This window comes from Fundicoccus ignavus (assembly GCF_009659375.1).
In the GTDB taxonomy this organism is placed as follows: Bacteria; Bacillota; Bacilli; order Lactobacillales; family Aerococcaceae; genus Fundicoccus; species Fundicoccus ignavus.
Genome location: NZ_WJQT01000007.1, coordinates 1 through 57,671, shown reverse-complemented (window position 1 = coordinate 57,671; position 57,671 = coordinate 1). Strand labels below are relative to the sequence as shown.

At 40.2% G+C, this 57,671-nt stretch carries 42 protein-coding genes and 2 pseudogenes (1 of these 44 running past the window's edge); 34 read left to right on the top strand and 10 right to left on the bottom strand.

From position 1 onward, the window contains the following. Positions 1-616: the end of a family 43 glycosylhydrolase gene (locus GF867_RS06485; protein WP_301538508.1), read on the top strand. 926 nt of this gene lie to the left of the window's left edge; only the last 616 of its 1,542 coding nucleotides appear in the window; its start codon lies beyond the left edge, outside the window; the stop codon is at positions 614-616. Between the two features lie 80 nt (positions 617-696). Then, entirely contained in the window at positions 697-3,063 is a 2,367-nt protein-coding gene (locus tag GF867_RS06480) for a beta-L-arabinofuranosidase domain-containing protein (RefSeq protein ID WP_153832295.1), read from the top strand. Positions 3,064-3,405: 342 nt separating this feature from the next. On the opposite strand, the gene GF867_RS06475 is transcribed toward GF867_RS06480, so the two are convergent. Together GF867_RS06475 and GF867_RS06470 are read right to left on the bottom strand one after the other, a co-directional pair. Beyond that, complete coding sequence (locus GF867_RS06475; RefSeq protein ID WP_153832294.1) at positions 3,406-4,641, bottom strand: hypothetical protein; 1,236 nt, start codon at positions 4,639-4,641, stop codon at positions 3,406-3,408. A 264-nt stretch (positions 4,642-4,905) separates the two neighbouring features. Then, positions 4,906-5,223: a DUF262 domain-containing protein gene (locus GF867_RS06470; RefSeq protein ID WP_153832293.1), complete on the bottom strand. Its 318-nt coding sequence runs from the start codon at positions 5,221-5,223 to the stop codon at positions 4,906-4,908. Between the two features lie 143 nt (positions 5,224-5,366). On the opposite strand from GF867_RS06470, the gene GF867_RS06465 reads away from it, so the two are divergent. The 16 genes from GF867_RS06465 to GF867_RS14355 all read left to right on the top strand — a co-directional run bounded on the left by GF867_RS06465 (position 5,367) and on the right by GF867_RS14355 (position 27,397). Beyond that, complete coding sequence (locus GF867_RS06465; protein WP_153832292.1) at positions 5,367-5,771, top strand: (deoxy)nucleoside triphosphate pyrophosphohydrolase; 405 nt, start codon at positions 5,367-5,369, stop codon at positions 5,769-5,771. A 32-nt stretch (positions 5,772-5,803) separates the two neighbouring features. Next, on the top strand, positions 5,804-8,704 hold the full coding sequence (locus GF867_RS06460) for a DEAD/DEAH box helicase (RefSeq protein ID WP_253940767.1): 2,901 nt from the start codon (positions 5,804-5,806) through the stop codon (positions 8,702-8,704). 126 nt (positions 8,705-8,830) lie between these two features. Beyond that, the gene (locus GF867_RS06455) at positions 8,831-8,983 is read left to right on the top strand and encodes a hypothetical protein (protein WP_153832291.1); all 153 of its coding nucleotides are present in this window, start codon (positions 8,831-8,833) and stop codon (positions 8,981-8,983) included. Between the two features lie 213 nt (positions 8,984-9,196). Next, positions 9,197-10,849, top strand: a complete 1,653-nt coding sequence (locus GF867_RS06450; protein ID WP_153832290.1) for a sensor histidine kinase — start codon at positions 9,197-9,199, stop codon at positions 10,847-10,849. Next, positions 10,842-11,615, top strand: a complete 774-nt coding sequence (locus GF867_RS06445) for a response regulator transcription factor (protein ID WP_153832289.1) — start codon at positions 10,842-10,844, stop codon at positions 11,613-11,615. Before GF867_RS06450 ends, GF867_RS06445 begins: the two co-directional genes overlap by 8 nt. Before the next feature lie 84 nt (positions 11,616-11,699). Continuing rightward, complete coding sequence (locus GF867_RS06440; protein WP_153832288.1) at positions 11,700-12,746, top strand: ABC transporter substrate-binding protein; 1,047 nt, start codon at positions 11,700-11,702, stop codon at positions 12,744-12,746. Positions 12,747-12,758: 12 nt separating this feature from the next. Beyond that, a complete protein-coding gene (locus GF867_RS06435; protein WP_153832287.1) occupies positions 12,759-13,847 on the top strand; it encodes an ABC transporter ATP-binding protein in 1,089 nt (362 codons plus the stop codon). After that, on the top strand, positions 13,847-15,508 hold the full coding sequence (locus GF867_RS06430; protein ID WP_153832286.1) for an ABC transporter permease: 1,662 nt from the start codon (positions 13,847-13,849) through the stop codon (positions 15,506-15,508). The genes GF867_RS06435 and GF867_RS06430 overlap by 1 nt, the downstream gene beginning before the upstream one ends. Before the next feature lie 962 nt (positions 15,509-16,470). Beyond that, the gene (locus GF867_RS06425) at positions 16,471-17,700 is read left to right on the top strand and encodes an ABC transporter substrate-binding protein (RefSeq protein ID WP_153832285.1); all 1,230 of its coding nucleotides are present in this window, start codon (positions 16,471-16,473) and stop codon (positions 17,698-17,700) included. Between the two features lie 75 nt (positions 17,701-17,775). After that, positions 17,776-18,735 (top strand): carbohydrate ABC transporter permease, encoded by a 960-nt coding sequence (locus tag GF867_RS06420; RefSeq protein ID WP_153832284.1) that lies wholly within the window; start codon positions 17,776-17,778, stop codon positions 18,733-18,735. Then, on the top strand, positions 18,728-19,558 hold the full coding sequence (locus GF867_RS06415; protein WP_153832283.1) for a carbohydrate ABC transporter permease: 831 nt from the start codon (positions 18,728-18,730) through the stop codon (positions 19,556-19,558). The genes GF867_RS06420 and GF867_RS06415 overlap by 8 nt, the downstream gene beginning before the upstream one ends. A gap of 15 nt (positions 19,559-19,573) precedes the next feature. Beyond that, positions 19,574-22,501 (top strand): glycoside hydrolase family 2 TIM barrel-domain containing protein, encoded by a 2,928-nt coding sequence (locus GF867_RS06410; RefSeq protein WP_172973975.1) that lies wholly within the window; start codon positions 19,574-19,576, stop codon positions 22,499-22,501. A gap of 2 nt (positions 22,502-22,503) precedes the next feature. Further along, positions 22,504-24,177 carry an amylo-alpha-1,6-glucosidase gene (locus GF867_RS06405; RefSeq protein WP_153832281.1) on the top strand — a complete coding sequence of 558 codons (1,674 nt, stop codon included), beginning with the start codon at positions 22,504-22,506 and terminating at the stop codon, positions 24,175-24,177. Beyond that, positions 24,167-25,039 carry a DMT family transporter gene (locus GF867_RS06400; protein WP_153832280.1) on the top strand — a complete coding sequence of 291 codons (873 nt, stop codon included), beginning with the start codon at positions 24,167-24,169 and terminating at the stop codon, positions 25,037-25,039. Before GF867_RS06405 ends, GF867_RS06400 begins: the two co-directional genes overlap by 11 nt. An 8-nt stretch (positions 25,040-25,047) precedes the next feature. Further along, positions 25,048-26,061, top strand: a complete 1,014-nt coding sequence (locus tag GF867_RS06395) for a LacI family DNA-binding transcriptional regulator (RefSeq protein WP_153832279.1) — start codon at positions 25,048-25,050, stop codon at positions 26,059-26,061. Between the two features lie 319 nt (positions 26,062-26,380). Continuing rightward, positions 26,381-27,397 (top strand): G5 domain-containing protein, encoded by a 1,017-nt coding sequence (locus GF867_RS14355; RefSeq protein WP_153832278.1) that lies wholly within the window; start codon positions 26,381-26,383, stop codon positions 27,395-27,397. A gap of 80 nt (positions 27,398-27,477) precedes the next feature. Here GF867_RS14355 and GF867_RS06385 read toward each other — a convergent pair whose 3' ends face one another. Further along, positions 27,478-28,488 (bottom strand): Gfo/Idh/MocA family oxidoreductase, encoded by a 1,011-nt coding sequence (locus GF867_RS06385; protein WP_153832277.1) that lies wholly within the window; start codon positions 28,486-28,488, stop codon positions 27,478-27,480. Positions 28,489-28,781: 293 nt separating this feature from the next. Between GF867_RS06385 and GF867_RS06380 the strand changes: the two are divergent. Next, positions 28,782-31,405 (top strand): annotated as a pseudogene (locus GF867_RS06380) (HAD-IC family P-type ATPase). A gap of 55 nt (positions 31,406-31,460) precedes the next feature. Here GF867_RS06380 and GF867_RS14350 read toward each other — a convergent pair. From GF867_RS14350 to aroE, 3 genes are all read right to left on the bottom strand, one after another. Next, on the bottom strand, positions 31,461-32,645 hold the full coding sequence (locus GF867_RS14350) for an AcpB/EbpR/MafR family transcriptional regulator (protein ID WP_366927780.1): 1,185 nt from the start codon (positions 32,643-32,645) through the stop codon (positions 31,461-31,463). Positions 32,646-32,726: 81 nt separating this feature from the next. Beyond that, on the bottom strand, positions 32,727-33,236 hold the full coding sequence (locus GF867_RS06370; protein ID WP_153832275.1) for a shikimate kinase: 510 nt from the start codon (positions 33,234-33,236) through the stop codon (positions 32,727-32,729). Then, positions 33,233-34,042: a shikimate dehydrogenase gene (gene aroE / locus GF867_RS06365; RefSeq protein ID WP_153832274.1), complete on the bottom strand. Its 810-nt coding sequence runs from the start codon at positions 34,040-34,042 to the stop codon at positions 33,233-33,235. The genes GF867_RS06370 and aroE overlap by 4 nt, the downstream gene beginning before the upstream one ends. A 437-nt stretch (positions 34,043-34,479) precedes the next feature. Between aroE and GF867_RS06360 the strand changes: the two genes are divergently transcribed. The 5 genes from GF867_RS06360 (at position 34,480) to aroC (ending at position 39,918) form a co-directional block, all read left to right on the top strand. Further along, positions 34,480-35,289 (top strand): prephenate dehydratase, encoded by an 810-nt coding sequence (locus GF867_RS06360; RefSeq protein WP_172972634.1) that lies wholly within the window; start codon positions 34,480-34,482, stop codon positions 35,287-35,289. Between the two features lie 102 nt (positions 35,290-35,391). Beyond that, a complete protein-coding gene (gene aroF, locus GF867_RS06355) occupies positions 35,392-36,426 on the top strand; it encodes a 3-deoxy-7-phosphoheptulonate synthase (protein WP_153832272.1) in 1,035 nt (344 codons plus the stop codon). Positions 36,427-36,441: 15 nt separating this feature from the next. Further along, positions 36,442-37,530, top strand: a complete 1,089-nt coding sequence (aroB, locus tag GF867_RS06350) for a 3-dehydroquinate synthase (protein WP_153832271.1) — start codon at positions 36,442-36,444, stop codon at positions 37,528-37,530. Next, positions 37,527-38,846, top strand: a complete 1,320-nt coding sequence (aroA, locus tag GF867_RS06345; protein ID WP_153832270.1) for a 3-phosphoshikimate 1-carboxyvinyltransferase — start codon at positions 37,527-37,529, stop codon at positions 38,844-38,846. The genes aroB and aroA overlap by 4 nt, the downstream gene beginning before the upstream one ends. Next, entirely contained in the window at positions 38,824-39,918 is a 1,095-nt protein-coding gene (gene aroC / locus GF867_RS06340) for a chorismate synthase (RefSeq protein WP_366927777.1), read from the top strand. The genes aroA and aroC overlap by 23 nt, the downstream gene beginning before the upstream one ends. Positions 39,919-40,690: 772 nt before the next feature. On the opposite strand, the gene GF867_RS06335 is transcribed toward aroC, so the two are convergent. Together GF867_RS06335 and GF867_RS06330 are read right to left on the bottom strand one after the other, a co-directional pair. Then, positions 40,691-42,520, bottom strand: coding sequence for a heavy metal translocating P-type ATPase (locus tag GF867_RS06335; RefSeq protein ID WP_153832269.1), 1,830 nt, complete (start codon positions 42,518-42,520; stop codon positions 40,691-40,693). A gap of 153 nt (positions 42,521-42,673) precedes the next feature. After that, entirely contained in the window at positions 42,674-43,099 is a 426-nt protein-coding gene (locus GF867_RS06330; RefSeq protein ID WP_153832268.1) for a DUF2871 domain-containing protein, read from the bottom strand. 261 nt (positions 43,100-43,360) lie between these two features. Here GF867_RS06330 and GF867_RS06325 point away from each other — a divergent pair, with 261 nt between their 5' ends. From GF867_RS06325 to GF867_RS06295, 7 genes are all read left to right on the top strand, one after another. Then, on the top strand, positions 43,361-45,277 hold the full coding sequence (locus GF867_RS06325; RefSeq protein WP_153832267.1) for a heavy metal translocating P-type ATPase: 1,917 nt from the start codon (positions 43,361-43,363) through the stop codon (positions 45,275-45,277). Between the two features lie 87 nt (positions 45,278-45,364). Beyond that, on the top strand, positions 45,365-45,598 hold the full coding sequence (locus tag GF867_RS06320) for a heavy-metal-associated domain-containing protein (protein ID WP_153832266.1): 234 nt from the start codon (positions 45,365-45,367) through the stop codon (positions 45,596-45,598). A gap of 449 nt (positions 45,599-46,047) precedes the next feature. Next, a complete protein-coding gene (locus GF867_RS06315) occupies positions 46,048-47,163 on the top strand; it encodes a L,D-transpeptidase family protein (protein WP_253940766.1) in 1,116 nt (371 codons plus the stop codon). A 371-nt stretch (positions 47,164-47,534) separates the two neighbouring features. Next, entirely contained in the window at positions 47,535-47,837 is a 303-nt protein-coding gene (locus GF867_RS06310) for an iron-sulfur cluster repair di-iron protein, ric (RefSeq protein ID WP_153832264.1), read from the top strand. A gap of 33 nt (positions 47,838-47,870) precedes the next feature. Next, entirely contained in the window at positions 47,871-48,095 is a 225-nt protein-coding gene (locus tag GF867_RS06305) for a heavy-metal-associated domain-containing protein (RefSeq protein WP_153832263.1), read from the top strand. Positions 48,096-48,125: 30 nt separating this feature from the next. Further along, a complete protein-coding gene (locus tag GF867_RS06300) occupies positions 48,126-48,815 on the top strand; it encodes a Crp/Fnr family transcriptional regulator (protein WP_366927776.1) in 690 nt (229 codons plus the stop codon). Between the two features lie 122 nt (positions 48,816-48,937). Next, a complete protein-coding gene (locus GF867_RS06295) occupies positions 48,938-49,237 on the top strand; it encodes a hypothetical protein (RefSeq protein ID WP_153832261.1) in 300 nt (99 codons plus the stop codon). A 653-nt stretch (positions 49,238-49,890) separates the two neighbouring features. Here GF867_RS06295 and GF867_RS14485 read toward each other — a convergent pair. Together GF867_RS14485 and GF867_RS14480 are read right to left on the bottom strand one after the other, a co-directional pair. Next, entirely contained in the window at positions 49,891-50,808 is a 918-nt protein-coding gene (locus tag GF867_RS14485; protein ID WP_436718601.1) for an ABC transporter ATP-binding protein, read from the bottom strand. Between the two features lie 39 nt (positions 50,809-50,847). Further along, positions 50,848-51,648, bottom strand: a pseudogene (locus GF867_RS14480) (ABC transporter ATP-binding protein); the annotation flags it as partial. A gap of 173 nt (positions 51,649-51,821) precedes the next feature. Between GF867_RS14480 and GF867_RS06285 the strand changes: the two are divergent. The 3 genes from GF867_RS06285 to GF867_RS06275 all read left to right on the top strand — a co-directional run bounded on the left by GF867_RS06285 (position 51,822) and on the right by GF867_RS06275 (position 56,634). After that, positions 51,822-53,138 carry an ABC transporter permease gene (locus GF867_RS06285; RefSeq protein WP_153832259.1) on the top strand — a complete coding sequence of 439 codons (1,317 nt, stop codon included), beginning with the start codon at positions 51,822-51,824 and terminating at the stop codon, positions 53,136-53,138. 54 nt (positions 53,139-53,192) lie between these two features. Next, on the top strand, positions 53,193-54,713 hold the full coding sequence (locus GF867_RS14345; RefSeq protein ID WP_216650272.1) for an ABC transporter permease: 1,521 nt from the start codon (positions 53,193-53,195) through the stop codon (positions 54,711-54,713). 124 nt (positions 54,714-54,837) lie between these two features. Further along, positions 54,838-56,634: an ABC transporter substrate-binding protein gene (locus GF867_RS06275; protein ID WP_153832258.1), complete on the top strand. Its 1,797-nt coding sequence runs from the start codon at positions 54,838-54,840 to the stop codon at positions 56,632-56,634. The last annotated feature ends 1,037 nt before the right edge of the window (positions 56,635-57,671 follow it).

The following is a 57,671-nucleotide window of genomic DNA, read 5'->3' as shown; positions in this document are numbered from 1 at the left end:
CTTTGATGATGAGGCAATTGCACCCTATGGTACCAAGTTGTTAGGGAATATGTTGTGGGATTATCAGGATGGTGTGATGAATAAAGGTTATATGTCTCCAGGGCATAACTCTGCTTATTATGATGAAGCAACCGGCGAAAGCTATATTGTCTTTCATACACGATTTCCAGGTCGTGGAGAGACCTTTGAAGTAAGGGTACATCGCTTGATCTTTAATGATGAAGGTTGGCCAAGTGTCGCACCGCAACGCTATGCAGGGGAAGAGCTGTTGTTTGAAACAGAACTGGATAATATTTCGGGGCTTTATATGTGGAACACGACTCAATTAGAGATTTCGGGAATGAAAGAGCGTTCGATTTTCCTATTAATTGAGGGCGATAAAGCTTATGGATATGAGCAATTGACGAATTCTGACTCAATTGACACAGCGGATTATATAGGTGACATCAGTATTTGGGATAATGGTACCGCACACTTAGAATTTGAAGACTTTGAGATTAAGGGAAACTTTTACTACCAGTGGGATGATGTAATAGGTGCTGAAACGCTAGGTTTTAGTGGTTTTGACAATAATCAGATAGCAGTTTGGTTGTCTCAATTAATTGAAGCAGAGTAGCATCCGTGCATCATTAATTCTTTAATAACCAGAGTAGCCATAATGACTCAATTGAGAGAATAAGCAAAAGGAGAAAGGTAATGCACAATATTTCGCTACAGGATTTATATTTAAATGATTCAGAATTACTAACAGCACAACAACATACTGTTGACTATTTGTTATCATTAGATGCTAAACGTTTTTTGTATGAATTTTACCGAACAGCTAATTTAACTCCGATTACCTCTGAAGGGTACCAAGGTTGGGAGCGAAGTAATGAAATCAATTTCAGGGGGCATTTTTTTGGACATTTTCTAACGGCACTCTCTCAAGCTATCGTTGAGAGCCATCAAACTGAAATTCAAAATGAATTACTTGAGAAATTGACAACTGCAATCAGTGGACTGTCCTATGTTCTAGCAAATTCAGAGGGTAGTCCAGGTTATATTTCAGCATTTCGAGAAATCGCTCTCGATGAAGTTGAAGGTTATGAAGTTAATCAGGAAGAACGAGAAAATGTGTTGGTTCCTTGGTATAACTTGGATAAGGTGTTAGCAGGCCTAATTGCTACGCACGTAAACTTAGCAGATATTGATCATGAAGTAGCTCGGCAGGCACTCGACCTTGCTAATTCTTTCGGTTTGTATGTGTATCATCGAATGCAACTTTTACCTAATCGGAATCAGTTACTGACCATTGAGTATGGCGCAATGAATGCTACTCTGTATGATTTGTTTAATTTAACGAATGATAATCGTCACTTTAAGGCAGCAACCTATTTCGATGAATTTGAGCTGTTTGAAGAGCTCTCGAATGATCAAGATGTCTTAGCCGAGAAGCATGCCAACACAACCATTCCTAAGTTTCTAGGTGCATTGAAACATTATCAAGCGATTGATAAGTTGCTGGGAGATGAAGCATATTTAGCATTGAACCCAATTTTGCTAGAAAATCGTGAGATATACTTGAAAGCTGCCGTAAACTTCTGGGACATAGTTGTAGAAAGTCATACGTATGTCACTGGGGGAAATAGTCAAAGCGAACACTTTCATCAAGCGAATCAGCTATATTATGATGCTGAAAATCGACAAGGTGATTGCACGTGTGAGACGTGTAATACGTATAATATGTTGAGGCTCTCTAAAGAATTGTTCAAAGTAACGGGAGAAAAGAAATATTTAGATTATTTTGAACGAACATACATCAATGCTATTCTGTCTTCGCAACATCCTGAGACAGGGATGATGATGTATTTCCAACCGATGGGTGTTGGTTACAATAAAATTTATAACCGTCCTTTCGATGAGTTTTGGTGCTGTACTGGAACAGGAATTGAAAGTTTCACCAAGTTAAGTGAAAGTATTTATTTCTATGATAATGAAGCGAACACCCTACTAATGAATCTTTATTTTTCAAATACTTATTATGCTCGGGAGCATAATTTATATTTCGAAACAGTGGTGGATCGAACCGTGGGTAAAGTATCTATTAATGTGAAGGCTATAGAATCAGAGAAGCCAACGAAAATGATTAATTTGAAGTTAAGGCTACCAAATTGGGCTGAGCAACAGGATTTTGAAATGAACGATCAAAAGCAAGCGATGCAGAATGAAGACTATTGGTTAGCGACTGTAATGGATGGTGACGTTATAAAAATGAATTGGCAGTATAAGTTAGCGGTATCGGCAGCTCATGATAATCCAGCTTATGTAGCATTTACTTACGGCCCCTACGTGTTAAGTTCTCGTTTAGGGAAGGAGAATATTGATGCCTATCATCCTAATGGAATACTTGTAAGGGTAGGGACACAAGAGACTACTTATCAAGACTACTTAACATTAAAGAAAAAGAGTTTTTGCCCAGAGGCATTAATCGAAGATTATCAAGTACTTTCAAGTCCAGATAGACTATTTGAAATTGAGCTTAATAATGTTGATGAACAAATAAAATTTGCACCATATTATCAGGCACATAATGAGAGATATGGCATCTATTATAAAATTAGGCATGCACAAGAGATGCTCGCTGTTAACAATGAGAATCGGACCGTATCGCTTGTTGATTTATCACTTTTTGATGGGAATAATTCTGAGTATACGCATCACCTTGAACAGCATAAATCAGAAATAGGAGTTGCAGAGGGAAAAACATATCGTCAAGCAAACCCAGGTGGCGCATTTAGTTATCGATTTGATTTAAAGCGCTATACGGGCGCTATAAAAGTCATCTTAACCTTACATAAAGAGGATGTTGATAGCAAACTAAATTGTTCAATTAAGGGTGATACGACTATTGCTCAGATTATCGCACCTATTGCTATTGAAACCAAAGAACCGTGGGTTAAAGTTGAAATCGAAGCCACTGTCACTACCAATGAACCCGTTCGAATTTCATTCTCAACGGATGCATCGTCATCATCTGCTCGCTTGTTTGGCGTTGAGATACAGAAAGTAACGCATGAGTAAACTGATTTGGGTATTATAATAAGAAAGCAATCTTTGCTAAGAATCAATAGAAAACGAACAGAATAAAAAGGTGTGTTAAAATTTGAGATCTCGCTAACTTTAAACAAGATTAAGGTTCAGAACGAGTTAGGACTAACTGAGTATTTTTTCGACATACAACCTACCCCCAAAAAGCTAGACTTTGGGGGTTTGTAAAATGTTCGTTTTAATTTGATATTCATTGAATAAAACATCAAAAAATCTTGAACAAATCAAGATATTGAATGCTCTTTTTCTTTAAAAACTAATCTGGTTCTATCGAGCTATACTTTCAGATTTAGTCAAAATGCCTCTTTAATAATATTAAATTCTATTTTCATATAATTTATTAACGAGGTCAGTGATGAGTGCTTTTCCTCTGGAGGAAATAGTAGAAATAAGCTGATTATATTCACCGTTATTTCTTTGGACCTCAAATTTTATTTCTGAAAATTCAGTTTTTGTAGGATAAGCTTGAATAGTTAACATTTCTTGTTCTAATGAATAGCCAGGTTTAATAACATCGTATAATGAAAATTCTTGTTTAGAACGATTGTTTGTACTATCAAGATACATGAAATTACCGATTGATCCACCGGGTATATTTTGGTTGCTTCGTTTTTTTATTTCGCTAAGTTGTTTTCTTGGAATGATATGTTCATTATCATAAGTCTTTTCATTAAAATATGGATTGTAATAAGAACACAATACAGTATATAAAAGTTTAGAGATAGGATCAAAATTTATAGAGCTTTTCTCTAGAGCATCTTCATGCCAGTTTAATAACGCACTTTCAATTTTAAAACTATCTAGGTCCTTTATGTAAGAATTCTCTTTATCAATCACAATTCGATCAAGTTTAGAATCTCCAGTTCCAGACCACCTTCCGGTTAAACGATCATAGATATAATAGTGAAGTAAATTTAACTCAATTTGTTTATAATTAGGCTTATATTTTTGTTTGATTTCTAGTTTTCCGGATTGTAAGTCGCTGTGTTTAGTAATCCATAAGCTACCAAAAAAAGACATCAATTGAAAATCAGAGGTACCTTGAATTGAGTATAAAGCTTTTGAAGCACCTGGGACTTTGAGATGTTTTTCAAAAATACTATTAATGTCTCTGTATATATTGAGAATCGCTGTAGTAATGACTTCAATGAATTCAGCATTATCGAGCGTATTAAAGAAATTTACCAGTTTACTCATGTCTTTATTTCGGATTCTAAAAACCATAGCTAGTGTAGAATAACCGATTTTATTTGCTGTATCTTCATTATCATGATCCCAAAAAACAAACATCTTTTCTAAGATCAATTTTCCTAACGCATAACAATATTCAGCGACGTTTATTGTCTTATCTTCTAACATATCTTCTTTTGAAAAATTATTAATTTCAACATTTCTACTTTCAATTAGATCTTCATATCGTTGGATTGTAATCTCTAATATACGTCTGTTAATTGGCTCATTTGATAATCGTAATTCGTGTTTGCTCCATTGTGCTGCAAAAACTTGGTATTTAGAGAGTTTTTTTCCACCTTTGTTTAAGTTTTCAAACACAGTTGCAAGTTCTTCTACTTCACCAGTGAATATTATAGTCGGAATTGGTAAATTTTTAACATCTAAATGATTTTTAACTTTATCTAATATTTCATCTTTTATTTCTTCTAGGATAGTAAATTTTTCTTTTGAATCTTCAAAAGAACTAAAGTGAGGGATTTTTTCTTCTAGAAGATCATTGAAATGTGAAGTGGTTTGTTTTTCCGTTTGAACAAATTCAATTATAGCTTTATTTATTTCTTTTCTATATTCTTCTAAAGTAGGTTATCCAATGATGTTATCTGAAAACCATTGTTTAATAATTTTTTCCGTTAATTCTGCAAAAGAAATATATTTTTCAGGCGATTTAATATAGTCCTCAATGGTCGAAAATCTTTGTAAGCCATCGATTATAGAATATTTTTGTTCATCTTCGTACTTATAAATTAATATAGACCCAAAAGGATGACCATTACTAAGGGTTGTAATAAAGTTTTTCTTTTCTATATTGGACCAAACTAATTTTCTCTGAAATTTCGGTACAACAGCATTTTTTTGTAATTCAGTGAATAATAAATTATCAATTCTATACTTATAACTCATACTAACCTCCAATTTATTTAATATATAAATTAGATCATATAAAAGCGATAACTTCAAATTGAATAAGAAGTTTATGATATAGTTAGTTTGGTGTAAAATTAATAGTACGGAGAGTTTTCGATGATTTTATTAGAGGTATTTATATGAAGAAAATTATTAAAGTAGTCGGTGCGATATTAATTAAAGAGGGACGAATTTTATGTGCACAACGCGGAGGGGAAAAGTCGCTGCCTTTTCTTTGGGAGTTTCCGGGTGGGAAGATTGAGCAAGGCGAATCGCCACACCAAGCGCTTATAAGAGAGTTAAGTGAAGAGTTATTAATTGAAGTAGAATTAGAAGCGACTATATTTGATGCGGTGTCCTATGAATATGATTTTGGAGTGGTTAATCTAACAACAATTATTGGTAAGTTAAAATCAGGTGAACCTGTATTAACAGAACATCAAGAAATAAGATGGTTAAGCCCAGAAGAACTCTTTGAAGTAGAATGGGCACCGGCAGATATTCCGATTGTTAAGCAATTAAGTAAGATGCATTTTAATCAGTAGAGTTTATATTAAGATGTTGGGATGTGGTTGATTTGAATAGAAAACAAGAGATTTTTGAAGGTGAATTACTGCAGTCGTTACAATATGGTTTTATTCATAATTTGAATTATCGTACCGGTGGACATGGGCCAGAAATTGTGATGAATAAACCGGATGAGGGACAGTTTGTATTAACTCAAATTCAAAACGAATTAAGCAAGTGTCAATTTTTTTCGATCAGTGTGGCGTTTGTGACACAAGCAGGTATCGCCATGCTTAAAGCACAATTGGCGGATTTTTTAGATAAAGGTGGTAAAGGGCGAATTCTGATTTCGCCTTATCTGGGGTTTAATGATCCTTTAGCTATGAAAGAATTATTGAAATTAAGCAATGTCGAAGTCAGATTAGCTAATCCAGAGTTAAACATGCATTCGAAAGTGTATCTGTTTGAACACGAGTATGAACAAGTTGTAATTGTTGGCAGTTCAAACTTAACACATGGTGCAATGAAACAAAATTATGAGTGGAATATCAAGCTGACTTCAACAGATAATGGTGATTTTATTGCTAAAACAAAATTGGAATATGATAGTCTATGGGAACGATCAGAATTATTGACTCCTGATCTAATTGAACACTATGCAAAAGAAAGAAAACCATTGATTACGACTAGAATTATTGATCAGATTAAAGTAGATGATGGTTTATATGGTAGTGATGTACGGCCGAACTCAATGCAACAAGAAGCCTTGCAAGGTCTTAAAAATATGCGTACACAAGGTGCGAAAAAAGCATTGATTATTAGTGCGACTGGAACAGGGAAAACATACCTATCAGCTTTCGACGTACGAGAATTTCAACCTAACAAGTTTTTATTCGTAGTCCATCGTGAACAGATATTAAGAAAAGCTCAAGCAGATTATAAACGAGTGATAGGGTTTGAAGAGAAGGATACTTGTATTTATAAAAGTGGGATGGATATTACCGATAAAAAGTATATTTTTACAACAATTCAAACGTTATCACAAGATGATAATTTGCAGAGGATGGATAAGCACTTATTTGATTATATTTTGATTGACGAGGTACATAAAGCGCAAGCTAGTACGTATTTAAAAGTAATAGAGCACTTTGATCCGGAGTTTTTAGTGGGGATGACCGCCACTCCAGAAAGAACGGACGGTAAGAATATTTACGAATTATTCGATTACAATGTAGCTTATGAAATTCGGCTACAAGCAGCATTAGAAGAAGACATGTTGTGTCCTTTTCTATATTTTGGCGTAAGTGAACTGCGCTATAATGGTCATTTAATTAATGAGCAAACGAATATTAATCGTTTGGCTTCTGAAGAACGTGTTAAACATATCATGGATAAAACAGAGTTCTATGGTATTAGTGGGGATAAGGTAAAAGGGCTGATGTTCTGTTCTTCAAAAATTGAAGCACATGAATTATCGATGAAGTTCAATCAGAAGGGGCTTCGAACAACCGCTTTAACTGGAGAGCACACGCAAGAAGATAGAGAACATGCAGTCTCACAGTTAGAAAATGGCAATTTAGACTATATTCTGACGGTCGATATTTTTAACGAAGGGATTGATATCCCAGCAGTAAACCAAGTTGTTTTATTACGCGATACGCAATCTAGCATTATATTCATTCAACAACTTGGGCGTGGTTTGAGAAAGCATGAATCGAAAGAATTTGTTACAATTGTAGATTTTATTGGTAATTACCGGAACAACTACTTAATTCCAATGGCTTTGTACGGTGATCATTCGATGAATAAAGATAATTTACGTCGAAACACTTCCAAACAACATCAGTTAAAGGGCATGACGACCGTGAACTTTGAAGAAGTAGCTCAGAAAGAAGTGTTCAAATCAATCAGAGCAACGAATTTATCAGTATTGACGAATCTTAGAGAGAATTATTTAACGGTAAAGAACAGAATTGGTAGAATTCCAATGTTATTTGATTTCATTGAGCAAGATAACATGGAGCCTAGTATATTTTTCAAAAATAGTGCATTTAAACATTATGGAGATGTGATTCGCAAGTTTGAGTCAGAAGATGCTTTATCGATGTTTACTGAATATGGAGAAAAAATCTTACAATTTTTAACGCTAGAGTTGATGAATGGTAAAAGACCGCATGAACTTGTTTTAATAAGAGAATTAATTAAGCATGGATCGGCTATGAGCTTGGAAGAGATTAAGGGGAAATTTAAGGATGAAAACATTATATTTTCGGATAAAGAAATAGAATCATGCTTAAACGTATTAGCGTTAAGTTTTTACAAACAAGCCGCACGCCAAAAATATGGCGAAACCTTTATCGAGATTGATAGCAAGTTGGTTGATTTTAATCGCTTATTTAAAGACTTGCTGAAGAATGAACAATTTTATGCCTTAGTACAGGATGTATTAAGAGTGGGCTTGTATAACAGTAAAGTGTATCCGACGGGTTATACACCTTCACCGTTGATGCTTGGTGCAAAATATACCAGAAAAGATGTTTGTCGACTTTTACTCTGGGATCAAGATGATAGTTCTACGATTTATGGATATCAAGTGAAGCATCAAACTTGTCCGATTTTTGTTAACTATCATAAGAGTGAGCACATTAGTGAGACTACACAGTACGGCGATACGTTTATTAATGAGAGAATCTTCCATTGGTATACCAGAAGTAATTTACGTTTAGACTCTAAAGAAGTAGTCAGCATCATTGAAAGTCAGAATAAAGGCATCGATGTGCATTTATTTATACAGAAAGATGAGCTTGAAAAGGGAGAGTTTTACTATTTAGGCAAATTAAAGCCAATTAAAGGTAGCGAAAAGCAGACGACAATGGCTAAGAAAGAAGAAACGGTGCCGGTAGTGACAATCGACTTTGAACTAGAATACCCTGTTTCGTTTGAGCTGTATAATTATTTGGTGAATAGGTAGGGCTTGTATGTCTAGCTTAATATAAATAAAGTATATCATTTCGTAATTAACTTTTTACCAAAATTCTTCGTGAATTCGAAATTTGAGAAGTGTGCAGATTCTACAGGCGGAGGATTCTTACAAGGAGTGCAAATTAGTTTCTTCCCAGTAATCTTAATGCCAGTTCTAGGAGATTTAGGATTTACCTACGCAACATTCTCAGACTCTGAATTCGGAGTTTCAAGTATCATCCTTGGATCTTTAGCTAATTGTGGTGGGATTAATTACATAACAGTATGAATATTTGCTGTTTTAGCTGTTATGTTAGTATTGACATTCGTACAAAAAGATAAGAAACAATTAAATTAATATAATTAATTTTCACTTTAAATTGTTAAGCTGAAGCCTTGATATCTTCATTAGAGGATAGCAAGGTTTTTTATAATCCACGAAATTGTAACCGCAACCAAAAAACGTGCTATACTACACTTATTGTTTTAAAAGGAGGCGCATATGAAAGAGAATCATTTTCAACAACGCTTAAGAAAAGAAATCCTTATGTACTCGGGTGCATTAATTGCCATTATAACCTTTGTGTTGGTTGCGATTTTTATCGTGTTTAATCGAGTATCCATTGACATGCAGCTAGACACAACAGAAGCGACAACGCGCTCATTAGTCACGTCAAGTTTGCAACAGTATGAGAGTCAGTTGATGGAGAACAGAGATAGTATTTATTCGGCATATCTAGAGCAGAAGATTAATGAGAGTTCGATTTATGGGAACTACTATTCATTTAATTCGCAACAAACGCTTAAAGGTGATTTGATTCTGTTGGATTCTTCATTAGATATTGCGTTTGCGACTAACAATAAATTTGATGAAGATGGTGTGTTCAAGAATTATATTCAAATTCTAGTTGATAACCTATCTGATGAAACCGAAATTCTTCAACGTTTATATATGGATCGCAACCGGAATCATAATCTTATTTTGATGACGCCATTAGATGATAATGAGGGCTTCGCTGCTTATGTGATTGATGGGAAAGAAGTTCGCTCTCAACTAAATAAAATTCAAGCGCAATTTATTATTTCGGACAGATATGATAATGTCTTTTCTTCAAGTTCGAGTCAATTTATCAAGGGAAGTTTAGAGAAAGTCGATCGTCAGCTGTTTGATAAGAAGTTTTCGTATAAGGATGCGGTCTATTATGCTAAAAGAAGCCAATTGACACCAGACTTATACTTAACCGTCTATCAACAAAGACTAGTCAATCCATCTTATGTGACCATCAGTACGTTAGTGGTGCTGTTGTTAGCTGTTTTACTCGTGGTTTTTGCGTTCGTATTCTCTAAGCGGATTTCCTATAAAAATGCCCACTCGGTTGAACTGTTATCACAAGAAATGAAGTCATTAAAGGGTGATGCCACTAAACGTTTATCGATCCAAACGGATGATGAATTTGGAATCATTACCGATAAAATTAATCAAATGTTAGAGGAACTTTCCGACAGCAATCGACAGAATATTAACTTATTAAAGGAAAGTATGGTGGCTGAACGTAAGAAATTGGAGGCACAGTTTCATCCCCACTTCTTGTATAATACATTGGAAGTGATTCGTGCGGCGATATTATTTGATACTGCTTTAGCGAATCAATTAATTTTACGTCTGACGACGATACTTCGATACAGTATCGAGGAAAAAAATACAGAGATTACGCTGGAATCCGATATCGATTATTTAAAAGAGTATCTCGAAATTAGTAAAGCACGTTTTCAATATTTTAACTATGTAATCAAACTAGATGAAGCCTGTAAGCAATTACCGGTACCAAAATTGTTCTTACTTCCATTAATTGAAAATAGTCTCAAGTACGGCTTTAAACATCGTCAAGATTTAAGTATATCAATTGAAGGAGAACAACAATCAGACGGTAAGTATGTGTTGCGCGTGACGGATAATGGCCAAGCTTTAGAAAAAGACAAAGCAAGTCAAATTAATCATCAGCTACAACTGAATCAAAGGTTAGGCAACCATCATGGCTTAATGAACAGTAAAAGACGACTGCAATTGATGTATCCAGAATCGCGTTTCGAATTAAAAGTTGACGAATATTTTACAATCATAGAGATTGAGATAGGAGCAAAATCAGATGTATAGAGTGTTAATAGTGGAAGATGAACAGATTATTCGTAAAGGTTTAATTTATGGTTTTAACTACGAAGCCGCTGACTGTGTAGTGGTGGGTGAAGCGAGTAATGGTCAAGAAGGCATCGATAAAATCAAAGAGTTAAATCCAGACATTGTCATTACGGATATTAATATGCCTATTAAAGATGCCTTTGATTTACTAGAAGAGACACTCGATTATATGTATGCAGCGATTATTATTTCGGGTTACAGTGAATTTTCGAATGCGCAGAAAGCCATTAAGTATGGCGTCAGTGAATTTATTGTGAAACCCATCGATATGGAACAATTTAGTGAAGCACTTGAACGAGCGAAACAACAGTGCCAGATGAAGCAAACCTATCATATGGAAAAAGAGAAGAAACAGGATTTGGCGAATGTTCAACTGATCGAGAAAGAGTTCAATTCTGTCCAAAGTGACTTAATTAATCAAATGATTCAATATGTTCACGATCACTATGCTCAACGCTTTGTTTTTCAAGATGTAGCAGATGAAGTAGGCTATAGCTCTACATTATTGCATAATCAATTTAAGAAATATACTCAATTAACCTTTAATGATTATGTGAACCGCTACAGGATTCAACAAGCGATCGAATTATTAAAAACGAAAGAATTGAAACTTTATGAAATTGCGGAAGCGTGTGGCTTTAGTGATTATAAGTATTTCAACAAAGTATTTAAAAAGTATTTGAACATGAGTGCGAGTGAATTTATAGAATTACTCGATGTGTAGGATTTTACCCCAAAGTGTAGGTTTGTAGTATTTGAAAGCGATACCACTTCAGCTATGATGAGGTAAAGAAAAGGAGTGGTTAAAATGGGTAAAATTAATAAATTATTGTTATTAGCAGGGATGTCCTTATTAACATTGACAGCATGTGGCCAAGCAGAAAAGACTGAAACGACTGAAGGTGCAAGTGAAGGTTCAGATACATTAGTTGTTTATTCTCCTAACTCAGAAGGTTTAATTAATGCGACAATTCCAGCATTTGAAGAAAAATATGGTGTAAAAGTAGAACTAATTCAAGCGGGAACAGGTGAATTATTCACGAAACTAGAAAGTGAGAAAAATGCACCGGTTGCTGATGTTATTTTTGGTGGCGCTTACTCACAATATGCTCAAAGTACAGAATTATTTGAAGAATACGTACCGGAAGAAAACGATCAATTAGTAGAAGCTTATCAGAACACAACCGGATTCTATACGCCTTATACCATTGATGGTAGCGTGATTGTTGTGAACCCAGATTTAGTCGGAGATATTTCAATTGAAGGCTATGCAGATTTATTAAATGAAGAATTAAAAGGTAAGATTGCGACAGCAGATCCAGCAAACTCATCAAGTGCTTTTGCGCAATTAACAAACATGTTAGCAGCCAAAGGTGGCTATGAAAGTGACGAAGCATGGGAGTATGTACATGAATTATTCACATTAGTAGACGGTAAAATTAGTTCAAGTTCAAGTAATGTGTATAAAACTGTAGCGGATGGCGAAATGGCTGTCGGTTTAACTTATGAAGACCCAGCAGTTAAATTATTAAATGATGGCGCAAATATTGAAATCATTTATCCAAAAGAAGGAACTGTATTCCTACCTGCAAGTGTTGCGGTAATTAAAGGTGCGGAAAATATGGATAACGCGAAATTGTTTGTTGATTTTGTCATTTCAGAAGAGATTCAAAATGTTCTAGGAACAACTACAACAAACCGCCCAGTGCGTAAAGATGCTGAAACCAGCGAGAACATGAAAGCATTAGCTGACATCGAGACATTAGAAGAAGACATGGAATTTGTCATCGAGAATAAAGACAGTATCGTAAAACGATTCACGGATATTTTCGTAGATATTGAATCAAATAGATAGGCGGCCTTCACCATGAGTAAAATAATTATTAAACATGCACGTAAGGAATACAATGGTGTTGCGGTTATTCCTGATTTAAACGTTACAATTCCAGAAGGGACCTTATTTACATTACTAGGTCCTTCGGGTTGTGGGAAAACAACCCTACTAAGAATGATTGCGGGTTTTAACTCAATTGAAGGCGGCGACTTTTACTTCAATGAGACACGCATCAATGATAAAGATCCAAGTAAGCGAAATATTGGGATGGTGTTTCAAAACTATGCGATTTTCCCGCATTTAACCGTCCGAGAAAACGTAGAATTTGGTTTAAAACAGCGTAAATTATCAAAAGCTGACGTTAAAAAGAATGCAGACAAATACTTAAAATTGATGCAAATTGATCAATATCAAGACCGTAAGCCGGAAAATCTAAGTGGGGGACAACAACAAAGGGTTGCCTTAGCAAGAGCTTTAGCGATTAATCCAGGCGTGCTATTGATGGATGAACCCCTAAGTAACTTGGATGCGAAATTGAGAATTGATATGCGTCAAGCAATTCGTGAAATTCAGAGAGAAGTTGGGATTACAACCGTTTATGTAACGCATGATCAAGAAGAAGCCATGGCTATTTCAGATCAAATCGCAGTCATGAAAGATGGACTGATCCAACAAATTGGTCAACCAAAAGAATTGTATCATCGTCCAAGTAATGAATTTGTTTCAACATTTATTGGACGCACCAACATTCAAGATGGTGAATTGATTCATAAAGATGGACAAGCCTACTTACAATTTGAGAATGGTTACCAATTAGCGTTTCCTGCTTTGAATCATGAGGCATCACAAAAAGTACGCATTAGTATTCGTCCGGAAGAATTCCAGAGAGTAAGAGACGACGAAGAGTGGGATTTAGAAGCGACGATTCAAGATAGTATTTATCTAGGTTTAAATACAGAGTATTACTTAGATTTAGGCTTTGGCAAACGCGTTCAATTAAGTGAAGAGTCGACATTTTATGAAAACTTAAATCCTGGCGATCAAATTAAACTGAAAATCAATGTACAGAAAATTAATGTCTTCACTGAAGATGGCGAGCGAAACTTACTGGGGGTGTCATAATGAAAAAGAAATTTTCATTAGATATCTGGAGTGGCTCTTCCTTATTTATTCTGTTAACGTACATCATTTTTCTAGTATATCCGGTTGGTAATGTATTGAGACAAGCTTTAGTCACAGAAAATGGCTTTGGCTTAGAAAATTTTACGACCTTTTTTTCAAAAAGTTATTATTCAACCACACTAATCAATAGTTTTAAAGTATCACTAACTGCCACTGCTTTTTCTTTAGTGCTAGGCGTGGCTTTAGCGTATTGTTTTGCGATGTATCAATTTAAAGGCAAGAAACTGCTTAGAATATTGATTATTATTGCATCGATGTCAGCACCTTTTATTGGTGCTTACTCTTGGATTTTATTGTTAGGAAGAAATGGTGTGATTACGCGCTTCTTCTCAAACATCTTTGGTTTTACAATGCCAGATATCTACGGTTTCACAGGTATTGTATTGGTGTTTACACTACAATTATTCCCGTTGATTTTCTTATATGTCAATGGAGCATTCAAGAGTATTGACAACTCTATTCTGGAAGCGGCAGAGAATATGGGAAGTACAGGCTTAAATCGTTTTGTTAAAGTGATTTTACCTCTATTAGTTCCAACTTTATTAGCGGGCGCTTTACTAGTTTTCATGCGTGCTTTCTCAGATTTCGGAACACCGATGTTAATTGGTGAAGGGTATCGAACATTCCCAGTTTTAATTTATTCAGAATTTATGAGTGAAGTAGGCGGGAACGCGGCCTTTGCATCAGCTTTAGCGATTATTTCCATTATCATTGCGTTAGTCATTTTCTTAGGTCAACGTTATGTTGCGAATAGTAAATCGATTACGATGAGTTCACTTCATCCTGTAGCAGCTAAAGAAATTACAGGTTTGAAGAAAGTCATTGTCTATCTCGTTTGTTATGGTGTAGTTTTCTTAGCAGTGTTGCCACAAGGCTATTTAATTTACACTTCATTCAAGAATACAAAAGGCATGGTTTTCCAACCAGGTTATTCATTGGATAGCTATCGAGAAGCATTCAGCCGCATGGGACCAGCGATCTTTAATACAATCAGAATTCCGTTGCTTGCGATGATTGTCGTAGTAATATTTGCGATTTTCATTTCATATTTAGCTGTTCGAAAACGTAATGCGGTCACATCTGTCATTGATTCATTAAGTATGATTCCTTATATTGTGCCTGGAACAGTAATGGGGATTGCTTTTCTAACGTCATTTAACACTGGAATCGGTGGTAGTGGAATATTGGCGATTACTGGTACTGCCTTAATTATGGTTGTATCAATGTCAGTTAGACGTTTACCTTATACGATTCGTTCATCTGTTGCTTCTTTGATGCAGATTCCAACTTCTATTGAAGAAGCAGCATCTAGTTTAGGAAGCGGCAAAATCAATACATTTTTCAAAATTACCGTACCGATGATGATGTCTGGAATTATTGCAGGAGCTATCCTAAGCTGGATTACGATGTTGTCAGAATTGTCTACGTCGATTTTACTTTATAATGTACGTACACGTACGATGACAGTAGCAATTTATACGGAAGTTATTCGTGGTAACTACGGGATTGCGGCAGCATTATCAACGATTTTAACGCTCTTTACAGTTATTTCCTTGTTAATCTTTATGAAAGTAACGAAGAGTGACGATATTTCGATGTAGTGTGCTCGATAGAACAACATATTTAATTAATTATTTTTTATGAGAAACAGCACAAGAGTCATAGTGACTTTTGTGCTGTTTTTGTCAGTGTACTTTTGATACCGTTCTCTACTCGAATTAATAATAAAATCTTTAATTAGACTTTTAATAACGAAAGATGATTTAGACTTAAATTTTGATGATAGAGTAAGCTTCACTCAGAAAAGTCAAACAGGTTTTAATAAAGAATTCTGACTATATATTTAGTAAGATATTTAATAAATAGTCAGTACTACCCATTATGAACTGCCCCTATCAAGTAGACAGGTAAATAAACAAAAATATTTTGTACCATGCGTGATTAATTCATGCATGGTTTTTATGCTGGAATTTTCAATCCCATTTTAAGCGTGACTCTTTCAGTATTGTAATAAGTAATGTACCATTTCCAATATGTCGACTCAGAATTTGAGTCAGCAAGGTGGAATACATAAAAATCAATATAATGATGGATTTTACAAACAAAAGGATAGTCTAGACTATGTGATTTTCAATTCAATATAACTTAGTCAACTGAGACCTTACCAAAGCCATCATAGGGAGCGAGGGTGAAAAAACACTCTTTAGTAATGCTTCATAAATCTAAGTATCTACAAATACCGTCAAATCAAAAGTGGATTTTGTAATCTTTGAGTGGGGGTATCATTGCAAGTAATCTAAATGATGAAAGTACAAGAGATTCTCCCTATATTAACATATTGTATTGCTTTTTTTAGACGGAACTTTAGGGACTCTCTTAATTATAAGAAGTCTTTGAATAAGAGAAAACGACTAGGCATCAAGAGGCATTATGGGTCGAACAATTTCACCAATAAGTATAATTAATCTACTAAAAATAAATTTAGTAAACTTTGAAGAAAGCATTTACATTTACTAAATTTTATTGTATGCTATGTTTAAATAAATATTTGGAGGTTTTTTTAATGAAAAGATGGAAACTTGGCGTAGCGTCTCTGGCATCTCTTTTGACACTTTCAACATTCGGACAGGTAATCACTAACCCAATTGAGGTTAGTGCACAGGATAAAGTTCAAATTCGATTTTCTACGTGGGATAGTCAGTCAAATTTAGATCAACAACAAGCTTTGGTAGATGCGTTTAATAGTTCTCAAGATGAGATTGAAGTGCTACTGGAAGGATTAGGCGGGGATTATGATACTAGAATTACGGCAGGTATGGGCGCAGGAGATGCACCAGATGTTATGTACATGTGGAACTACCCTCAATATTCAGGTGGCTTAGAACAATTAGATGCTTATATTGAAGCTGAGGGCGAGGCGTATAAAGACAATTTCTATGAGACTACTTGGAATTACAACTCGATTGACGATACCATCTATGGTATTCCAGTAGGCTTTACGACACATGCGCTTTATTATAACAAGGATTTATTTGATGCGGCTGGCGTTGAATATCCTACAAATGAATGGACTTGGGCAGATGTGGCTACAGCTTCAGAACAGATAGCTAACTTAGAAGGGAATGTATACGGTTATATTATGCCTGGTAAACCAGATCCATATGACTTTGAAATGTACTTATGGAGCAACGGGGCAACTTACTCTAATGAGGATGGTGAGACTGATGGCTCGGTGAATTCACCTGAAGCAGTCGAAGTTTTAGAAACTTTCCAACAAATGTTAGTGAATGGTGAGGCGACTACTTCTGAAAGCTGGGGAACAGATGAGTTTGAATCTCAAACTGCAGCAATGGTAGTATCGGGAGCATGGGATATTGGTTCATTTGCTGAAGCAGGTATTAATTACGGAGTGGCGCCTATTCCCGGTTTTAACGATAAAGAGAGTGTTTCTGTGTTAAGTTCATCTGGACTAGCCATTTCAGTAGATTCTGAACACAAAGAGGAGGCATGGGAGTTCATCAAATATTGGACAAATGAAGAGGCTAATTTATATCGTATTGAGTACGAGTTACCTGTTCTAAAAAGTGTCGTTGAATCTGAAGGACTAGAAGATGATGAAGTTAGAGGAGTCTTCTATGAAATGCTTGAGCGAAGTGAAGCTTATGGTCCAAGTTCATTTGTAATTGAGAACTGGAGTGATTTCTCAGAAAAATTAAGTTATGCTTTTGAATTAGCTTTTAATCCGACAACATTAAGTGATCCGACTGAAGCTTTAAATTCAGTTGTAGAGTAATAAGAATAGATTAAACTCTACTTTCTATTTAATAAAGTAGAGTTTAATTTTTCATTTCGAAAGGAAGGTTTAGTGATGAATAGCAGTTATGATCGTAAGAAGAAATTCGTAGAGAAAATCACCCCGTATTTATTTATCTCGCCATGGCTAGTCGGTTTTATTGCGTTTACAGCTGGTCCATTAGTTCTTTCTCTTATCATGAGTTTTCATGATTGGCCCGTCATTGGAGATGCTACGTTTGTTGGTCTAGGTAATTATATTCGAATGTTCACTGAAGATTCACAATTTTGGAGTTCATTAAAGATTACATTCAAGTTTGCTGTCTTATTTGTACCATTGAATTTATTGATTGCCTTAATATTAGCTGTGCTAATTGCAACGAATGTTAAGGGGACGAATCTATTTCGTGTTATATTCTATATTCCTTCTGTTGTGTCGGGCGTTGCTGTCGCGATTATTTGGGGATGGATTCTGGATTCGAATAATGGGATTCTGAATTTTTTATTAGGATTTGTTGGAATTGATGGGCCGCTCTGGTTAAGAGATCCAAACTGGGCGATTGTTGCAATTGTAATTGCAAGTGCTTGGGGTGTAGGTAATATGATGTTGATTTTTTATACAGATATTCGCAGTATTCCAAGTAGTTACTATGAGGCTGCGGTTATTGATGGAGCAACACCATGGCAACAATTTATCAAGATTACTGTTCCGGTTATTACCCCCACCATTTTGTTTAACTTGGTCACGTCAACAATTACGGCCTTGCAACAATTAACTTTGGTTATTTTATTAACAGGTGGGGGACCTTTGAAGTCTACATACTTCTATGGTTTGTATGTCTATGAAAATGCCTTCAAACATCATCGGTTGGGCTATGCAAGTGCTAATGCTTGGATAATGTTTATTATTATTCTCGTCTTAACAATGGTTATCTTTAGATCATCATCTGCATGGGTATTCTATGAGAATGAAGTGAAGACTAAGAAGAAACCTAAAAAAGTGAAAATAGTGAAAGGAGTTAGGGAAAATGGGTAATATTGGGCAAATACGTAGAACAAAAGTCATCATTTATATCGGTTTATTATTATTCTCAATCTATTTTATTGGGCCTTTCTTGTGGATAATTCTGACGGCTTTTAAAGACTCAACAGAGGTTAATACGTTCCCACCGAAAATCTTACCATCAGTATGGCGGTGGAGTAACTTTTCGGACGCTTGGAATTCTCAACCTTTTAATCAATACTTATGGAATTCTATCTTAGTAACTGTCCTTACTACAGTTGGCCAAGTTATTTCAAGCTCTCTCGTTGCGTATGGTTTTGCAAGGTATGATTTTAAGTTCAAAAACTTTTTGTTTATGGTATTGTTAGCATCCATGATGTTGCCTTGGGATGTAACGATGATTCCGCAATATATGTTGTTTAATGAGTTGGGCTGGATTAATACACTGTTGCCATTAATTGTCCCAGGAATGCTAGGGTCTGCTTACTATATCTTCTTATTGCGACAGTTTTTAATGAATTTCCCAGATGATATTGCTAATGCTGCCAAAATTGATGGCGCAAATGATTTTCAAATATATTCACGGGTATTTCTACCAATTATGAAAGCACCGCTGATATTAGTTGCAATCTTAAATGTGTTGACAGTTTGGAATGACTATCTTGGACCATTAATTTTCTTGCAAAATCGTTCCAAATATACGTTGGCACTAGGACTGGCTTCATTCCAAGGCGTACATGACAATAATATTATTGGGATCATGGCCATTACAATTCTAATGATGATTCCGCCAATATTATTATTCTTGTTTGCTCAAAAATACATTATTGATGGTTTAGAAGGATCGATTAAATAGTAAAGGATGAGTGTTGTGAATATTTGGGAGAACTACTTACTAACAGGGGAGAACCGATTAAAACCGAGAGCTTCTTTTAATCGCTATCAAAAATTAACGGATGCTTTGGCAGGGAATGATCAAGTAAATGGCTTTAAAAGCCTTAATGGTGAATGGGCATTTAAGTTATTTCATACGCCATTTGATGCGTTTGCTTGTATAAAACAAGGACAATTTGATACATTTGGTCAAATTGATGTTCCCTCAAATTGGCAAATGCGTGGCTTCGATAAGATGCATTATACGGATGTTTTATATCCGTTTGTTATTAATCCGCCATATGTACCAACTGAAAATCCAACGGGTGTTTATCAGAGAAGTTTCCATTATAAGAATGAAGCGGCTAATAAAGTTATTATTCGTTTTCATGGTGTCTCTTCTTTCTTTAAAGTTTGGTTGAATGGTGTTGAAATAGGGTGGAGTAAAGCAAGTCGTCTAGAATCAGAATTTGATATTACTGAAGTATTGAACAATGGAGAGAACGAGATTGTTGTTGCAGTAATTAAGTGGTCAGATGGTAGTTACCTGGAAGATCAAGATATGTGGTGGTTATCAGGGATTTTTCGTGATGTTGAACTTTATCAAGAGTCACCAGCAGATCCCTATGATTTGAAAGTTCAAACGTTACCAGATACACATTACCAGAACTATCAATTAGTTGTTACTAGTGAGGGAACGATTCAATCGGTGAGTCTTTATTTAAAGGATACATTAATAAAGGAATTTACAGTTGAGGGTGAATATTTATCGGAGTGGATTCAAGAACCCTTACTTTGGACGGCGGAGACTCCTCACTTGTATACGCTTGTGATTAATACAGGAGCAAGCTATATTCCCATCTCGATTGGTTTTAGAAGTATCGAAATTAAAGATGGTCTCATTTTGTTGAATGGTAAGAATATATTCTTTAATGGGGTTAATCGTCATGATTTTAATCCGAAGAATGGCTTGACAGTTACAAAAGAACAGTTAGAAGAAGATATCATTATGATGAAACAGCATAATATTAATGCAGTTAGAACGGCACACTATCCGAATCATCCTTATTTATATGATATGTGCGATAAGTACGGTCTGTATGTGATTGACGAAACAGATTTGGAGTGTCATGGCTTCGAGAATACGGGAGACTATAATTGGTTGAGTGATAATGCTGCATGGTCCACTGCATATGTTGACCGTATGGTTAGAATGGTAGAGCGCGATAAAAACCATCCATCTATCATTATGTGGTCCTTGGGAAATGAGTCAGGTTCTGGGCAAAATTTTATGGACATGTATCAAGCTGCAAAAGCGATAGATCCAACAAGATTAATTCATTATGAAGGAGACAAACAAGCGGCTTATTCTGATGTTTATACTACAATGTATACCTATTTAGACCGACTTGAGAAAATTGGACAAGATACGAATGGTAAAAAACCTCATATTCATTGTGAATATGCACATGCAATGGGGAATGGTCCTGGAGCGATGGAAGAGCATCAAGCAGTTATGCGACAATATCCTCGTTTACATGGAGGTTTTGTGTGGGAATGGTATGATCATGGTATTGAAGTCGAACATAATGGTCAGACTACCTATTGGTATGGTGGTGATTTCGGAGATACGCCACACAATGGGAACTTCTGCATTGATGGCCTACTAAAAGTGAACCGAGAACCTTCGACTTCCTTATTGGAATACAAACAAGTTGCAGCACCAATTCGTATAAATTGGCAAAATGGTCAATTATTCATCGAGAATCGCTTTGATTTTCGTAATATTGAAGGGTTACTTTTGCGTTATTCATTAAAAGAGGATAATCAAGTACTTACTTCTGGTGAGTTACGTCTGCCTTCAATCACAGCAAGAACTACTGGAAGTTTGGAGTTAGCTCTTGAAATTGAAGAAGATAAGCGTTACTTCTTGGACGTCTCAATTGATGAGGTGGATCAAAGTTATTGTGAGGCTGGTCATGTCTTATATTATACGCAATTGACGCTAGGGGATAGACAACGACTATTCCGCTTATTTGAGGAAAAACAAGAAAAGACGGGACCAATATTGATTAATCAGACAAATGAACATCGCCTTGAGATGTCAACTGAGCGAGTAAAGTTATCATTTGATGCAATTAGAGGCAGCCTGATTTTGATGGAGCATGATGGACAAACAATACTATCAACTGGACCAGAGCTAACCTTGTGGCGAGCACCAATTGACAATGATATGTATCAATTGAAAGATTGGACAGAGAAATATTTCTTACATCAGGGGGCAGAAACAATGCAGCAACTCATTATTGAGGATGATGCAGTTATTTTCCAGAAGTATTATGGAACAACCAATCAAGGCTGGGGCTTCAATATTAAATATAAATATCAACTTATTTCTAATGAACAGCTTAGCGTGTCTGTTGTGGGCGAACCACAAGTTTTTGGGACTGAGTTACCAGAGATGCTGCCACGTATTGGTCTCGAGATGCGTTTACCTAGGAGTTTTGAACAGGTTTGTTGGTTTGGGAATGGTCCACATGAAAGTTATTGGGATAGTCAATCATCCGTCACAAAAGGCGTCTATGAAGCAACGGTTGCTCAAATGCATACAGAATACTTGTATCCACAAGAAAATGGAGCAAGAACAAAAACTGAGTGGTTGCAATTATCAAATAAAAACAATAAGCACATCCAAATTCAATTCAAAGAAGCTTATACGGTGACTGTTCATGATTATACGAAGGAACAATTAGAAGCAGCAAAGCACATTGATGAATTGGAGCGAGCAGATTTTAATGTTGTTACGATTGACTATAAACAAACAGGATTAGGAAGTAATAGTTGTGGACAGGATCAACTTGCACAATATCGTACGAAAGTTGAACCATTTGCTATAAACTTTATTATTTCGATTGGAGGAGATTAAATTTGAGGATTGATATTACCAAGATACCGTTCTCTAGGTTTGGCTCTTATTTTGTAATCTCGTGTATTGAGAAAGAATTCTGGCTAAGAGATGTGAGGGGGGGTGACGAAGCCCCTAGCCAGTTGTTTAAACTAATCTTTGATCAGCCAGTAGATTATCATTGTACTGAAACGCAATTAACTATTTATCATAAAAATTATCCAACAGCTAAGGTAGAATTTATTATGCCTGAAGCCAATTCATTACATATCCGAACAACAGGTATGTCAGTTGAAATGGTAGCGGATAAGATTCGTTATGATACATTTAATGCAATTGGAAATGATGAATTTGAATATATATCGTATAAAAAAGAAATGAAATATCGACTTAGTCTATTGACTGGTGTTGTAAATGTTGATGCTCCCTGGAAAATAGTTGGTAACGAGCGAATTAGTTTAACTTTAATGCCTGATTCTGAGCTGCATATGGTGAATTATCGTGTTGTTCTACGCGAAGAAAAGAGTGTAATCTCATTTGAGGATTCTCAAGTAAAATTGCAAGATAATTATCAAATATGGCGCAATAAGATGCCCACTTCGCATGAACGCTATCAGGAATCGCACGAGCTTGCCACCTACTTATTGTGGGCTAATACGGTTAGTCAAGATGGTTTACTGACGCATGATATTACCTATATGTCTAAGAACTGGATGCAAAACATTTGGAGTTGGGATAATTGCTTTAACGCTATTCTATTAGCAGAGCAATATCCAGCCTTAGCTTATCAGCAGTTGGAGGTATTTATTGATCATCAAGATACATCAGGTGCCTATCCTGATTTTATTAATGACAAGTATGTTTCGTATAATTGTGTTAAGCCTCCCATTCATGCCTGGGCCTATCAGAAAATGATGAGTATAAATAACTATTTCTGTGAACCGGCTAGATTATCTGTCATCTATGATAGTTTTGTGGCTAATACTAATTTTTGGTTGAACTATCGCATGGAGGATGGTTTACCTTACTATACACACGGTAATGATTCAGGTTGGGATAATGCCTCGATCTTTCATGAAGGTTTTCCAGTCACAGCTCCTGATTTGAGTGCATATTTAATTCAGCAAATGGATATCCTGGCTTCAATGGCACAAGAATTAGGCAAACTAGACGAGTCATCAAATTGGCAAAGGCAGGCAGATGATTTGTTTGACCGTTTCTTACCAGCATTCAACGTTGATGGCCAATTAAGAGCTTTTCACACTTATTCAAAAGAACTTGTCAAATCTACATCAAGTGCCATGTTATATTTGCCAATCGTGATTGCTTATAGATTAGATAAAAAATTGAGTTCTTCTCTGGTTCAGCAGTTATTGTCACGCTTCGAGTGTCGATATGGCCTTGCGACTGAGGAAGCTACTAGTCCAATGTTTAAAGGGGATGGATATTGGTTAGGACCTATCTGGGCTCCTGAAACGTATATATTTGTTGATGCTCTCAATAGGGCAGGTTATCAAGAGGCTGCATATAGAATATCTGAAAAATTCTGTGAGGCTGCTTTAATTGGAGGCCTTGCTGAAAACTATAATCCCCATACAGCTGAAGGTAATGATGATTTAGCGTTTTCTTGGACTTCGAGTGTCTTCTTGTTACTAGCCAACTCAATCATGAAGGGGGATAGTGACAATGACAAATAGAAGAAAAGGACAGTTGGGCTTAATACTGGTTGCAATTATCTGGGGCTCAGGTTTTGTGATGAGTTCAGTAGCGCTCAATTATTTCTCAACAATTCATATTTTGGCTTTGCGGTTTTCGATTGCTTTTATTAGTATGCTGGTTATCTTTCATCGTCAACTCAAGCATATTAATAAATCAACAATGATTCGTGGAGGAATATTAGGCGTTATCCTTTACTTAGCATTCTATTTTCAAACAATTGGCTTGGTTCACACAACTGCATCTAAGAATGCTTTTCTGACCGCTTTTAATGTTGTGTTAGTTCCTATATTTGGTGCCTTGTTTCTAAAGAAAAAATTAACACCTCTCAATATTATCGGGTCTTTATCCGCAATCATTGGTGTAGGGGTAATGTCATTGAATGAGTTTGGTGCTATCAATATTGGTGATGTATTAACCTTAATATGCGCTCTGTTCTTTGCCTTACAAATCATATATACTAGTCTATATGTATCCGATGAGAATCCTTATGCCTTAAACACGGTACAAATGGGTGTCGCTACGCTATGCGGTATGATTATTAGCCTTATTCAAGATCAACCCATCGAAATCGGACATGCTAATGGAATAATAGCAGTGGTGTATCTAGGAGTGGTGAGTACAATGCTTGCCTTCTTACTACAGACAACTGCTCAGCGTTATACAACTGAAACTGAAACAGTCATTATTATGTCTATGGAAGCTGTTTTTGGTATGGTTTTTTCCGCGATGTTATTGAATGAAGAAATTTCAATTCGTATGCTAATAGGCGCAGCTTTAATATTAGCAGGCGTATTGATTGTCCAACTCAAGCCAAGAAGAAAACAACAAGAAAGTGTGTAAGTTTAACTATGAATAAAAAAAGAGTAACTATAAAAGATATTTCTGAGCTAGCTGGTGTTTCAACTTCAACTGTTTCACGCATTTTGAATTATGATGATAGTCTACAAGTGACACTTGAGACAAAGAAGAAAGTTTTTGAAGCTGCTGAACAGTTATCTTATGAACCCAAGAAGAAAAGCAATTCGGTTGAGTACAAGATTGGTTTTTACTATAGCTTAAGTCCAGAAATTGAAATAGAAGACTCTTTTTATCTTTCTTTGAGGTATGAAATAGAAAGTCTATTAAAAGTTCAAGGACACATTACACAACAAATAACAGCAGATGATACGCGAAGTACTGTCAAAATGGTTGATGGTATCATTTGTGTAGGTCTATTCACTCAAGAGAATCTACAATGGTTAGAGTCATTGCAAAAGCCCTTAATTTTTGCTGATTCGAATCCTTTGCCTGATAAGTTTAGTGCCATCACCTTCGATTTGTCTTTCGCTACTCGCAAGGTTTTGGATTATTTGTTCGACTTGAATCATACGAAAATCGGCTTTATTGGAGGTCATAACTTGGAGGATGAGGAAAGTGGGGTCGACGCAATCGTTGATGAACGTCAGGCGGCCTATACGGATTATATGTACAAGAAAAATTTGTACAATGCGGACTACATTAAAATTGGTGATTATTTCCCACGCTATGGTTATTCTTTGTTTCGTGAATTAATGTCAGTTGAAGATAAACCAACCGCAATTTTTATTGCTAATGATTCAATGGCAGCTGGTTGTTATAAAGCAGCACATGAAATGGGAATAAATATACCGGGAGATGTTAGTTTAATTGGTTTTAACGATAACCCGTCGGCCCAATATATGATTCCGCCACTTACGACAGTACGCTTAGATGTTAACGTCTTAGCCGAACTAGCAGTCGATTTAATTATTCAAACTGTTACTAAGAAACTCACGGTACCTCTCGGTATCACCGTTCCAAGTCGTTTGATTGTTAGAGATAGTACAAAGGTGAATGTTAGATAGGGGATTGAGTTGAATTAAGCTTTGACAGATTAACAATGTGCTGAAACAAGGCTTTGAACTTGAATTCTGTCAGTATTATTAAAGTGAACTCCTCCAAAAGTTATATTGATAGCTTTTGGAGGAGTTCTTTTTGAGTTTGCAATTGTCCATTATATTCTGTAAGTTAGAATTCATCTCGATAGAATATTGTGGTAGTTATAAATATTTTAGCGGCTCCGGTATATCGAATTCATAAATTGTCAATAATTATTGCTGATGGGCTATTAATAAAAATTGCAAGAAAAGACAAAATGAAATTGCTGCTGATTTTGTATTTTGTGTGGAAGGTATTGATGGCGTTAGAACAATTACCTTTAAAGAAATTTATCAAGATGACGAGTTAATCTCATCAGAGAAAATGAGTGAAGCGATCACAACACAACCAGTTCATGAAGTGATTGAGTATGGTACGAAAGCCAAAGAATCTGAATCTGAAGATGAAGAAGAATCGAAAGATGAAAGCGACTCTTCTGATGAAACACAACCCGATGAAGAATCATCAGACGAAACAGATTCAGAAGACGAGACCGATGAAGACGATGAAACACCAGTTAAAGCAGAGGAATTGTCAATTGAAGTTGAGCATGTGTGGCAAGGTGTGAGCTTGAATCATCAGACAACTGATTTTTCAGGAGAATTCACTCGTGAAGTAATCAAAGCGAAGGCTGGCGAAGAATTATCGATTAAAGCCTTAACAGTTGCTGATGTTCAGTTGGAGGCTATTGAAGGATTCTATGAGTTTATTGCACCAACGGATCTAACTGTGACTGCGTCTGCAGATCAAAAAACAATAACAATGAAGTACAAAGTTGTTCAGAAAAATACTGAAGAACAAGTGAGTGCTTTAGAAGAAATGGTTGTAAAAGCTAAAGCCACGATTGCGACAATTGAAGCGAAAGAAGTAGTTGCTAAGTCATTATTTGATGGGTGGATCCGTTCAGTATCAGCTCAAACATTAACGTTTGATAAAGCTCAAGTAGCTTTAATCACTCAAGTTCAAGCTTTAACGGCTTATCTAACCTTAATTGAACAAGGTGGTTATATTTCCGCATCTTCAATTGATCAAATTCTTGTAACGACTCAAGCTGCGATTGATGATTTAGTGGCTGCTGGTCAAGAAAAAGAAGATTCTTCACCTGAAGAGTCAACTCAAACCGTGACGAAAGGTAAAACGAAGGACGGCCAATTACCAAATACAGGTGAAACAAATCTTGTTTGGTTAAGCACGTTAGGACTAGTCGTACTCAGTCTAGGTGTTGCTTTAGTTGGAACGTATTTCAAACGCAATAAACAATAATCGTAAAAGTTAAAAACAATTAGAATATAACAACAAGCGCGGTGCGTTCACTTAAGGTGAGGCATCGCGCTTATTTGAATTTAGTTGAGTCCCTTAATGCCATTCTCTAAAATTTCCATCAAGAGAATCGTTTCTTCATCTTTAACAACTTTAGGTGCACCATGGACGATGCTTTGGTAGACACCTTCATAGAGACGACTGTAGTCGCCTGTTTGAGAAGGAATGGCTTTTTCTTGTGGTTCATCATTATGGTCGAGATAGGTCAGCACACCGTAGTGTTCAGGTTTGTCGAGACCGAAGTCTTCATTTGTTGGCATGTAAAAACGTTTAAGGTCTGCTTCTTGACGGTCTTTGGTTTGTTTTGTAAAGACGCCATCTTGACCGTACACAACAAAGCTAGGACGTTCTTTCAAACGGAAATAACTAGATTTCACGGAAACTTTTAACGTGCCATAATAAAAATCTAAGTCAAAATAATCATTCATACGCCCTGGGCCAAGTAGCTGACGAACGTCATAATGAATCGCGTCCGGTTGTCCCCAATAAGACAATACTTGATCAATCGTATGACAACCGTGCCCATATAAGTAACTGTCAACGGCTGAAAATGTGCTATGTTCAGGTATTTCGGGACGATAGTAGTCAAAGTGCATTTCGACTTCTAACAGTTCGCCGAGCGCTTGGCTTTCAATTACTTGTTGTACAGTTAGGAAATCTGAGTCGAAGCGGCGGTTTTGGTAACATTGGATAAATAATTGCTTTTCTTTGGCTAGCGCAAAGAGTTCACGTGCTTGATTTGAGGTTTCGCAAAAGGGTTTCTCTACTAGAACGTGTTTGCCATGTTCGAGGCAGGCTTTGGCGAACTCATAATGACTGCTTGCAGGTGTGCAGACGACGACAAGTTGAATAGCTGGATCCAGAAACACATCTTGAAGATTAGTCGTGTAATTGACATGTTCAAGGGGCAGCCAAGTGTCCTTGAGACTGCGATTATAGATGGTTTTGACTTGGATACCTGCTACTTTAGCCGCGAAGGGTAGGTGGTAACGGTTGGTACTTTTGCCGTTTCCGATATAAGCAATGGTTAACATGGATAAAACTCCTTTCGGTGTTGCGAGACTTTGTGAGTACTTCATGTTTTGATTTTACAGGATGTCTGAGCCGAAGGCTATCAAGGTGAATAAAATTGCTTATTTGCGGGGCTAGAAAAAGTTTTCAGAGGGAATAAAATTATTGTAATGTGAATATAGTAATGATGGTAGCCTTTACAAGGATTTGTAGGGGCATATTTTGCATAGGGGACTGCAATTTTTGTGGGTTGGGGTGGGTTTGGTGAGTTTATAATTCTTTCATTAGCTCAAATAAATGAAGGGGGACTGATGGGATGAAGTGGCATAACAAGACGAAATTCGAAGTCATGGAGTTGTTGCAGACGAGTAAAGAGGGTTTGACTCAGGATGTTAGGGTTGAGCGTTTGGCGCGTGATGGTGAGAATGTGTTAGCGTCGAAAGCGGCTCAGCCTTTGTGGAAAAAGGTTGGGAAGCACTTTGTTGATTTATTGATGTTAGTGTTGGTTGTTGCGGGTGTGTTAAAGGGTTTGACGGGTAGTTTCGTTGAAATGTGGATCATCTTTGCGGTTGTAATTATCAATGGGTTGATTGGCTATGCGCAGGAGCGTAAAGCTGAGGAATCGTTGAATGGTTTGAAGCAGATGATGAGCTCGAATGCGGTCATTTTATCCGAGAATGTCACTCAGGTAGTTGAGGCGTCGAGTTTAGTTGTGGGGGATATAGTGGTCTTGAAGAGTGGCGATGTGGTGCCGGCGGACCTGAGGATGTTGGAGACCTTTGACTTAGTGATAGAGGAGGCGGTCTTAACGGGTGAGTCTTTACCGGTTGAGAAGCAGACGGATTCCTTAGCGGAGGATATTCCTTTAGGTGACAGAAACAACATGGCTTTTTCTGGTACGTTGGTATTGGCGGGGTCGGGTGTTGGTGTGGTAACAGCGACCGCTGCTGAAACTGAGGTTGGTAAAATTAACCAGGCTTTACAGTCGGTTCAACAACAGACGACACCATTAGTGCGTAAGATGAATCAGTTGAATCATCAGATTTTTAAAGGCTTGATCATCTTCATCTTGTTCTTAGTGTTCTACACGATTTTCCGTTTCGGTATGGACTTGAATATGTTGTTAGCTTCGGCAATTGCTTTAATCGTGGCGGTTGTGCCGGAGGGCTTGCCAGCAGTGCTTACGATGATTTTATCGATGGTGTTAAGGAGATGGCAGACGAGCAAGCGATTATTAAAAGCATGCCGGCTGTTGAGAGTTTAGGATCGATGACGGTTATCTGTTCGGATAAGACAGGAACGTTGACAAAAAATCAGATGGAAGTCAGGGACTTAGTGTTGGCGAGTCAAATAGGTGTGGATGCTTCTTCTAATAATGCGGCTGAAGGGCGTGAGGCAGATTTGGCGAACTTACGGTTAATTATGAATAACTGTCAAGATCTGCGCCGTGACCCACAGCAGCCACTGGCTGAGTTAAAGGGGAACCCAACCGAGTTAGCTTTGTTGAAGTAAACTGCTGAGACGGAAGTAGCTCATTTACAACAATTAGATCAAATACCCTTTAGCTCGACCTACAAGTATATGGCTACGTTGCACCCGGCATCTGAGTCTTCAGAGTCATAAGTGATTTTTGTTAAAGGTGCGCCAGATGTCTTGTTAGAGTTAGCTGAGATGAGTAGTGAAGAGGAGCGCTCAGCTTGGTTAGCAGCAGCGGATGAATTAGCACGTAAAGGGCAGCGTATTCTAGGTTTTGCGATGAAGACGGTCGAGCCAGGTCAAATATTAAGTCATGAGAATTTAAGTAACTTGAAGATGGTTGGTTTAGCAGGCTTAATTGACCCACCAAAGGAGTCAGCGATTCAAGCGGTAGCAGAGTGTCAACAAGCAGGGATTGCAGTGAAGATGATTACAGGTGACCATAAAGAGACTGCCCGAGCGATTGGACGTCAAATTGGTTTAGCACACACTAGTAATGTATTAGAAGGCAAAGACTTAGACAATATGACAGATGCTGAGTTGTCGGAGGCGGTTAAGCAGGTGGACGTTTTTGCAAGGACGACACCAGAGCATAAATTGCGTATCGTGACAGCTTTACAGGAACAAGGTGAAATTGTTGGGATGACGGGTGACGGTGTAAATGACGCACCAGCCTTAAAGAAAGCCGACATTGGTGTAGCGATGGGTATCAAAGGTAGTGAAGTAACGAAGCAAGCTGCAGACATGGTATTAGCAGACGACAACTTTGAGACGATTGCGAAAGCGGTCAAAGAAGGACGTCGTATCTTCGATAACTTAATGAAGACCATTAATTTCTTCTTACCAACAGCATTAGCTCAAGGTTTGGTCGTCATTCTAGCCCTGATGTTCAACTTGCCGCTACCACTAACGCCGGTACAAATATTATGGGTAAACATGGTCAGCACGTTAACTTTATCTTATGCGTTCGGATTCGAGCCCGCACATTCACAGATTATGGAGCGCAGCCCGCGTCAGCCGAATGAGGCTATTTTGACAAAATACGCAGTGTTTAGAATCCTCTACGTATCCTTATTAATCACAGTTCCTTCTTATTTCTTAGCGATGCAGTTTGACAGCCATGTGGTTCAACAGACCGTGTTACTTCAAAGCATTGTTTTGGTGCAAGCATTCTACATGTTAAACTGCCGCGAGTTACTTGAGCCAGCTTTAAACCGTAGTTTGTTCAGCAACAAAGCCATCTTTGTCTCATTTGCTTGCTTGGCCGTACTACAAATGGCGGTTTTAAGCTTACCAATGATGCAAGGTATCATCGGCACGACTCACTTAACATGGATTCAACACGCTTTAATTTTCACGAACGGTATGATTGTCTTCTCAGTCGTAGAGATAGAGAAATATCTAACGCTACGCATGAAGCGTCAGAAGGAAAAGAAAAACGTCACGAGTTTGCAAGGTGAGTAAGAGAACATAATTAAAACAGGTATCGGCTGCGGCTGATACCTGTTTGCGTTTCTTATTAGAGATAAAGATAGCGGATGGTTTGACGCAAGGTGTCGAGTTCTTTTGGCGTCGGCACCATCGATACGTAATATATTTTGGCGGGGCTGGTTGGTTGGAATGTGTAGTTCGCAATGATCAAATCATGTGCTTGGATTTGGTCTGGATTGGCAGTCGTTAGCTCGACAAGTGGCCCGAGCGTGGCCTGTAGCTCCTGTGCAAGAAAACTTTTCCAAGCGGGTTCTCCCTGAAAGACTAAATACGCTTTAATTTTTTGAGGAGCCACTTGGTAAATAGCGGTCTGAATTAGTAAAACTGCTGTCGAATTTGCATATTCGGACGCCTTCAATATGCCAGCAAAGCGATAATTAAGCATTTCCTCTTGCACCCATTGATACAGCTGCGGAAATTTAGCCTGCACCACAACCAGCACATCATGATATTCCATCAAGAACTTATCCAACAAGCGACGCGATTCAAAATACTTTATCAAAAATAGCGTGATGTTTTCAGTCAGTTGGCTGTTGTTAAGGGCGGGTAATTGATAATGCTCGCTCAGAGAATGGACGAACAAATGGCTCTTTTCAAGCAAGACTGAATAATGCGTACGGAGTAGTTGCTTGAACGGCTCATCAACAGTATAATTCCAACTGTCCATGAAACAAAAGAAAGCAAAAAATAGTTCGTCGTCTGCTAGTTGGATCCCTTCATAACCATACAATTGAATCAGATCCTGATGATAGAGCTGATAAAGTGGGTCTTCTGGATCGTAAGTAAAGGCTTCAATCATTGTTTGGGCACGTTGGCGAATAATATTGATGTAAAACCAACAAGTTCCTAAAATGACTTCATTCTGAACACCTAGTTGCTTGCGTTCGAGTCGATTGAGAAAGCGGTCATAATTCGCTTGTTGAATCGCATAGTCGTTGAAGAAAAAATTTGTATGTGTGAAGGGCAACAGTAAACGATGGTAGAAGATGCGTACGCTTGACTCATCACTTTGCCAATTCATGCTTTGGGGTGTGAGTTCGATTTGAATTTGATAGGCTTGAATACTGGCATTAATTTTCTTCGTTTCACGTTTAAGGCTCTCATAGGATAAGCCTTGATGATGAATGAATTGCGGAACAGCAACTTGACGGCTGAATAAGAGTTGCTTCACTACCTGAATACCGAGCGATTTCTGCATGTAAAGTTGCCAGATTTCAGCAGATTAGTGACAAGATGTCACTAATGATTTATATTGTCGTAATATTCTGGCAGGTTAAAAATCACTTTGGTAAAATTAATGCTTCCTCAGTGTCTTAGGTAAATGTTCGATAATTTGCTCAACGGTCTCCTCAAGCGAGGTGTCATTATCAATCACGATGTCCGCATACTGGTGGTAGAGGTGGTTGCGCTGATCGTGAAGCTTATTCAGGCGCTCGACGCCGTCTTTCAGTAAGGGGCGCATTTGGATATCAATATCGCCTGTGATCGATTTAACGCTACGATTCAGGAAGATAATCAGGCCCTTTTCTTGTAGGGAAATCATATTATTGTGGCGCAAGACGACGCCGCCACCGGTCGAAATAATCGTCTGTCTTGCTTGGGCGACCTTAGTTGTGACTTCTGTTTCAATGTCACGGAAATAGGTTTCGCCTTTTTCAAAGAGTTCGGAAATTGTTTTATGAGTATGGCGTTCAATCTCAACATCGATATCAACAAACTGAAGACCTAGGCGCTGGCTTAACAGTCGACCTAACGTTGTTTTACCGCTACCGGGCAGTCCGATTAAAACAATGTTTTCTTTCATAAGGCACCAGTCCAATTCTCGCGGAAATAAGCTAATAATTGGCTGACTTGATTTGGAGTGAATGTGTGATCTTCCCATATTTCAACCGAGCGCATTGCTTGGCCAACGAGCATATCTAAGCCATTCGTTGACTCTTTTTCGAGTTCTTTCGCCCATTTCAAAAACAATGTTTCGACTGGATTATAGGTCATATCAAAAATTACTTGAAAAGATTGAATCACGTCTTTATCAACCGGTGAGGCGTCAACGTTCGGATACATACCAATCGGTGTGCAGTTCACGAGAATATCACCTGACTGAGTCCGTAACTGATCGTAAGTCAGGTAATCCCATTCACCTTCTTGGTTAGCAGCTGATCTAGAAACAACGCAAATTGAACGCGCCCCCTGGTCCTTGAAGTAATGGGCTGCGGCATGGGAGGCGCCTCCTGAACCTAGAAGGACTACCTGTTGGTCTTTGACGCGCCAATTTCTTTGGTTGAAGGTTAGAGCGATGCCATCATAGTCCGTGTTAAAGCCAGCCAAGTGGCCGTTGACTTGCTTGATCGTATTGACCGAATGGAGGCGTTCAGCCAAAGGTGAAACTGTATCTAACAATGGGATGACTGTTTCTTTATAAGGAATTGTCACATTGGCCCCGCGAATATCGAGTACTGTCATCGCGTCGAGCGCTGACTTTAATCTGTTTGGTTCGATTTCAAATATTTTATAGGCCGCTTCAGTTTCAGCGACTTCGTAGATTTTGCGATGGATTTGGGGAGAAATGCTGTGGGCTAACGATTGGCCAAATAATCCATAGAATCTCACATACCTCACTCTTTTCTTAATCGTATTTTCATTTTATATAGGCTAATAGTATAATTTATCACACTTTGTATCAAGCTTTTTTACAAAGTTAGAAATAAATGAGATTACACTTGATTTTTTAATCTGATTAATGTATGCTTAGAATCATAAAAGGAAAAGGGGTAAGAACATGTTAAACACGCAATCGATTAACTTATCATTATATTTTAGCTATTTTAGATAGGTTCATATCTGCACTTTAGGTATGAACAGTGAAGAACATTCATATCTAAGGTGGCTTGCTTGACATGCTTTACAAGCCGCTTAGTAATAACTTAGCGGTAAGTAAAAATATAAATTTCATGATTGAACGAGGATGATGAAATTAAATTTTAACTCTGCTTAGTAATTACTAGGCAGAGTTTCTTTTTGTACAAAAATTGGGGAGGAGTAACTATTTGAAAGTAGGTTATTTAGGCGTGCCGGGTTCGTATAGTGAGGCAGCTTTACAGAAAGAATGTCAAACGATGGAAGAATTTGAGGCAATTGGTTATCCAAATTTCCAAGCAATTATCGATGCTTTAGCTAGTAAACGAATTTCAATGGCAGTGATTCCGGTAGAAAATTCGACGACAGGCTTTATCGCCCGTTCGGCTGATTTATTCCGTCATCAACCGATTGTTGCGGTCGCCGATCGCTTTGAATCAGTTCAGCATTCGTTATGGGCCTTACCTGGCAGTCAATTGTCAGATATTACCGATGTATATTCTCATCCAGAAGCCTTATCGCAATGTGACACGTTTTTCGCAGCCAATCCGCAATTAACACAACATGCTTACACTGACACCGCTCAGGCGGCAGCTTTTATCCAGAGAAGTCAGTTGCCTCATCAAGCAGCAATCGCCAGTCAACGGGCTGGAGAACTCTATGGCTTAGAAGCTTTGCGACAAGATATTCAAACCGAAGAGTCGAATACGACGCGGTTTTATATTATGAAACATCAAGGTAACGTGCAGTTAACCGGCAAGCAGTTATCACTGTACCTTGAAGTTCGACATGAACCAGGTGCTTTGTCGAAACTGCTGCAAGTCTTTGGTTTACTCGATTGTAACTTGTTATCGCTAAATGCGCGGCCGATTCCCGGCAAGCCTTTTGCGTATGGTTTTTACCTTGAACTCGACTTGTCTCAAATGAGCATTGGGTTTAATGACTTAATGAAAATTGTCGACAAAGCTTCCGATTATTCTCAAATATTAGGCCGCTTCTAAGCACAGACCTTGCATAGGAAAGGTCGCTTTGAAAGGCATCATCCATCCTGAATATAAAAATTAATCAGATAAAAAATTACACATAAAAAGGGAGAAATTAAAATGATTATTGTAATGAAAAGAAACTCAACAGCACAAGATGTGAAGGACGTTGTCGCAGGAATAAAAGCAGCAGGTTTGAATCCGGGCATTATTGAAGGCCAAGAACGTAATGTGATTGGTGTAACCGGCGATACAGCTAAAATCGATATTCGTACGATTCGTGCGGATCATAGAGTAGCTGAAGTGCTACGTGTATCAGAACCTTACAAGTTAGCCAACCGTGCTTTCCATCCGGAAAACAGCCAAATTCAAGTCGGCACAGAATTAATTGGTGGCGAACGCTTAGCGATTATGGCAGGCCCTTGTTCGGTGGAAAATGAAGACCAAATTGTTAATTTAGCTAAACGCATGAAAGCCGCTGGCGCAAACTTCATTCGTGGGGGAGCATTCAAACCGAGAACCTCTCCTTACAGTTTCCAAGGTTTAGAATTAGAAGGGCTTCGCTTATTAGAATTAGCTAAACGCGAAACCGGCATGCCGATTGTTTCAGAACTCATGTCATCAGACTACTTAGATGAGTTCGTTAAGCGCGTCGACATGATCCAAATTGGCGCCCGTAATATGCAAAACTTTGATTTATTAAAAGCAGTAGGTAAAACTCAAACGCCAATCTTGTTGAAGCGTGGTTTATCAGCCACTTACAAGGAATGGTTGATGTCAGCTGAATACATTATGTCTGAAGGTAATCAGAATGTCGTTTTATGTGAACGTGGTATTCGTACCTTCGAAACGGAAACACGCAACACTTTAGATATCCAAGCGGTACCCGTTATGAAGAAGAAAACTCATTTACCAATTATTATCGATGCCAGTCATGCCGGTGGACAAGCTTACTTAGTTCCAGCAGGTGCTAAAGCCGGTGTCGCTGCAGGTGCAGATGGTTTAATGATTGAAACGCATGAAGATCCAGCGAATGCTTGGAGTGATGGTGAGCAATGTCTGACGCCAGATGAATTCGATAAATTAATGGATCAAATCCGCATCTTAGCACAGGTTGAAGGCCGCACGATTGCACCTAAACTGGCTCGAATCTAATAAAAGAGGTGACCTATGACTGTATTAACCGTTGAAGTACCAAACACTGCAACTCACTATCCCTTGAAGATAGAAAAAGGTTTAATGGCCCACGTTGCTGAGGAAATTAAAAACGTCTATACAAATAAGAAAATTGTGATGATTACAGATACAAACGTCCATCAGTTGTATGGCGCCAAGTTAGAACAACAGTTGACAGATTCAGGCTTTGAGGTGAAGCTTTTGGTGCTTGAAGCTGGCGAACAGACCAAATCGATCACTAGTTTGATGGGGATTTATTCTGAACTGACTGCCTTTAACCTGACACGTAGTGATTTATTAATTGCCTTGGGTGGCGGTGTGATTGGTGATTTAGTCGGTTATGCGGCAGCAACCTACCTCAGAGGCATTGCTTTTGTTCAAATTCCAACAACACTGCTAGCGCAAGTAGACAGTAGCGTCGGTGGGAAAGTGGCCATCGATTTACCCGAAGGCAAAAATTTGGTTGGCGCTTTTTACCATCCAATCCTTGTGCTGATTGACCCGAATGTTTTACAAACATTAACAGACTCAGCCTTTAATGATGGCATGGCCGAAGTAATTAAATACGCCTCCATCCAGAATATTAACTTTTTTCACCAATTGGCAAGTTATCAATCGCGTGAAGCAGTCATGGCTGAGATTGAACAGGTCATTGAATTTTGTTGCTCAATGAAGCGTGACTTAGTGCAAGCGGATGAAAAAGATACCTCTGAGCGCATGTTGTTGAACTATGGGCATACGGTAGGTCATGCGATTGAAGCGTTCTACCATTATAAAGGCTATACGCATGGCCAAGCGATTTCCATCGGCATGATTGCGATAAACCGGTTAACCGAAGCCGCGGGCATTAGTCGCAAGGGCTCGACCGCTGTTGTTAAAGCTTTACTTGAACAGTATCATTTGCCGACTGAATTAGCCGATCCGGCCGATTACGCTGACATATTACCTTTAATTAAGCTAGACAAAAAGAATATTCACAATACATTAAATGTGGTCGTTTTAAATGAAGTGGGTGCGGCGAAATTACTAAAAACCGACTCAGACTTCTTTGGACCACTCTTGAAAGGACACGACATAAAATGACCGATTTGTTAATTAAGCCGGCCAAATTAAAAGGCAACATTCACATTACACCCTCTAAGAGTATGGCGCATCGCGCCGTGATTGCGGCCTGCCTAGCTGTCGGCGAAAGTGTGATCGATAACATCGAATTATCTGATGACATCATCGCCACAATTGACGGTATGACCGCTTTCGGTGCTAAAATCCAGATTGAAGACGCTGCAGGTCGCAAACGCTTGTTGATTCAAGGAGTCAAAGCTGATGCTAAGCATTCAGACCGGGTGATCGATGCGAATGAGTCTGGTTCAACACTGCGTTTTCTGATTCCAATTGCCACCTTATTTGCAGGTGAAACGCGTTTTGTTGGCCGGGGGAAATTAGGCAGTCGGCCACTCGATCCATTTGAGGAAATATTTAATGCGCAAGGCCTGAAATTTGAAGCTTCCGCGACCGAACAGTTAGATTTAACAGTCGAAGGACTGTTAAGGGCTGGGCGTTATGAAATGGCCGGCAACATCAGTTCACAATTCATCACCGGCTTATTGTATACCTTGCCTTTATTGGCGGGTGAATCAGTGATTCAGATTACGACTGAATTGGAATCGATTGGCTATATTGAATTGACGCTTGATGTGTTGAAATACTTTGGCATTGGGATTATCTTTAATAAAGCCGAACGACAATTTATTATTCCGGGCCAGCAAGTCTATCAGGCGCGCAATTATACCGTTGAAGGTGACTACTCGCAGGCTGCGTTCTTTTTGAGTGCCGGTGCTTTGGGCAATGATGTGACGGTGACTGGTTTGCAGGCCGATTCGAAGCAGGGTGATCGTGGGATTACAACGATTTTAGAGCAGCTGAATGCGGTGGTCACAACGACCGATAGGGAAGTTTTCGCTAGGGCAGAGAGTGAGGGCCTCAGTAGTGGTGAGCTGACAGTGATTGATGGGGCCCAAGTGCCAGATATTATTCCGATTAGCGCGCTGGTGGCGTGTTTGAGCCAGGGACGGACCGAGATTGTTAATTTAAGTCGTTTGCGAATTAAAGAGAGCGACCGTTTGGAAGCAACTAAGAAAGAGCTGCGTAAATTGGGTGCGAAGATTGAGGTTGTTGGTGACACCTTGCAGATTGAAGGCGTGCCTAGTTTGACGGGCGAGGCTATTGTCTGGAGTCACAAGGATCACCGGATGGCGATGATGTTAGCCATCGCTAGTACGGTAGTCGAGCAGGATATTATTATTAAAGATGCCGAATATGTCAGTAAATCATATCCGACATTCTGGCAGGAATTTGAATCATTAGGAGGACAAGTCAGTGAGTGGCATTTGGGGGAATAATTTAGAAATTTCTATTTTTGGTGAATCACATGGTCGAGCGATTGGGGTGACACTCAGTGGTTTGCCAGCGGGGTTTAAGATTGATATGGATGAAGTCTTGGTTGAAATGGCGCGTCGTGCACCGGGGCAGAATGAGTTGACGACACCGCGTAAGGAAAAAGATGAACCGGATATTGTGAGTGGTGTCTTAGATGGGATGACGACCGGAGCGCCTTTAACGGCTTTGGTTTGGAATACGAATACGCGTTCTGTAGACTACAGTCAAATGAAAAAGTTGATGCGTCCGGGCCAGGCTGATTATCCTGGGAAAGTGCGTTATGATGGCTTTAATGATTACCGCGGGAGTGGGCATTTCTCTGGTCGAATTACGGCACCACTAGTTTTTGCAGGTGCGATTGCGCAACAATGGTTGCGTCAAAAGGGCATTGTGATTGGCTCACACATTCAGTCGATTGGCTCGGTTGAAGATGAGCGTTTTGAGAGTCAGGAAGCAGTGACTGCTGAACAAGTTGAGCAATTGAAATCGGTTCAGTTACCTGTCTTTGATGAATCGAAGCGTGATGCGATGACGCAAGTGATTTTAGATGCGAAGGCTGACCTGGATTCGGTCGGCGGGATTGTCGAAACCTTTGTGTTGGGAATTGATGCTGGCTATGGCAATCCATTTTTCGATTCAGTTGAATCGACCTTAGCACATTTAGTCTTTGCAGTTCCGGCGACGAAAGGCATCGAATTTGGTGCTGGCTTTGACATTACCCGCATGCGTGGGTCCGAGGCTAACGATTCATACTACTATGATGAAAATGGTCAGATAAAGACACGGACGAATAATAATGGTGGCATTCTTGGTGGGATTACTTATGGGATGCCAATTGTTTTTAGGACAGCGATTAAGCCGCCTGCGTCGATTGAGAAGAAACAGGAAACGATTGATATCGAAGCGGGAGAAAATGCTGATCTGGAAGTCTTTGGTCGCCATGACCCTTGTATTGTGCCGCGCGTCTTGCCCGTATTGGAGGCTGTGACAGCTTTAGGCTTGATGGATCTGATTTTAGGGCGGGATAAAGCTTAGGGGATTGTGGTTGGTTGGGTTGGGTTGGGTGAGCTAGCTACTGGCTACTGAATCATTGTTCACTGCTTAGGTGAGTAAGTAAAACATGGCTGAGTGGTTAGGTCAGCCACTAAATCTTTACAGGCTGTCTACTTAGGGTGTTGAAATTTAGCTGAAGAGCTGGCAGAACCATTATTTTTTAACTTAATTAGGTAAATGTTAGTAATATTAGCCAGATCTAGCTCATTTCCATTATGGGATGTAGATAGGACTGGCTTTATTTACTGTATTCTTTAAAAGCTTAGGAACAAATTTGACCAAATAGATGCCCTTTCAAAACAACAAAGAAGGCGCTCGCTTTGCTGTCTCGAAAGTCGATAGAACGCTGGATTGTAAGGGATAGTGACTGTTTCTATATTTTGTTATGCAATGTCTAAAGAAGATGTCTAAAATGGGAAAAACAGTGATAGGGTAAATAGTGAATCGTAAGCCCAAGGGGTCAGGGGTCACGCCGACAGATTTTTCGAATCTTGGAAAAGATAATACAGGCCGCCAAAGTATTTATAAATTGGAAAAGTGGCATGTCGATTGGGAATGGAATGTATAAAAACCCAATTACAATGAGCGTTTAAAAAGAGAAATACCAGTGGAAGCTGCGTTGGTTGCGGAGGCCTATGCCAGAAACCCGATGGGTAGCGTTCGTATTTTGCAAGAGGAGAAGTCGTTAGAATGACGCAAAAAAAAACACCAGGACAATTTACTTGCTCTGGTGTTTTTCGTCTGCTGGAAAATTTTAATCTTTTCTTTTTAATAAGCGCAGGCCGTTGAGAATCACGAGTATTGTGCTGCCTTCGTGGAAGACGACGCCGAGGGGCAGGTCAAGCCAGCCAATGATGTTCAGCACAATCAAGGATACGATGACGCCGATTGAGAAGATGATGTTTTGTAAGATGATGCGGTTGAGGCGGTGGCTGAGTTGGTAGCTGTCATACAATTTGTTTAAATCGTTTTGGACAATGACCACTTCGGAACTTTCCATTGCAATCGATGAACCGCTACCCATTGCTATCCCGATTTCTGCGTTGGCCAGAGCGGGAGCGTCATTAATCCCGTCACCAATCATGCCGACCGATAAATCTTTGGCTTGGCTTTCTTGAACAAATTTTATTTTATCTTCTGGTGATAGGTCAGCATGGAACTGTTCGATGCCGACTTCTTCTGCAACTTTTTGAGCAACTTCATGGTTATCTCCCGTTAACAAGACAAGTTCGACACCGCTGTTTTTAAAGGCCTGGACGGCTTCTTTGGATTCAGTGCGCACTTGGTCGGCTAAGTTGAAATAGCCAATGATTTCTTGGTCGCGGCCGACAAAAACTGATGTGTAACCTGGTTGACGTTTTGAGCGGATTTGGCGAGGGTCAGAATACTCATCAAAAGCAGCTGGTTTTCCTACGAGCAGTTGACCTTTTCTCAAACCTTTACCTGAGACTTCCTCGACACTTTCCGCTTGATTGACTTGGTCTAGTTCAATATCTGGGAAGGCAGAAATGATGGCTTGGGCAATCGGGTGACTTGAAAATTGTTCCATATAGACGACTTCTTGAATAGTGGCTTCATCGGCTTCGTAAGCGACTACTTCGAAATCCCCATGCGTTAAGGTACCGGTTTTATCAGAAAACAGAATATCCATGCGACTAAGTTCTTCCATGGCTGCGCCACCTTTGAAGAGCACGCCGTTTTTGGCACCGTGACTGATGGCACTTAAAGTAGCTGGTGTTGCGGAAGCCACTAGGGCACAAGGGCTAGCTACAGTTAGGAGGATCATGCCACGATAAAAGGCTTCAGAGAAATTCTGGTTTTGGAAATAGAGGATGGCAATGAATATTGGAACAGCTAGTAAAACCGTAATAACGTATTTACTTTCAAAGCGGTCAATAAATTTAGAAATTTGTGACGGGCGATTCTGTGCTTCGTCGACCATGCGGATGATGTTAGAGAAGATTGTTTCAGAGCTGAGTTTGCTGACGCTTAAATGGAAGGCATTGCCTTCGTTAATCGTTCCAGCAAAGGCTTCTTCACCAGAGACTTTTTCAACTGGGATTGACTCACCGGTTAGGGCGGCCTCATTGACTAGGACTGAGCGGTCGACGTAGCCATCAATCGGAAGCTGGGCTCCGCGTGCTACGACTACTCGGTCGCCAAGTGCTAGTTCTTCGGTCGTGACTTCGATCACATCACCATTGTCTTTGACGAGTTGGGCTGTGGTAGGCACTTGCCCCATTAATTCTTCAATGGCTTTCGTACTTTTACCGGTCGCAAATTCTTCGAGCGCTTCGGCTGCAGCAAAAATAAATAATAACATGGCACCTTCGGACTCATAGTGGATGAGGCTGGCACCTAGGGCGGACAGAATCATCAGTAAATCGACGTTTGGCGATTTATTCTGGAGGGTGTCCACCACGGCAGCTTTAGCCGCAAAGAAACCTAAGAAGAAAATAGCCAAGTAGAAAACATAGGGATTGGCAGGATGACCCGCAAACAGTAACAAGAAACCTGTAACTAGAAAGAGTGTGCCGATTAATAAAAAGCGGCCTTGCAAATTAGTGAGTAGATAACGAAACATTGAAACTCCCCCTTTGTATTTAAAATGAGTAATCTTATTTAGAATCATTCCATTGTAACTAGTATAATGTATTTGTGAAGAAATCACAAGGGGATTATGGTTCCTATTTTGGCATAAAAAAAATGGGCTGTCTGTTTAGACAACCCGCAGGTGTTAGGCGTTCGTTTCGTTTTCGTTGATTGAGCCGATAAGGACGTAGAAAAAGAGGGCAAAGGCGATCGTTAGGACAATGTGGCCAAGGCCGGCGATGCCTGAAAAGGCGGCGTGTGGGGCGTTGCCTAGTTCTACGTAAATGCCGTGAGCCAGCATGGTGAGTGTGCTGACGCCGACTCCGATGTGGTATGTGAGGTAGAATTTGTTGAAGTGTGGATGTTTGTGGATATTGAATAATTTCGCAAAAATGAGTACGAATAAAAAGACGAACATCCCCAGGACAAAGGCGTGCGTGTGAACGACGCTGAGTTGACTGTCTTGGGCTTCACCTACGACGTTAATCATGCGAGGGAATTCCCGGTAAAAGAGTCCGGCGGCTAAACCAAATATCATATAAGCTAAACTTGAATAGGCAATTTTCTTCATTAAATGACCTCCATTTTGTCTGTTATCTCCTTTTTATTTAATGAATAGGAGGGCGTCTCAAACGATGAGCCGCTGCCGTTTATAGTTTAGCAAATTGGTGACAGGTTTTCACTAATTAACTGACGGTTTTTTTGCATGTTTGAGTGTTTCTTTTTGAAACTTGACGGCCGTCAAGGATGACTGGCTAATCTGCCGGTATAGTTATAAGTGTCAAGAGGGCAGTGGCTCATCAAATTAAATTAAAAAAGGAGACGGTCTATTATGCAAAGTGCAGTGTTGAGAAGTAAAAATCAGATTACGTTACTAAGTGGGATATTAATTGTGTTGGGGTTCTTCGGTCATTTCGTGTTACATAATGAGCTGGTGTTTCTCGTATCATTCGTGATTGCTTCAATTATCGGGGCAGCGCCGATCGCCATTCAGGCGTATCAAGCCTTAAAGGTGAAGGTAGTTAGTATTGATGTGTTGGTGACCATTGCGGTGATTGGGGCTTTTCTGATTCAAAACTTTGAGGAGTCAGCGATTGTAACCTTCCTGTTTTTATTCGGTTCTTACTTAGAGCAACGGACCTTGAATAAAACACGTTCAGCGATTAAGGAATTAACTGAGATGGCACCGGAGAGTGCTTGGAAGCAAATGGCGAATGGTGAATTTGAAGAAGTTGATGTTGATGAGGTCGACGAAGGGGATATTCTACTCGTTAAAACAGGGGCGAAAGTGCCAGTTGATGGGACTGTTCTAACTGGGGAAGGGCACATTAACGAAGCCAGTATTACAGGTGAAGCGGTGCCGGTTACTAAGTCGATTGATTCTGGTGTCTTTGCAGGAACGATTCTTGAAAACGGAACGATTCAAATTCGTGCCGATAGAGTCGGAGAAGATACAACGTTTGGACGCATCATTGAATTAGTAGAGGAAGCGCAAGATTCTAAGTCTGAAGCAGAGCGTTTCATTGATCGTTTCTCTAAACATTACACACCAGCAGTGTTGGTGATTGCCTTTATCGTGTGGTTAGTTACGCGTAACGTCGAATTAGCGATTACGGTCTTAGTTTTAGGTTGTCCAGGGGCATTAGTCATTGGGGTGCCGGTATCGAACGTTGCGGGTATTGGAAATGGCGCTCGTCATGGTGTCTTACTTAAAGGGAGTGAAGTGATCAACGACTTTAGCCGAGTGGAAACGGTTGTTTTTGATAAGACAGGAACCTTAACGATCGGAAATCCTGAAGTGGCTGAGAAAGCATTCTATGGAGAACGTACAGAAGAAGCAATTGGATTTTTAGCAAGTGTCGAACGTGAATCGGATCATCCGTTAGCAAAAGCGATTCTGAAAGAAGTGGGCGAGGTAGACTTTTCGCCGGTTGATGAAACTGAAGTCGTTAAAGGTGGCGGGATTGTGGCCTCTGTCGGCGGACACCGTGTGGCAGTTGGGAATGTTTCCTTAATGGAAGCAGAAGGTGTGGTCTTTGATGAGAGTGCAAGGGCAGATGTTGAGTTGTTTGAAAAGAGAGGGAATTCTTTAGTCTTAACGTCAATTGATGGCAAGTTAGAAATCCTAATGGGCATCCGTGACCAAATTCGTCCAGGTGTCAAAGATGACTTAAACCAGTTGAAAGCTTTAGGCGTGAAAAACTTGGTGGTGTTATCAGGTGATAACCAAGGGACGGTTGATCTGGTGGCTGAAGAGTTAGGTTTAACTGAAGCACATGGTCACATGTTGCCGGAAGATAAATCAGCCTATATTGCTAAGATGCAAGCAAAAGGTGAGATTGTCGCCTTCGTAGGTGATGGGGTGAATGATAGTCCGTCGCTGGCATTGGCTGATATTGGGATTGCGATGGGAAGCGGAACGGATGTCGCGATTGAAACGTCGGATGTCGTCTTAATGAATTCAGATTTTAGTCGTTTGCCACATGCGTTAGGTTTAACGAAGGCTACCGCACGAAACATGAAGCAAAACATTGCCATTGCAGTGGGGGTTGTTTTCTTACTACTGGCCAGTCTCTTGTTCAGTGATTGGATGAATATGGCGATCGGTATGTTAGTTCACGAAGGCAGTATCTTAGTCGTTATTCTAAACGGGATGCGCTTATTGAAGTATGAATTGAAGGCCAGAGGCAAAGAAGTCAGTCAAGCAGCGTCTTTAGGAAAGACAACAACCGTTACTGAAAGTAAATAAAGTGAATATTCTTGACGGCGATCAAGTTAATTAATCAGAATCACTCGTATAATTAAAGTATCAAATAAAAGAAAAGGGGAATTTATTATGAACTCAGCAACTATCCAATTAGAAACGTTATCTTGTCCATCATGTCTACAAAAAATCGAAAGCGCGGTTAAAGGTTTGAACGGGGTCGACAAAGACAGTGTTAAAGTAATGTTCAATGCCAGCAAGGTTAAAGCCCAATTCGATGAGGATCAAGTTTCTTTAGAAACGATCAATCAGGCGATTGAAGATTTAGGTTATGAAGTATTGAAGTCTAAAGCCAGAGCGGTTTAAGCAAGTATTTAGGACGCTAGGCTTTTAGGAAAGTTAAATAGGTGACGGAGCGAAGGCGGAAGCCTTCGCTTTTCTTTTGTGCCATGGGTCATTTTATTGATGGCTGTCAATTTTTTTATTAAGTGTCTTGGTTATGATTGAGGGGTAATTAATTATGGAATTCGGGAGGATTTAGTATGAAAATTTGGCAGAAGGTTGTGGGTGCTGGCTTGTTAGTCTTGCTGGCGGCTTATGTGTTGGGTGGCTGGTATTTCGGCGAGCATTTCCATGCGAATACATCGTTTGCGGGCGTGGATGTCAGTTACTTGAAGGAGCCTGAGGCCCAGGAGAAGGTTCAGCGGGCTTTGTCCGAGCGGCCTTTAAATGTCGTGGAAGGTGAGCGCGCTTGGGGAACGGTGACTTATCAAGCTTTGGGCGTTGAGGTCGAGGCGGCTGAGGCGCTGGCGGACTTGAAGCAGGCCCAGGAGGGGTCTAGTTGGCTGGCAAGTTTCTTTGGGCGCAGTGTGCTGGGCGTTGAAGCGGAGGCTGGCGAGGTGGTGTCGCTGGATTTCGAGCAGGCGAAGCAGGCTTTAGGTGAGTTTGAAGGTTTTTGGCGAGAGCGCGTGGCATCTGAGGATGCGGAGATTGTGTTTGTTGAAGGCGAGGGCTACCAGATTCAAGCGGATCGTTTAGGGACGCGTTTAGATGAGGAGCGTTTGCAGGCACAGTTACTTGAAGTCGTCGAAGCGGGCGCTTCGATGGTCGATTTGAGTGCATCTTATCAGACTGCTGAAGTGACGCAAGCAGATGAGGCTTTGACTGAGCGTTTGGATCAGATTCAAGCAGCGACGTCGATGTCGATTACATTGCAGATTGCTGGCTATGAAGAAGTAATCACGCCGGAGATGATTTCAAGTTGGTTGATAATCGATGAGGTGACAGGGGAGCTGTACTTTGATGAAACGCTTATTTATGAGTATTTAGGTAGCTTGAATGAGGCCTATGCAACTTATGATGATTATCGTTATTTCGAGAGTACCTTGCAAGGCGGGGTGCAGTTAGTGCCGGGGACTTTAGGCTGGTCGATTGATCGCGAGAGTGAGCTGGCTTGGATTTTGGAGGATTTATATGCCGGTGAGTCGGTGGTGCGTGAGCCAATGATTGTAGGCAGCGGTTATAATGGGAGCTTAGACGATATTGGCTCTAGCTATATCGAAGTGGATATTCTGAATCAAACGATGTTTGTCTATCTAGAGGGTGAGCTGGTTCTATCGACGCCTGTTGTGACGGGGCAGATTGGGACAACGACGATTCCGGGCGCGTATTCGATTTGGAATATGGAGACACCATCTGAGTTGGTGGGTTATAATCCCCGCACGGAACGCGATTATGTGCAGCCAGTTCAGTATTGGATGGGCTTTGATGACACTGGTCAAGGGATTCATGATGCGAATTGGCAGCCTTATTTCGGTGGCGATGCTTATTTGACGAATGGTTCCTTGGGCTGTGTGAATACGCCACCTGATGTAATGCCTTTGGTGTTTGAATATGCTTATATGGGGATGCCGGTCATTGTCTTTGAGTAGTTGGCTGGCGTGAGCGTGGCTGTGTTGTGATAGAAGGATGGCGGAGGCGGGAGTCTTCGCTATTTTTGTGGAGTGGTTTGGTTTGGGGGCTAGCGGGGCTAGCGGACGAGGCAAGCTAAAGCCAGCGAATTCTATTCGGATGATATAGCTAGAAATAAGTGTCAGAAAAGTGTATGGTTAAGAAAAGGCTTGCGCAACACGGCGAGAGCCAAAACTCAGCAGGCTCAGACAATTAGGTTGAAGCGACTCGATCCTTTGCCCCAATCTATATAAAGGAAGGAATTTTTGATTTTTCTAAAAACTTGATGGTCGTCAATTTAATTCTGGCCACTCCGCGGTAAGATGTACTTAACAACTAAGGAGGAATAAATATGACAACATACAAAGAGTTTTTATTGGAAAATGAGGAAAAGTTAGACATGTACACAAAGTCCATTTCAAAGGTACATAGTCGTTTGCATCCAGAAGTTCATGAGGTGAAAGCACTATATGAAGAGCTGCTTGTGGCTGTGAAGAATGGTGAAGAAGCATCCGCATTGACACCAACTTTTGATCGTTTGGTTGAAGTGACGAGTGATTTTGAGATTCCATCGGATACGTGTGAAACTTTTAAAGCTGTGTATCAAGATTTAGAAAAGGCCAATGCCTTGTATCGTTCAGAAACTGTCGCATAAAGCCAAACAAATTTGTCAGCGAGGAGTGATCGAATGACATCAGCCATTATCCAACTTGAGTCGTTAGACTGTCCTTCTTGCCTTCATAAAATTGAAACGACCGTGAAAGCTTTAGACGGAGTTAGCCAAGAAGCCAGTCGAGCGATCTTTAATTCAAGAAAATTAAAAGTGACCTTTGACGAGCAGTTGATTCAACTGAAAGCCATTGAAGAAGCGATTGATGATTTGGGTTATCAGATTGAGTATGTGAAAGTGTAAGAAAATTATCAAAGAAAGTGATGTGACAGGATGAGTGAAGCTAAGCCCTACGCATGTATCCGAATTGTGCCGATTTTCAACCATTTAAAGGATGACATGATGGACAAAATAGGCCAAAAAGCCAGACACCGCCACTTAAAAAAAGGTGAGTATTTGTACCAAGCAGGTGACTCTGATGACAGTTTATACGTGGTCAATAAAGGGACGATTCGCGTGACCCGCATGGCCGCCAATGGGAAAGAACAATTGGTGCGCATGTTGTATCCGGGAGATTTTACGGGTGAGTGGACGATCTTTGACCAGGCGAGTGAACATGAAGAGTATGCTGAAGCAATCCGGGAAGCAAATGTTTGTATCATCAGCCGTGATGATATGAATGAGATTCTCGAAGAGCATCCAACCATCACACGCTTTCTATTGAAAGAAGTTGCCAATCGTTTAATGCAATCGGAGCGCCAGGCGATGACCCTGAGTACTGAAAATGTTTTGAGTCGTCTCGTTTATTTTATTGAACAGAATACTGATCCTGAATTAGGCACCCAACAAATCGTTAAATTGCCGATGGCTCGTAAAGATATTGCGGCTTATTTAGGTACAACACCCGAAACGGTGAGTAGAAAATTTAAAGAATTGGAAGAGGCGGGTTTAATCCTTCAATTGCCTCGTCGCGAGATTGAGGTGCTGGATTTAGACGCTCTTCTGATGGCAGGGGATAGTTAGTTTAGTCAGTGTTTTCAAATCGAAAAAGTCGAAGTCCTATTTTGCAATGCCTTGTTACCGAGTGTGGTGACAAGGTTCTTTGTGTTGTTTCGGGTATACTTGATGTAAAGCTTTAAAGGAGTGTGCTGAATGAAGAGGTGGTTGAGAATTTCCAGGACTATCATGTGATGGCTTACCCGTATGAGATCGCCTTTAATCGGGCGAGTGAAGGTTGGACCTTTGCATGGGATACCAAGGAGTTGATGGGCTATCGTGTGTTTTCGGACCAACTAATGGATCGAGCTGATTTAGCACTGACCGAAGCGGAAATTGAAGCGCTTCTGGCAAATGATGCGACGGTGCTGAATGATGTGATTGCTGCTTTTGGTGAAGACTGGCAAGGTGCTTTGACTTTACAAGATGGGGCTGAAGAAGAGAATTAGATGCACTTTTCTTGGCGTTATTATACGGATCGACCGGCCGGCTGGATAACGGTAACTACCGATGACTCGCTGAAAATCCTTGATTATCAGCTATCGGGCTTTTCACTAGACTAAAAGAAACATCAGAAGATTTGGCAGGTGTAGAAAACGCTGCCGAGTCTTCTGATGTTTTTGTATTTGCTGGATGGGGTAGTTGGAGGAGTGCTTGGTGGAGTCGTCTTGATTGGTTGTCCAACGGACCAAGTGTCGGGGTAGAGTCGTCCGGATAGCGTGACGATTAAATGAAAGAAGCGAGAGTGGATCTTGTATAAATCGTCCGACTAGTCAGAGTTGGACACCGCACGTCTTTTATCAGCAGGACTCCACTTTCTCCTCTTACGAAATAGTTGGGTTTTTAATTTCAAATAATTTTGCGATACATCTATGTATGCTAAGAGAATTTACTGTTTTTTTACTTAAAATCCAAAAGAGTGTTAGCTTCCTCACCAACACTTAAAATTTTTGAACCCTTTCGGCTAGAGATTAGATACAGCCAAAAAAACCACCCGTTCGTCGGGTGGTAGTAGCTGTGCCTAAAGGCTCAGAAATTATCTAGGCTGGGTGTTGGTGTTGCTTTGTCGCCGATCAGTGTGGTGGCCTATTTTGCATGGGGGTTAGTGGGCGACGTAGTGGCCTGGGGAAACTTCGGTTAGGCTAACGGTGTGTTGACTAGCTGGAACGGGGTCTTTCAACGTTTGATCACTGGCGCGGAATTGGGCGTCTAGGCGAGGGACGGCACTCAATAATTGTTGGGTGTAAGGGTGCAGTGGGTTGTTGTAAAGCTCGTTCGTTTCAGCAACTTCGACAATTTGTCCATGCTGCATCACGGCGACGCGGTCACTAATTTGTTTGACGACGGCAAGGTCATGGGCGATGAATAAATAGGTCAGACCCAGTTTAACTTGTAATTTTTGTAGTAGGTCAATGATTTGGGCTTGGATTGAGACGTCAAGGGCTGACAAGGGTTCGTCGGCCACAATGAAGTCAGGTTCGACAGCTAAGGCGCGGGCTATCCCGATTCTTTGGCGCTGGCCACCAGAGAATTCGTGGGGGAAGCGACTGGCAAAGCTAGCGTCGAGTTCGACGAGTGCCAATAATTCTTCGATGCGCTCTCGGCGTTGGCTAGCGTTTTTGACTAGGCCGTGGGTATCGAGGGCTTCGCCGATAATATCTTCGACTTTCATACGCGGGTCCAAGGACGCGTATGGATCTTGGAATATAATTTGCATGTCTTTTCGTACACGGAATTGTTCAGCGCGCGTCAACTGTTTCAAGTCGAAACCATGGAACATGACACGCCCACTGGTAGGTTCATATAATTGTAGAATTGCACGGCCTAAAGTCGATTTACCAGAACCGGATTCTCCAACTAAACCTAGCGTTTCACCGCGGTAAATGTCCAAGTCGACTTGGTTAACGGCTTTGACTTGTTGACCTTTGCCAAGGTCAAAGACTTGCTCTAATTTTTCAACGGAAATTAGAGGTTGAAGGGGGCTTTTGGCAAATTCTTCATTGTCTGATGCGACTGCCACCGCCTTATGCTCATCTGCTAATACCCCAATTTTGCGCGGCCCTTTCTCTTGCTCGATTCTAGGTACCGCATCTAACAGAAGACGCGTATAAGGATGTTGCGGATTGGCGAACAGCTCTTCAATTGGTCCTTGTTCAACAATGCGACCTGCCTGCATCACAATCACGCGTGTACAAATTTGTGCGACCACACCAAAATCATGACTAATTAACAAAACAGACAAACCCAACTCGGCTTGCAGTTGCTTAATCAAAGCGAGAATTTGCGCTTGAATCGTCACGTCTAAAGCCGTCGTCGGCTCATCCGCAATTAACAAACTCGGATTGGCAGCCAACGCAATCGCAATCATAATACGCTGACGCATCCCACCGGAAAATTCATGCGGATACAGTTTGAAACGCGCTTCCGCTTCCTTAATCCCAATCGCTTTCATTAGGTCAATCGCCTTCGCACGAGCAGCGCGCTTAGACATCGACTGGTGCAAACGCAACACTTCGACAATCTGACCACCAACCGTCATTGTTGGGTTCAAGGAACTCAACGGATCCTGGAAAATCATCCCAATCTCCTCGCCCAGAATACGCCGCATCGCACGCGGCTTCAAAGACAGTACATCCTGCCCCTTAAACGTAATTTCGCTAGCTGGAGTCAAACGCGCATTGTCAGGTAGTAAACGCGTAATCGAACGCGCTGTCATACTCTTACCACTACCCGACTCCCCAATAATCCCAACGATTTCTCCCTCAGCAACCGAGAAAGACACCTCTTTCAATACTTCCTGCAACTGATCCTCGCTCTCGAAACTCAGTCCTAAATTCTTAATGGATAAAATCTCAGACATCCTTAACACCTGACTCTCTTTTTAAATATACAGCGGTAATTATAACACACCAGCCATCCCAGCTAACCAAAACAGCCATTCGAAAAACCGAATACCAGCCATTAGAAATCCCCAAAACCATCCCCACCCAATAAGCAGTATAATAACGAGTGCAATTATCTGGAGGTGACACAATGAACAACGCATGGACAAATACTTACCAACACATGCACAGCCGCTGGCCCTACCGCATGGCCCTCTGGCTACTCGGCCTACCCCTACACATCGTCTTAATCGCACGCCGCACCACAACCCAAGACGAACAACAAGTAGACCTAACCCAACAACTAACCACCGAAGAACACAACAAACAACACTACTTCGGACAAAATAAGACTCAAGCACAGACCGCGAAAATCGTCGCTAAACGCCTCGCGCAAGTGAGACGCCAAGAACAAGGCGGCAAGCAAAGCCTTGCACAAACCTTTGGGCAAATAATGGCCAGCCGTGCCGGCTTCATCACAGCGGTTATCCTCGCTTGGCCAATGTTACTCTTAATGCAACTTTACCGCATGCCAATTTTACGCTACGTCATCGAGCGCTTAATCCAAATGGTTTTCGTTATTTTTGGCGTCACCTGGATCGTCTTTACCTTATTATATTTCTCGCCCTCAGACCCGGCGGTCAATATTCTAGGCATCCAAGCGACACCCGGACAAATTGACAACTTCAACCAGCTCTACGGTTTGAACGATTCTTATTGGATACAATTAGCGCGCACAATGAAAGGTGTCGCAACCTTCGATTTCGGCTATACCTATGTCGGGAACGAACTTGTGATTGACGCTTTATTGCGCCGCTTCCCAGTGACGTTACAAGTTACCTTTTTCTCACTCGGCATCGCATTAGTCATTGCGATTCCAGCAGGGATTTATGCGGCTGTCAAGGCGAATTCCTTATTCGATCAGTTCTTTATGTTCTTGGCCTTAATCGGCTTGTCGATTCCTACTTTCTGGCTCGGTCTGATTTTCATCTTTAATTTCGCTATCAAAAATCGTTGGTTACCAGCGACCTACAATCCTAGCAATCCTTGGTCTTTACTGATGCCAGCGATTGTCTTGGGAACAAGTCTAGCTGCAGCGGTGGCGCGAATGACTCGTGGATCAACACTGGAAGTCATTCACGAAGACTACCTATTAACAGCTCGCTCAAAAGGTTTATCGAATTGGCGTATTATTTGGCGCCACGTGATTCCAAATGCGCTGATTCCAGTCATAACAGTCATCGGGCTACAATTCGGTGGCATGCTGGGAGGATCAGCTGTAACAGAACAAGTCTTCAATATTAACGGTGTCGGGAGTTATATCGTTGAGAAACAGTTCGTGCCGGATATTCCAGCCGTACTCGGTGGTGTTATCTATATCGCCATCATCGTTTCGATTGTCAACCTAGTTGTGGACTTACTCTATGCGCTAGTAGATCCACGTATCCGTACATCCTTGAAGGGTTAGCATTGACCAGGTCAACACAAATTTTGTATATATAATAGAAAGAAGGAGAAAGTGGTGCTTACACAACTCACAACTTATACAGCGAACACCAAGCGCTATTTGCGCTTTGCGGCAGTCTTATCGGTCGTCTTTAGCCTAGGCGTATTGGCTGTTAATTTTAACCGCCAAGCGACTAGCTGGACCACGAATAGCCTGACTTTCTCGCTTATCCATCTAGCGCTCAGTCTGGCGAATGCCTGGGTCACTTATACGATCTTGAAGCAAGCCAATCAACATAAGACAGTCATTAGTGCTGATAATAAAATTCGTCGTGATGAAACGACATCACCAGCAACGATTCCAGCTTGGCACCGTCCATTGGGTGCGCTGCTCATGTTTTCCGTCTTGTTGGGGAATCCGTTTAATTTCATTAGTGGCGTGTTGTTGCTTTTTAGAAAAGTGCAAGCTTATCAATATTACTTGCTCTTTTCAGTACTAGTTGACTTAACAATACTAGTCATCTCACTGATCAATTTAACGAAACCAACGCTTAATCCGCAATTCTCATTTGGTATCGGCTTGTTAGTAACGAGCTTGGTCTTACACTGGTTATTGCTGCTAGTGAGTCCGAAACTCGCGCAAACTGAAACTGGCATCGGCTTTTGGTTAAGTATTCTAGCAATGGGATTATTGGCTTTGACGGGGAATGTTTTGTCGGCAGTGGCGGCTTGGTTGTTGTTCCGGACGCGTCAAGAAACGACGCGCCGTAGCATCTTAGCCAATATCGCGCGCCATGAAGTAGCGATGTTCGGCTTGTACGTTATCACAGTGATACTGGCTTTGGCGGTGACCAGCTATTGGACCTTTGAATATAGCTATGCCGTGGAGAATAACTATTCAGCGATTTTACAATCGCCGAGCTGGCTTTATCCACTCGGTACCGATAATTTCGGGCGCGATGTCTTTTCGCGTTTGGTATTCGGAGGACGCATTTCCTTGTTGGTCGGCTTGCTAGCAACCTTTGCGCCACTGTTAATCGGTGGTTTCCTAGGGGCAGTGGCCGGTTACTATTCGCACCGCATTGATCAGACGATTATGCGCCTGTTGGATATTCTCTACGCGATTCCAGGCATTCTGCTAGCGATTACGATTGTGACGGCCTTTGGTACGTCGACGCAAAACTTGATTCTGGCGCTGAGTATCGGGGGGATTCCAGGCTACGCACGGACTATGAGAGCGAGCGTCTTGCAAGTCAAGCAGATGGAATACATTGAAGCAGCTCACGCGGTCGGCGTTTCGGACGCGAAGATTATTCTCAAGCACGTCATTCCGAATGCGAGCGCGCCGATGATTATTCGCTCGTCTCTGACAGTTGCGACGGCGGTAATTTCGACCAGCAGTTTGAGTTACCTTGGCCTCGGTGTCGAGAGTCACATTCCGGAGTGGGGCAACATACTCCGCATCGGCAGTGACTACCTCGAAACCCATCCATACCTGGCGATTTACCCAGGTTTAGCCATAATTGCTTTAGTTTTATCTTTCAACTTCTTAGGTGACGGCCTGCGTGATGCACTCGACCCTAAGATGCAGAAATAAACCACCAATCGAAAGGGGTGAGGGCATTGAACATAGATGAAGATTGTTGTTGCACAGCCTCATTTCGCAAAATACTATGGGGAATCATATTTTGAAAAAAATAATCCAAAGGGAGAAATAAATCATGAAGAAATTTCTAAGTAAAGCAGTTCTATCTGCAACATTATTAGCAGGTGCCATTGTTCCTGCAGCCGCTAACCTACAGACAGCGAGCGCGCAAGACGCAGCCATTCCTGTCACAATTCTTGCTCAATCTTCTTCAGAGCAAAACGCCAACATCGTGCGTGACCAATTAACGAAAGCGGGCTTCCAAGTGGATGTCAGCTTGCAACCTGACTACGCAAGTTTCAATGCGCAAAAAGACGCGGGTAACTATGACCTAGCGATTTCAAGCTGGACTACTGTAACAGGTAACCCAGACTACGCGGTGCGTTCATTATTCATTTCAGGTGGTGACTACAGTATCATCAGCAACCCAGAAGTTGATGAGTTAATCGAATTAGCAGCTTCACAAACTTCTGAAGAATATGTGGAAACTTACAAGCAATTAGAAGAGGTGTTAGTGACTGAGAATGCTTATATCGCACCACTTTATACATCATTAAAAGCTCAAGCTTACAATCATGAGGTACTAAACGGTGATTCAATCCGCTTATCTAAGTCTCGTGCTTTTGCTTGGGAGCCAGTTTCATACAACGACGAATCGCTAAACACGACACGTCCTTTAGTCTTAACTCAAGAAATGGGCGACTTAACGTCATTAGACCCAATTAAAGGGAACGACGGTAGTATCAACCAGCTGAACACGAACATGTATGTACGTCTAATTAACTTAACAGACGACGACCAAATTACATCTGAAAACTCATTAAGCCACAATTTTGTGATTGCTGATGGTAATTTAGATTATTACTTTATTTTAAGAGATGACATTAATTTCGCGAAAATTGAAGACGGTGTTGCCGTAGACACAGGAGACTTAGTTTCCGCGGAAGATGTTATCTTCTCATTAAATCGTGCTAAAGATCCAGAATCAGTGCCAGACCACCGTACATACAGCTTGCACGAACATATTTCAGAAGTGAGTGTCGTGGAAGATATCGCTGAACTAGAAGCAGCTGTTGTTTCAGGTAGCGATCAAACGGTTAAAGAAGCTTTAGAAGTAGGTCTTGAAACACCAATTGCTGAATTAGTAGCAGCAGAAGCGGATGTAGACAATGCAGCAGGTAACTACCAAGTGGTTAAATTAACAGCAACTGAGCCTTTCCCACAAGTATTGAACTATCTAGGTCATCAATCAGCAGGTATCGTTTCTGAGCAACAAGTATCAGCTATCAACACTTACGATGTGGCTGCATATGATCCAAACTCAGATATTGCTTATGGGGACCAACGCGCAATAACTGAAGGTAGCACCTACGACAATCATCTATGGGCAAGTGGTCCTTATATCTTAGTGGATAAAAATGACTACCAAGCTAACTTCGTGAAGAACCCAGCTTATCGTCCTGATACAGACGCAGATGCCAACATTGAAGCAGTGACTGTTCGCTTTATCGGTGATGCAAGCAGTTCACTTTCGGCTTTACGTGCGGGAGAAGTAGACTTATTGTATAGCTTGAGCGAAGTTAACTACCCAATCGTAGAAGGTGAAGCGAGCTTAACGTTACAGTCAATTCCAAGTAACGGTGTCGCTTATATGTTATTCAACACGAACACACCAGGCCGCCCAGTTTCGGATAGTGTGAACTTACGTAAAGCAATCCTTTACGCAATTAACCAAGAAGAAATCAACGCAGCATACCAAGGCTTGAAATTACCAGCCTTCACAACACTTTCACCATTAGTGGAAACAGGCAACGCATTAGTTGCTGACCCGGCAAAAGTGGAAGAATTCTTAACAAACTACATTAACGAATAATCTCGTATCCTCGCTTATGACTCAAGCGAGGATTTTTTTGCATTAGAAGGGATTGGAAGTTTTATGTTGGTTTACCGTGCTTATTTTCGCTCAGCTTATTGTTATATCAAATAAAGTTACCCTAGCCGAAGGATCGCGAGAATCGTCTAGAAAGAGCGCTAATCTAGTCGAAGATCTGCGATAATCGTCTAGAAAGAGCGCTAAACTAGCCGAAGGTCTGCGAGGCTCGTCTAGAAAGAGCGCTAATCTAGTCAAAGCTCTGTGATAATCGACTAGAAAACTGGAGTAGCGAGACTTTTCGTAATTTGAAGTTGCTCGCGAGAGAGTCATTTTAATAATGATGCGATTTCTCAAAATCGCTACCTTCTGTATTGAAGCGTTCCTGAGGAACGCAACCTTTTGAAATGATTTTACAAGGTTGAATGGATGATTGAAGCAATGGCAGGGGAGCTGCTTAGGGTTGTGAATCAATCGTGCTCAAGTTTTTCAAACTGGGCCATGATATCACCCTAATCGTGCTCGAGTTTTTCAAACTGCGGCATGATACCACTCTAATTGTGCTCGAGTTTTTCAAACTGCGGCATGATACCACTCTAAAATGGACCCTATAGAATGGACAGTGATTTTTACGGCCTCATAAAAACATAGACAGCGTGGAATAAGATAGATATATTATCTGTACACTAATAAAAAGGCTAGCTTGTTTGAATAGACACAAGCGAATAAGGTGCTTGTTTTTTCAGACACTGCTAACTCGTCCAGCTTTTCTAACGGACACGTTCGACAAGGCCACATCTTTAGCTAGACAGCTAAATAAAAGCTTAGCGTGTATTTTATCAAGTATTTCATTATGAAGCATTTTAAACAAAGGAGTCCATACGATGGCCAAACACATATTAACACAAGAAACTATCGATCAATTAAGATTATCTCCTTATATCTTATCAGTCACACAATCGCAGATTCGTTACACTGACGAGTTAAGAGCGCTCTATTATCAACAAAAAGATCAATTTGAATCTGGGATTGACTGGTTA

What these genes read in the sequence shown, in the direction of transcription:
- GF867_RS06435 (WP_153832287.1), top strand. Translation starts at nt 12,759, where the DNA reads ATGAGTAAAATAATTATTAAACATGCACGTAAGGAATACAATGGTGTT.
- GF867_RS06330 (WP_153832268.1), bottom strand. Translation starts at nt 43,099, where the DNA reads ATGAAGAAAATTGCCTATTCAAGTTTAGCTTATATGATATTTGGTTTA.
- GF867_RS06275 (WP_153832258.1), top strand. Translation starts at nt 54,838, where the DNA reads ATGAAGAAATTTCTAAGTAAAGCAGTTCTATCTGCAACATTATTAGCA.
- GF867_RS06450 (WP_153832290.1), top strand. Translation starts at nt 9,197, where the DNA reads ATGAAAGAGAATCATTTTCAACAACGCTTAAGAAAAGAAATCCTTATG.
- GF867_RS06480 (WP_153832295.1), top strand. Translation starts at nt 697, where the DNA reads ATGCACAATATTTCGCTACAGGATTTATATTTAAATGATTCAGAATTA.
- GF867_RS06335 (WP_153832269.1), bottom strand. Translation starts at nt 42,520, where the DNA reads ATGTTTCGTTATCTACTCACTAATTTGCAAGGCCGCTTTTTATTAATC.
- GF867_RS06400 (WP_153832280.1), top strand. Translation starts at nt 24,167, where the DNA reads ATGACAAATAGAAGAAAAGGACAGTTGGGCTTAATACTGGTTGCAATT.
- GF867_RS06415 (WP_153832283.1), top strand. Translation starts at nt 18,728, where the DNA reads ATGGGTAATATTGGGCAAATACGTAGAACAAAAGTCATCATTTATATC.
- GF867_RS06425 (WP_153832285.1), top strand. Translation starts at nt 16,471, where the DNA reads ATGAAAAGATGGAAACTTGGCGTAGCGTCTCTGGCATCTCTTTTGACA.
- GF867_RS06470 (WP_153832293.1), bottom strand. Translation starts at nt 5,223, where the DNA reads ATGAGTTATAAGTATAGAATTGATAATTTATTATTCACTGAATTACAA.
- GF867_RS06385 (WP_153832277.1), bottom strand. Translation starts at nt 28,488, where the DNA reads ATGTTAACCATTGCTTATATCGGAAACGGCAAAAGTACCAACCGTTAC.
- GF867_RS06320 (WP_153832266.1), top strand. Translation starts at nt 45,365, where the DNA reads ATGAACTCAGCAACTATCCAATTAGAAACGTTATCTTGTCCATCATGT.
- GF867_RS06465 (WP_153832292.1), top strand. Translation starts at nt 5,367, where the DNA reads ATGAAGAAAATTATTAAAGTAGTCGGTGCGATATTAATTAAAGAGGGA.
- GF867_RS06370 (WP_153832275.1), bottom strand. Translation starts at nt 33,236, where the DNA reads ATGAAAGAAAACATTGTTTTAATCGGACTGCCCGGTAGCGGTAAAACA.
- aroB (WP_153832271.1), top strand. Translation starts at nt 36,442, where the DNA reads ATGACTGTATTAACCGTTGAAGTACCAAACACTGCAACTCACTATCCC.
- aroA (WP_153832270.1), top strand. Translation starts at nt 37,527, where the DNA reads ATGACCGATTTGTTAATTAAGCCGGCCAAATTAAAAGGCAACATTCAC.
- GF867_RS06430 (WP_153832286.1), top strand. Translation starts at nt 13,847, where the DNA reads ATGAAAAAGAAATTTTCATTAGATATCTGGAGTGGCTCTTCCTTATTT.
- GF867_RS06445 (WP_153832289.1), top strand. Translation starts at nt 10,842, where the DNA reads ATGTATAGAGTGTTAATAGTGGAAGATGAACAGATTATTCGTAAAGGT.
- GF867_RS06325 (WP_153832267.1), top strand. Translation starts at nt 43,361, where the DNA reads ATGCAAAGTGCAGTGTTGAGAAGTAAAAATCAGATTACGTTACTAAGT.
- GF867_RS06305 (WP_153832263.1), top strand. Translation starts at nt 47,871, where the DNA reads ATGACATCAGCCATTATCCAACTTGAGTCGTTAGACTGTCCTTCTTGC.
- GF867_RS06420 (WP_153832284.1), top strand. Translation starts at nt 17,776, where the DNA reads ATGAATAGCAGTTATGATCGTAAGAAGAAATTCGTAGAGAAAATCACC.
- GF867_RS06310 (WP_153832264.1), top strand. Translation starts at nt 47,535, where the DNA reads ATGACAACATACAAAGAGTTTTTATTGGAAAATGAGGAAAAGTTAGAC.
- aroF (WP_153832272.1), top strand. Translation starts at nt 35,392, where the DNA reads ATGATTATTGTAATGAAAAGAAACTCAACAGCACAAGATGTGAAGGAC.
- GF867_RS06395 (WP_153832279.1), top strand. Translation starts at nt 25,048, where the DNA reads ATGAATAAAAAAAGAGTAACTATAAAAGATATTTCTGAGCTAGCTGGT.
- GF867_RS06300 (WP_366927776.1), top strand. Translation starts at nt 48,126, where the DNA reads ATGAGTGAAGCTAAGCCCTACGCATGTATCCGAATTGTGCCGATTTTC.
- GF867_RS06285 (WP_153832259.1), top strand. Translation starts at nt 51,822, where the DNA reads ATGAACAACGCATGGACAAATACTTACCAACACATGCACAGCCGCTGG.
- GF867_RS06440 (WP_153832288.1), top strand. Translation starts at nt 11,700, where the DNA reads ATGGGTAAAATTAATAAATTATTGTTATTAGCAGGGATGTCCTTATTA.